Annotated in this window: 51 protein-coding genes and 1 pseudogene (1 of these 52 cut by a window edge); 26 read left to right on the top strand and 26 right to left on the bottom strand. The window is 72.2% G+C overall.

Translation table 11 applies throughout. The annotated features are described in order from the left end of the window. Genes AC0665_RS06265 through AC0665_RS06240 form a run of 6 tightly spaced genes read left to right on the top strand, consistent with a single transcriptional unit; the run spans position 1 to position 6,837 of the window. Positions 1-1,344, top strand: a complete 1,344-nt coding sequence (locus AC0665_RS06265) for an O-antigen ligase family protein (RefSeq protein WP_478704523.1) — start codon at positions 1-3, stop codon at positions 1,342-1,344. Then, the gene (gene murJ, locus AC0665_RS06260; protein WP_478704522.1) at positions 1,341-3,200 is read left to right on the top strand and encodes a murein biosynthesis integral membrane protein MurJ; all 1,860 of its coding nucleotides are present in this window, start codon (positions 1,341-1,343) and stop codon (positions 3,198-3,200) included. The genes AC0665_RS06265 and murJ overlap by 4 nt, the downstream gene beginning before the upstream one ends. After that, positions 3,184-3,945, top strand: a complete 762-nt coding sequence (locus tag AC0665_RS06255) for a polysaccharide deacetylase family protein (RefSeq protein WP_478704521.1) — start codon at positions 3,184-3,186, stop codon at positions 3,943-3,945. The genes murJ and AC0665_RS06255 overlap by 17 nt, the downstream gene beginning before the upstream one ends. Then, entirely contained in the window at positions 3,942-5,093 is a 1,152-nt protein-coding gene (locus AC0665_RS06250; RefSeq protein ID WP_478602154.1) for a glycosyltransferase, read from the top strand. Before AC0665_RS06255 ends, AC0665_RS06250 begins: the two co-directional genes overlap by 4 nt. Continuing rightward, a complete protein-coding gene (locus AC0665_RS06245; RefSeq protein ID WP_478602152.1) occupies positions 5,090-5,740 on the top strand; it encodes a YveK family protein in 651 nt (216 codons plus the stop codon). Before AC0665_RS06250 ends, AC0665_RS06245 begins: the two co-directional genes overlap by 4 nt. Continuing rightward, the gene (locus tag AC0665_RS06240) at positions 5,737-6,837 is read left to right on the top strand and encodes a GNAT family N-acetyltransferase (RefSeq protein ID WP_468409256.1); all 1,101 of its coding nucleotides are present in this window, start codon (positions 5,737-5,739) and stop codon (positions 6,835-6,837) included. Before AC0665_RS06245 ends, AC0665_RS06240 begins: the two co-directional genes overlap by 4 nt. Positions 6,838-6,875: 38 nt before the next feature. Here AC0665_RS06240 and AC0665_RS06235 read toward each other — a convergent pair whose 3' ends face one another. After that, on the bottom strand, positions 6,876-8,234 hold the full coding sequence (locus tag AC0665_RS06235; protein WP_478602148.1) for a glycoside hydrolase family 26 protein: 1,359 nt from the start codon (positions 8,232-8,234) through the stop codon (positions 6,876-6,878). Positions 8,235-8,361: 127 nt separating this feature from the next. Here AC0665_RS06235 and AC0665_RS06230 point away from each other — a divergent pair, with 127 nt between their 5' ends. Together AC0665_RS06230 and AC0665_RS06225 are read left to right on the top strand one after the other, a co-directional pair. Further along, positions 8,362-9,588 carry a carboxylate--amine ligase gene (locus tag AC0665_RS06230; RefSeq protein ID WP_478704520.1) on the top strand — a complete coding sequence of 409 codons (1,227 nt, stop codon included), beginning with the start codon at positions 8,362-8,364 and terminating at the stop codon, positions 9,586-9,588. A 21-nt stretch (positions 9,589-9,609) separates the two neighbouring features. Continuing rightward, positions 9,610-9,819, top strand: coding sequence for a hypothetical protein (locus AC0665_RS06225; protein ID WP_468409262.1), 210 nt, complete (start codon positions 9,610-9,612; stop codon positions 9,817-9,819). A gap of 49 nt (positions 9,820-9,868) precedes the next feature. Here AC0665_RS06225 and AC0665_RS06220 read toward each other — a convergent pair whose 3' ends face one another. The 3 genes from AC0665_RS06220 to AC0665_RS06210 all read right to left on the bottom strand — a co-directional run bounded on the left by AC0665_RS06220 (position 9,869) and on the right by AC0665_RS06210 (position 11,598). Continuing rightward, the gene (locus AC0665_RS06220; protein ID WP_478704519.1) at positions 9,869-10,678 is read right to left on the bottom strand and encodes a chaplin; all 810 of its coding nucleotides are present in this window, start codon (positions 10,676-10,678) and stop codon (positions 9,869-9,871) included. Positions 10,679-10,785: 107 nt separating this feature from the next. Continuing rightward, positions 10,786-11,013 carry a chaplin gene (locus AC0665_RS06215; RefSeq protein WP_363121883.1) on the bottom strand — a complete coding sequence of 76 codons (228 nt, stop codon included), beginning with the start codon at positions 11,011-11,013 and terminating at the stop codon, positions 10,786-10,788. A gap of 189 nt (positions 11,014-11,202) precedes the next feature. Next, entirely contained in the window at positions 11,203-11,598 is a 396-nt protein-coding gene (locus AC0665_RS06210; protein WP_363121863.1) for a rodlin, read from the bottom strand. A gap of 244 nt (positions 11,599-11,842) precedes the next feature. On the opposite strand from AC0665_RS06210, the gene AC0665_RS06205 reads away from it, so the two are divergent. Next, positions 11,843-12,238 (top strand): rodlin, encoded by a 396-nt coding sequence (locus AC0665_RS06205; protein ID WP_468409267.1) that lies wholly within the window; start codon positions 11,843-11,845, stop codon positions 12,236-12,238. Positions 12,239-12,301: 63 nt separating this feature from the next. On the opposite strand, the gene AC0665_RS06200 is transcribed toward AC0665_RS06205, so the two are convergent. From AC0665_RS06200 to iolC, 10 genes and pseudogenes are all read right to left on the bottom strand, one after another. Then, positions 12,302-14,227, bottom strand: a complete 1,926-nt coding sequence (locus tag AC0665_RS06200) for an AMP-dependent synthetase/ligase (protein ID WP_478704518.1) — start codon at positions 14,225-14,227, stop codon at positions 12,302-12,304. Between the two features lie 96 nt (positions 14,228-14,323). Next, positions 14,324-15,823, bottom strand: coding sequence for a vWA domain-containing protein (locus AC0665_RS06195; protein ID WP_478704517.1), 1,500 nt, complete (start codon positions 15,821-15,823; stop codon positions 14,324-14,326). 160 nt (positions 15,824-15,983) lie between these two features. After that, positions 15,984-16,850 carry an ABC transporter permease gene (locus tag AC0665_RS06190; protein WP_468409273.1) on the bottom strand — a complete coding sequence of 289 codons (867 nt, stop codon included), beginning with the start codon at positions 16,848-16,850 and terminating at the stop codon, positions 15,984-15,986. Then, positions 16,847-19,504, bottom strand: a complete 2,658-nt coding sequence (locus AC0665_RS06185) for a CocE/NonD family hydrolase (protein WP_478704516.1) — start codon at positions 19,502-19,504, stop codon at positions 16,847-16,849. The genes AC0665_RS06190 and AC0665_RS06185 overlap by 4 nt, the downstream gene beginning before the upstream one ends. A gap of 183 nt (positions 19,505-19,687) precedes the next feature. Beyond that, positions 19,688-21,091, bottom strand: coding sequence for an APC family permease (locus AC0665_RS06180; RefSeq protein ID WP_478704515.1), 1,404 nt, complete (start codon positions 21,089-21,091; stop codon positions 19,688-19,690). 192 nt (positions 21,092-21,283) lie between these two features. Next, entirely contained in the window at positions 21,284-22,786 is a 1,503-nt protein-coding gene (mmsA, locus tag AC0665_RS06175) for a CoA-acylating methylmalonate-semialdehyde dehydrogenase (RefSeq protein WP_468633521.1), read from the bottom strand. 14 nt (positions 22,787-22,800) lie between these two features. Further along, positions 22,801-24,687 (bottom strand): 3D-(3,5/4)-trihydroxycyclohexane-1,2-dione acylhydrolase (decyclizing), encoded by a 1,887-nt coding sequence (gene iolD / locus AC0665_RS06170; protein WP_478704514.1) that lies wholly within the window; start codon positions 24,685-24,687, stop codon positions 22,801-22,803. A gap of 149 nt (positions 24,688-24,836) precedes the next feature. Then, positions 24,837-25,139 (bottom strand): annotated as a pseudogene (locus tag AC0665_RS06165) (5-deoxy-glucuronate isomerase); the annotation flags it as partial. Between the two features lie 10 nt (positions 25,140-25,149). Further along, positions 25,150-26,031, bottom strand: coding sequence for a Cgl0159 family (beta/alpha)8-fold protein (locus tag AC0665_RS06160; protein WP_478704513.1), 882 nt, complete (start codon positions 26,029-26,031; stop codon positions 25,150-25,152). Next, complete coding sequence (gene iolC, locus AC0665_RS06155; RefSeq protein WP_478602129.1) at positions 26,028-26,978, bottom strand: 5-dehydro-2-deoxygluconokinase; 951 nt, start codon at positions 26,976-26,978, stop codon at positions 26,028-26,030. Before iolC ends, AC0665_RS06160 begins: the two co-directional genes overlap by 4 nt. A 360-nt stretch (positions 26,979-27,338) precedes the next feature. Between iolC and AC0665_RS06150 the strand changes: the two genes are divergently transcribed. Continuing rightward, entirely contained in the window at positions 27,339-27,539 is a 201-nt protein-coding gene (locus tag AC0665_RS06150; RefSeq protein ID WP_234847426.1) for a helix-turn-helix transcriptional regulator, read from the top strand. A gap of 58 nt (positions 27,540-27,597) precedes the next feature. Here AC0665_RS06150 and AC0665_RS06145 read toward each other — a convergent pair whose 3' ends face one another. Next, the gene (locus AC0665_RS06145) at positions 27,598-28,641 is read right to left on the bottom strand and encodes a zinc-dependent alcohol dehydrogenase family protein (protein ID WP_478602127.1); all 1,044 of its coding nucleotides are present in this window, start codon (positions 28,639-28,641) and stop codon (positions 27,598-27,600) included. A 248-nt stretch (positions 28,642-28,889) separates the two neighbouring features. On the opposite strand from AC0665_RS06145, the gene AC0665_RS06140 reads away from it, so the two are divergent. Together AC0665_RS06140 and AC0665_RS06135 are read left to right on the top strand one after the other, a co-directional pair. Continuing rightward, on the top strand, positions 28,890-29,129 hold the full coding sequence (locus AC0665_RS06140) for a heavy-metal-associated domain-containing protein (protein ID WP_363121851.1): 240 nt from the start codon (positions 28,890-28,892) through the stop codon (positions 29,127-29,129). 143 nt (positions 29,130-29,272) lie between these two features. Then, positions 29,273-31,519: a heavy metal translocating P-type ATPase gene (locus AC0665_RS06135; protein WP_478704512.1), complete on the top strand. Its 2,247-nt coding sequence runs from the start codon at positions 29,273-29,275 to the stop codon at positions 31,517-31,519. Positions 31,520-32,242: 723 nt separating this feature from the next. Here the strand turns inward: AC0665_RS06135 and AC0665_RS06130 are convergent. Both AC0665_RS06130 and recD2 read right to left on the bottom strand, forming a co-directional pair. After that, entirely contained in the window at positions 32,243-33,532 is a 1,290-nt protein-coding gene (locus AC0665_RS06130) for a citrate synthase (RefSeq protein WP_468409292.1), read from the bottom strand. 179 nt (positions 33,533-33,711) lie between these two features. Next, on the bottom strand, positions 33,712-35,988 hold the full coding sequence (gene recD2, locus AC0665_RS06125) for an SF1B family DNA helicase RecD2 (protein WP_478704511.1): 2,277 nt from the start codon (positions 35,986-35,988) through the stop codon (positions 33,712-33,714). 247 nt (positions 35,989-36,235) lie between these two features. On the opposite strand from recD2, the gene AC0665_RS06120 reads away from it, so the two are divergent. From AC0665_RS06120 to AC0665_RS06105, 4 genes are all read left to right on the top strand, one after another. Continuing rightward, the gene (locus AC0665_RS06120) at positions 36,236-36,406 is read left to right on the top strand and encodes a hypothetical protein (protein ID WP_363121847.1); all 171 of its coding nucleotides are present in this window, start codon (positions 36,236-36,238) and stop codon (positions 36,404-36,406) included. Between the two features lie 77 nt (positions 36,407-36,483). Then, the gene (locus tag AC0665_RS06115; RefSeq protein ID WP_468409296.1) at positions 36,484-36,816 is read left to right on the top strand and encodes an ArsR/SmtB family transcription factor; all 333 of its coding nucleotides are present in this window, start codon (positions 36,484-36,486) and stop codon (positions 36,814-36,816) included. A gap of 36 nt (positions 36,817-36,852) precedes the next feature. Beyond that, complete coding sequence (locus AC0665_RS06110; protein ID WP_478602119.1) at positions 36,853-37,539, top strand: NAD(P)H-dependent oxidoreductase; 687 nt, start codon at positions 36,853-36,855, stop codon at positions 37,537-37,539. Between the two features lie 15 nt (positions 37,540-37,554). Beyond that, complete coding sequence (locus AC0665_RS06105; protein ID WP_478704510.1) at positions 37,555-38,097, top strand: GNAT family N-acetyltransferase; 543 nt, start codon at positions 37,555-37,557, stop codon at positions 38,095-38,097. A gap of 243 nt (positions 38,098-38,340) precedes the next feature. Here AC0665_RS06105 and rbsD read toward each other — a convergent pair whose 3' ends face one another. From rbsD to AC0665_RS06080, 5 genes are all read right to left on the bottom strand, one after another. Then, on the bottom strand, positions 38,341-38,730 hold the full coding sequence (gene rbsD / locus AC0665_RS06100) for a D-ribose pyranase (protein ID WP_468409302.1): 390 nt from the start codon (positions 38,728-38,730) through the stop codon (positions 38,341-38,343). Further along, positions 38,727-39,629, bottom strand: coding sequence for a ribokinase (locus tag AC0665_RS06095; RefSeq protein ID WP_468633504.1), 903 nt, complete (start codon positions 39,627-39,629; stop codon positions 38,727-38,729). Before AC0665_RS06095 ends, rbsD begins: the two co-directional genes overlap by 4 nt. 74 nt (positions 39,630-39,703) lie before the next feature. After that, positions 39,704-41,653 carry an ABC transporter permease/substrate-binding protein gene (locus tag AC0665_RS06090; RefSeq protein WP_478704509.1) on the bottom strand — a complete coding sequence of 650 codons (1,950 nt, stop codon included), beginning with the start codon at positions 41,651-41,653 and terminating at the stop codon, positions 39,704-39,706. Beyond that, positions 41,643-43,175: a sugar ABC transporter ATP-binding protein gene (locus AC0665_RS06085; RefSeq protein ID WP_468409308.1), complete on the bottom strand. Its 1,533-nt coding sequence runs from the start codon at positions 43,173-43,175 to the stop codon at positions 41,643-41,645. The genes AC0665_RS06090 and AC0665_RS06085 overlap by 11 nt, the downstream gene beginning before the upstream one ends. Then, positions 43,172-44,191: a LacI family DNA-binding transcriptional regulator gene (locus AC0665_RS06080; RefSeq protein ID WP_478602112.1), complete on the bottom strand. Its 1,020-nt coding sequence runs from the start codon at positions 44,189-44,191 to the stop codon at positions 43,172-43,174. Before AC0665_RS06080 ends, AC0665_RS06085 begins: the two co-directional genes overlap by 4 nt. A 206-nt stretch (positions 44,192-44,397) precedes the next feature. On the opposite strand from AC0665_RS06080, the gene AC0665_RS06075 reads away from it, so the two are divergent. Continuing rightward, positions 44,398-44,763, top strand: a complete 366-nt coding sequence (locus AC0665_RS06075) for a cupin domain-containing protein (protein WP_363121838.1) — start codon at positions 44,398-44,400, stop codon at positions 44,761-44,763. A gap of 86 nt (positions 44,764-44,849) precedes the next feature. Beyond that, positions 44,850-45,500, top strand: a complete 651-nt coding sequence (locus AC0665_RS06070) for a dihydrofolate reductase family protein (RefSeq protein ID WP_478704508.1) — start codon at positions 44,850-44,852, stop codon at positions 45,498-45,500. Positions 45,501-45,528: 28 nt separating this feature from the next. Here the strand turns inward: AC0665_RS06070 and AC0665_RS06065 are convergent, their stop codons facing one another. After that, positions 45,529-46,329, bottom strand: a complete 801-nt coding sequence (locus AC0665_RS06065; RefSeq protein ID WP_478704507.1) for an MBL fold metallo-hydrolase — start codon at positions 46,327-46,329, stop codon at positions 45,529-45,531. An 86-nt stretch (positions 46,330-46,415) separates the two neighbouring features. On the opposite strand from AC0665_RS06065, the gene AC0665_RS06060 reads away from it, so the two are divergent. Continuing rightward, on the top strand, positions 46,416-47,009 hold the full coding sequence (locus tag AC0665_RS06060) for a CGNR zinc finger domain-containing protein (protein ID WP_478704506.1): 594 nt from the start codon (positions 46,416-46,418) through the stop codon (positions 47,007-47,009). A gap of 11 nt (positions 47,010-47,020) precedes the next feature. Here the strand turns inward: AC0665_RS06060 and AC0665_RS06055 are convergent, their stop codons facing one another. Continuing rightward, positions 47,021-47,329 carry a hypothetical protein gene (locus tag AC0665_RS06055; RefSeq protein WP_478704505.1) on the bottom strand — a complete coding sequence of 103 codons (309 nt, stop codon included), beginning with the start codon at positions 47,327-47,329 and terminating at the stop codon, positions 47,021-47,023. A 344-nt stretch (positions 47,330-47,673) separates the two neighbouring features. On the opposite strand from AC0665_RS06055, the gene AC0665_RS06050 reads away from it, so the two are divergent. From AC0665_RS06050 to AC0665_RS06040, 3 genes are all read left to right on the top strand, one after another. Continuing rightward, positions 47,674-48,498, top strand: coding sequence for a helix-turn-helix domain-containing protein (locus AC0665_RS06050; RefSeq protein WP_478602795.1), 825 nt, complete (start codon positions 47,674-47,676; stop codon positions 48,496-48,498). Beyond that, positions 48,485-48,685 carry a DUF397 domain-containing protein gene (locus AC0665_RS06045; RefSeq protein ID WP_468409320.1) on the top strand — a complete coding sequence of 67 codons (201 nt, stop codon included), beginning with the start codon at positions 48,485-48,487 and terminating at the stop codon, positions 48,683-48,685. Before AC0665_RS06050 ends, AC0665_RS06045 begins: the two co-directional genes overlap by 14 nt. 475 nt (positions 48,686-49,160) lie before the next feature. Further along, on the top strand, positions 49,161-49,796 hold the full coding sequence (locus tag AC0665_RS06040; RefSeq protein WP_478704504.1) for a hypothetical protein: 636 nt from the start codon (positions 49,161-49,163) through the stop codon (positions 49,794-49,796). A 225-nt stretch (positions 49,797-50,021) separates the two neighbouring features. Here the strand turns inward: AC0665_RS06040 and AC0665_RS06035 are convergent, their stop codons facing one another. Next, on the bottom strand, positions 50,022-50,825 hold the full coding sequence (locus tag AC0665_RS06035; RefSeq protein ID WP_478508000.1) for a sugar phosphate isomerase/epimerase family protein: 804 nt from the start codon (positions 50,823-50,825) through the stop codon (positions 50,022-50,024). Positions 50,826-51,133: 308 nt separating this feature from the next. Between AC0665_RS06035 and AC0665_RS06030 the strand changes: the two genes are divergently transcribed. Both AC0665_RS06030 and AC0665_RS06025 read left to right on the top strand, forming a co-directional pair. After that, on the top strand, positions 51,134-51,706 hold the full coding sequence (locus AC0665_RS06030) for a hypothetical protein (protein WP_478602099.1): 573 nt from the start codon (positions 51,134-51,136) through the stop codon (positions 51,704-51,706). 183 nt (positions 51,707-51,889) lie between these two features. Further along, positions 51,890-52,462, top strand: a complete 573-nt coding sequence (locus tag AC0665_RS06025) for a dihydrofolate reductase family protein (protein ID WP_478602097.1) — start codon at positions 51,890-51,892, stop codon at positions 52,460-52,462. Positions 52,463-52,753: 291 nt separating this feature from the next. Here the strand turns inward: AC0665_RS06025 and AC0665_RS06020 are convergent, their stop codons facing one another. Further along, the gene (locus tag AC0665_RS06020; protein ID WP_363121829.1) at positions 52,754-53,803 is read right to left on the bottom strand and encodes a LacI family DNA-binding transcriptional regulator; all 1,050 of its coding nucleotides are present in this window, start codon (positions 53,801-53,803) and stop codon (positions 52,754-52,756) included. 322 nt (positions 53,804-54,125) lie between these two features. Between AC0665_RS06020 and AC0665_RS06015 the strand changes: the two genes are divergently transcribed. Together AC0665_RS06015 and AC0665_RS06010 are read left to right on the top strand one after the other, a co-directional pair. Then, the gene (locus tag AC0665_RS06015; RefSeq protein WP_363121828.1) at positions 54,126-55,277 is read left to right on the top strand and encodes a Gfo/Idh/MocA family protein; all 1,152 of its coding nucleotides are present in this window, start codon (positions 54,126-54,128) and stop codon (positions 55,275-55,277) included. Further along, positions 55,274-56,092 carry the 5' portion of a dihydrodipicolinate synthase family protein gene (locus AC0665_RS06010; RefSeq protein ID WP_478704503.1) on the top strand. 333 nt of this gene lie beyond the right edge of the window, so only the first 819 of its 1,152 coding nucleotides appear in the window; the start codon lies at positions 55,274-55,276; its stop codon lies beyond the right edge, outside the window. Before AC0665_RS06015 ends, AC0665_RS06010 begins: the two co-directional genes overlap by 4 nt.

Raw genomic sequence — 56,092 nt, 5'->3', positions numbered from 1 at the left:
ATGAACCGGGTCGGGGCCCACGCGCCCGTCGTCGCGCTGCTGGCCGTCGTGTTCCTGCTCGCGCTGCCGCTGGGGCCGGGCGGCGAGGGCGGTGCGGGGCCGGCCGACGCGGTGTCCGCGCTGGTCGTGCTGTTCTGTGTGGTCCGTCTCGTCCGGGAGCGGCGGCGGCCGCTGTCCCGGACGGCGGCCGTGGTGCTGGGACTCCCGGTGCTCGGTGTCGCCGTCGCCGCCATGGGGGCGGTCTCGCCGGGCGAGGGCCTGATCGGCCTCGGACGCTATCTCCAGGTCTTCGTGCTGGTCCCGGCGGCCGTGCTGCTGCTGGTCCGGGACCGGGGCGACTTCCGGGTGCTGGCCTGGTCGTTCGTGGGGCTGGCGGTGTGGCAGGGGGCGGTCGGCGTCCATCAGTACGTGACCGGGACGGGCGCCTCGTACCAGGGGCGGCCGGTCCGGGCCGTCGGCACGTTCGGGGCGCAGGACGTGATGGGGATGGCCACGGTCGTCTCCCTGGGGCTGGTGTGCGCGGTGGGGCTCGCGCTGGGCAGCGCGCCGGTGCGGCAGCGGGTCCTGGCCCTCGCCGGAGCGCTGGTCCTGCTGGTGCCGCTCGCGCTGTCGTTCAGCCGCGGGGCGTGGATCGCCACGGCGGTGACCTGCTCCGTGCAGCTCCTGCTGGGCGGGGTGCGGCGGGCGGTCGCGACCGGGGCGGTGGTGGTGGCGGCGAGTGTGATCCTGGTCGGCGGCTTCGGGGTCGGCACGGCGATGCTGCAGGAGCGGATCAGCAGCATCACGCAGGTCGCCGACGCGCCCGACCAGTCGGTGACCGACCGGTACACCATGTGGGCGGCGGCGACCGGCATGTGGGGCGAGCACCCGCTGACCGGCGTGGGCCTGAAGGGCTTCCCCGAACACCGCGACGCGCACGCCTCGCTGGCCCTCTCCGCGGGCAGCGACACCGAGGGGGCGGGCGCGGCCTTCCGCAAGCAGCCACTGCTGTCCCCCCACAACATGTACCTGCTGATCCTGGCCGAGCAGGGGCTGTTCGGCCTGCTGGCGCTCGCGGGGAGCTGGCTCGCCCTGCTGTTGTGCGGGCTGCGCGGGCTGTGGCGGACCCGGCGGACAAGCGCACCGGGCCTCGACTGCGGCCTGGTCGCCTGTGGCCTGCTGGTCTGGCAGCTGACGGACTTCGCCTACGCCGACATCGGCGGCCCGTCGACCGTGCTGACGGCGATGTGCTTCGGGCTGGTCGCCTGGTGGGGCCTGGCGGGCACGGCCACCCCGGCGGTGACCGGCCGCGGCCGGTCCGGCTCGGCCGGGCGGGACATGGCGCGGGAGGCTCCGGCGCGATGACGGTGACACCCGCACAGACGAACACCGGCGGGGGGACGGCGGTCCCCCGGCCCACGACGTCGAAGGAGCCTCCGGTCGGCGAGAGGTCGAGCATCCCCTGGCCCGCGGCCGGCGACACCAGGGCTTCGGCCCCCGGCCCCGACGCCGCTCCCGCAGCGCCGGACGCCCTTGCCCGTCCCGCGCCCACCGAACCGACACCTTCCACCCCTGCACGGCCCGTCCCCGAAGACCCCGAGGGACCGTCCACCCCCCGAGCGCCCTCCACCCCCGGCGCCCATGACGCTCCCGTCACCCGTGGGTTCCTGGCCCGGGCCACGCTCCTCACCGCGGTGCTGTCCATCGCCGGGGCCCTGCTCGGGCTCGTGCGGGATCAGGCGCTGGCGCGGATGTTCGGGGCCGGGAGCGCCACGGACGCGTTCCTCGTGGCGTGGACCGTGCCGGAGTTCGCCGCCACGCTGCTCATCGAGGACGGGCTGGCCATCGCGCTGATCCCGGCCTTCAGCATGGCCCTGGCCCGGCGGGCGCAGGGCGTCCCCGGCGACCCGGTCCGCTCACTGGTCGCCGGCACACTGCCCCGGCTGGCGCTGGCCTTCGCCGCCGTCGCCGCCCTGCTGGCCGCGTTCGCCCCGCAGGTCGTGCGGGTCCTGGCCCCGGGCCTGCCCGACCCCGCGCTCGCCGTGGACTGCACCCGGCTCACCGCCACCTGCGTTGCGACGTTCGGCCTCGCGGGGTACTGCAGCGCGGCGCTGCGCGCACACCGCCGGTTCCTCGCCCCGGCGGCCATCTACGTCGCCTACAACGCCGGCATCGTCACCACCGTCCTCGTGATGGGCCCGCGGTGGGGCGTGCGCGCGGCGGCGGCCGGGGTGGCGATCGGCGGCTGTCTGATGGTCGTGGCGCAACTGCCGGTGCTGTGGCGCCTGCTGCGGGTCCGTCCGGCGGCCGGGGCCACCGGCGCGGAGGGCGGCGGGCGTCCCATGGGGGCCGCCCTGCTCGCCGCCGTGCTGCTGTTCGCGCTGTGCAGGCAGTCCCAGGTGCTCATCGAGCGGTACCTCGGCTCCACCCTGCCCTCCGGTGCCATCTCGCATCTGAACTACGCGCAGAAGATCGCCCAGATCCCCATGACCCTGTCGCTGATGCTGTGCACGGTCACCTTCCCGTTGGTCGCACGCGCCCTGGCCGACGGGGACACCGAGCGGGCCCGCAGCCGGGTGGAGCGGGACCTGGCCCTGGTGGCGTGCGTGGTGCTGGCCGGTGCGGCCGTCGTCGTGGCCTGCGCCCCGCAGATCGTCGAACTGCTCTTCCAGCGGGGCGCGTTCACCGGCGAGGACACGGCCGCCACGGTCCGGGTGATGCGGGTGTACACCCTGGGGCTGCTCGCGCACACCCTGGTCGGCGCCCTGATCCGCTCGTACTTCTCGGCCGGCCGCGTCACCTGGTACCCGCTCGGCGCGATGGCCGTGGGTCTCGCCGTGACCGCCGGGGCCGGTGCGGCCGCGGTGGGCCCCTGGGGCGTCATGGGCATCGCCGCCGCCAACGCCGCGGGCATCACCGTCACGGCCGCCCTGCTGCTCGCCGGGATGGGCCCGCGCAGCATTCCCGTCCGCGTCCGGCGCGTGCTGGCCGGGCTGGCCAGGCCTGTGGGGGCCGCGGCGGTCGCGACCCTCGCGGGGGCGTGGGCCACGAGCCGGATCGACACGCCCGGCTCCCCCGTCCCCGCTCTCGCCGCCGGTGTGTGCACCGTCGGCGCCGTCTTCCTCCTGCTCGGCCGGGCCCTGGGCGACCAGGGCTGCGTCACCGCGCTGACCTTGCTCCGTTCCGTCTCACGAAGGCTCCTTCATGGCCGCTCCCGTTGACCTCCCGGACACCGCCCCCCGCACCAGACCCGGTCCGGCCCTGTTCGTCGCGATGTACCACTCCGTCGGCGACCCCACCGACGACCCCTACCGCATCACGGTCACGCCCGAGCGGCTGGACCGGCAGCTGCGCTGGTTCCGGCGGCGCGGGCTGCGCGGCGTGTCCATGGCCGAGCTGCTCGCGGCCCGGGCCCGGGGCAAGGGCCGTGACCTGGTCGGGCTGACCTTCGACGACGGTTACGCCGACTTCGTCACCGAGGCCCTGCCGGTTCTGCGCCGGCACGGCTGCGGCGCCACCCTGTTCGTGCTGCCGGGGCGGCTCGGCGGCGACAACGCCTGGGATCCGCTGGGCCCGCGCAAGCGGCTGCTGACCGCCGACGGCGTCCGGCAGGCGGCCGCCGAGGGCGTCGAGATCGGCTCGCACGGCCTCACGCACGTCGATCTGACCAAGGCCGACGACGTCACCCTGAGGTCGGAGACCCAGGGCAGCAGGACCGTCCTCGCCGAGCTCATGGGCGTCGCGCCGGCCGGCTTCTGCTACCCGTACGGCACGGTCGACCGGCGGGCCGTGGACGCCGTGCGGGAGGCCGGTTACGGCTACGCCTGCGCCATCGACCCGGGGCCGCTCGGCGGTCCGCACGCCCTGCCCCGGGCGCACCTCGGGCAGAACGACACCTCCGTACGGCTGTTCCTGAAGTACCGGCTGCACCGGCTGCGCCGCCGACCCGTCGAGGAGCCGCGGTGAAGGCCCTGCACATCATCACCGGCCTCGGTGTGGGCGGGGCCGAGCAGCAACTGCGGCTGCTGCTGCGGCACCTGCCCGTCGACTGCGACGTGGTGACCCTGACGAACCCGGGCGCGGTGGCCGCCGGGCTGGCCGCCGACGGGGTGCGGGTCCTCGACCTCGGCATGGCCGGCAACCGCGACCTGGGAGCGCTGCCCCGCCTGGTGCGGGTCATCCGCTCGGGCGGCTACCAGCTCGTGCACACCCATCTCTACCGGGCCTGCCTCTACGGCCGGATCGCCGCGCGCCTGGCCGGGGTGAGGGCGGTCGTGGCCACCGAACACTCCCTCGGCGACTCGCAGATGGAGGGCCGGCCGCTGAACGCCGGGGTCCGGGCCCTGTATCTGGCGGGTGAGCGGCTCGGCCGGACCACGGTCGCCGTCTCCCCCACGGTCGCCGAGCGCCTGAAGCGCTGGGGCGTGCCCGGGCCGCGGATCGAGGTCGTACCCAACGGCATCGACGTGGCCCGCTTCCGCTTCGACGCGGCCCGCCGCGAGGAGACCCGCCGCCTGCTCGGCCTGCCGGACGACGCGTACGTCATCGGCGCCATCGGCCGCCTCGCCCCCGGCAAGCGCTTCGGCACGCTGATCCGGGCGCTGGCGCAGCTCCCCGACGACCACTGGCTGCTGCTGGTCGGCGGCGGCCCGGAGGAGGACGTGCTGCGCCGCACCGCACAGGCGGCCGGGGTCGCCGGCCGGGTGCTGTTCACCGGTGAACGCCCCTGCGTCCCGGACGGCACGCCCGGCCCCGACCTGCCGTCGCTGACCTGCGCGATGGACGTGCTCGCCTCCCCGTCCCCCGAGGAGGCCTTCGGCCTGGCGATCGTGGAGGCCCTGGCCTGCGGCCTGCCGGTGCTCTACGCCTCCTGCCCGGCCCTGGAGGACCTGCCCCCGTCCGCCGCGCCCGCCGCCCGGCGCGTCACCGGCGGCCCCGACGCCTACGCCCGCGCCCTGACGGACGTCCGCGGGCAGGGCCCCGTGCCGCGTACGGCCGCGGACGCCGCCCGCCACTACTGCATCACCCGGAGCGCCGCCCGGCTCATGGACGTGTACGCCGCCGCGGTCTCCCGCCCCCTGTCCCCCTCCCTCCAGGAAGCCCGCACCTCATGACCGACACCCCCGCAAGGCAGCACCGCCCGGTCACCGCCCTCACCAAGACTCTGCCTCCCTGGTCCCTGATCGCGGCCGGGGCCGTGGCGGGCGGTCTGCTCGGCGGCACGTACGGCCTGGTCAAGACGCCGTCCTACACGGCGACCAGTTATGTCGTCGCCGTGCCGACGGCGAGGTCCGACACCGCCACCGCCCTCGGTTTCGCCCAGGTCTACGGCCGGGTCGCCCCCCAGCTCGCGGTGCTGGGCGATGCGCAGGTGTGGGCGGGCGTGCCCGTGGAGACGCTGCGGGAGAGTGTCCGGACGGCGACCTCGCCGGACGCGCCGATGGTGTCGGTCACGGCCACCTCCTCCCGCCCCGACCTGGCCGCCGACATGGCCAACGCCGTGGCCCGGGCGCTGACCCGGCACGCGGGCGACACCGAGCGGTCCACGCACGTCGAACTCCAGCAGTTCGCCCGGGCGGTGGAGCCCACCGAACCGTCGTCCGCCTCCGCCCGGGTGACGGGGCTGGTCGGCGCGAGCGCGGGCGGGCTGCTGGGCGGGCTGGCGCTGCTGGTCCGGCCGCGGCGGCCGGTCGACCGCGCCGGGCGCCCGGCGGCCGTGCCCGGCCCGGCCCTCGCCGCCGACGCCCACGGACAGCTGTGACCTGCACCGCGGAAGTCGTCACCGACGAGCGGGTGTTCGCGGGCCTGGCCGCCGAATGGCAGCGGCTGCACCGGCGGTGCGCGTCGGCCACCCCGTTCCAGAGCCACGCCTGGCTGCACTCGTGGTGGCAGTCCTACGGCGGGCGCGGGCGGCTGCGGCTGGTGCTGGTGCGGCACGACGGCGAACTCGTCGCGGCGGCGCCGCTGATGCGGGTACGGCGTCCCCTCCCGGCGCTGGTGCCGCTCGGCGGGGCGATCTCCGACTACGGGGACGTGCTGCTGGACGACGAGCACGGCGAGGAGGCGCTGGCCGTGCTCACCGGCGCGCTCGCCGCCGCCGCCCGGGCCGCGCTGATCGACCTGCGCGAGGTGCGGCCGGGCGGCGTGGCCGAGCAGGTCTACGCACGGTGGTCCGGGCCCCGCCGCCGGGTGGGCGACTCGGTGTGCCTGGAACTGCCGGCCGCGCCGATGGCCGAGCTGATCGCCCGGCTGCCGTCGAAGACCCAGCAGCGGCTGCGCGCCAAGCTGCGCAAGCTGGACACGCTCGGCGTCCAGCGCCATGTCGTCTCCCCCGGCGAGGTCGAGACGGCGCTGCTGCGGCTGCTGGAGCTGCACCGGTTGCAGTGGCAGGGGCGGAAGGTGACGCCGGAGCACCTGCGGGCGCGGTTCCGTGAGCACCTGGTGCGCTCGGTCGGGCCGATGGTGCGCTCGGGCGACGCGGTGGTCACCGAGTTCCGGCTCGACGACGAGGTGGTCGCGGTGGACCTGACGCTGCTGTCACCCCTGCTGGCGGGTGGCTACCTCTACGGCGCGCATCCCCGGCTGCGGGAACGCAAGGCTGACGTGGCGGCGATGCTGCTCGACTCCACCGCCACGCACACCAAGGACGGCACGCCCGGCACGCTGAGCCTGCTGCGCGGCAACGAGCCGTACAAGCACCACTGGCGCCCGCGGACGGTGGTGAACCAGCGGCTGCTGCTGGCCCGGCGGCGTACGGCACCGCTGCTGACGGTCGCGCTGTGCGACGCGGCCGCCCGGCGGCGGGGCAAGGAGCTGCTGCGGCGCCTGCGGGAACGCGACCGCGGCGGCGGGCCCTGACCGGGCCCGCCGCCGTCGGCCGGACGCCTGGTCCCCGGCTACGTCGTACGCGACCACCAGTCGAGGCGCAGGCACAGCTTCCCGCCGATCCAGTACTCGACCCAGTCCCCGAGCGACAGCGGCGAGCAGTTCGCCGGAGTCTCCGGGGCGGAGGGTGTGCTGGGCTGCGGGGTGGGGGTGGGCACCGAGGGCGGGGTGGGGGCCGGGGTCGAGGGGGCCGGGGTCGTGGGGGCGGGGTCCGGGTCGTCGCGGCCGAAGAGGAACGACCGGTAGATCTGGGAGGCGCGCGGGTTGTCGTCGCACTGCCACACGCCGTGCGGGCAGTAGTCCGTCAGCGTCTGGTACAGCGGTTTGTGCTCGTCCATCCACGCGAGCATGCGCTTCATGTACTCGGCGTTGTCGCCGTTGCGGAAGAGCCCCCATTCCGGGAAGGAGATGGCCTTGCCGTGGGCCTTCGCGAACTCCACGTGCTGCTGGAGTCCGTAGGGTTCCTTCACCTGTTCGTCGAACGACATTCCGCGCGGCTGGTCGTAGGCGTCCATGCCGATGATGTCGACCGTGTCGTCCCCCGGGTAGCACTGCGTCCAGGGAACGGCGTCCCGGCCGCGGCTCGGGGTGAAGTCGAACCGGAACTTCTGGCCCGGCACCGCGCGCATGGTGGTGACGATCCTGTTCCAGTACTGCTTCCAGGCCTCCGGGTCCGGTCCGCAGCGGTGGGTGTAGGTGATGCCGTTCATCTCCCAGCCGAGCACCAGGACCGTGTCCGGCACGCCCAGCTCGACCAGCCGCTCGGCGAGCCTGCGGAAGTGGTGGTCGAACCGGCCCTCCGCGGCCTGCCGCAGCAGCCGGCGCACCTCCCCGTCGGACACGCCCTCCTCGTTGCGCTCCATCATGGGCACGTTGAGGACGAGCAGCCGGTCGGACCGCTCGCGGCGCCAGTTCGCCCATACGTCGAGGAAGCCCGGCAGGCCTTCGATGTTGCTCCAGCGGTCGCCCGGCAGGTAGGTGTGCCCGACGCGCAGCTCGGCGCCGCCGAGCCAGGTGCTGAGCTGGGCCATCCGGGCCACACCGCGCGGACCGTAGTCGAGGTAGGCCCCGAAGGCCGGGACGTGCCCGGCCGGTGCGGCCGCGGTGGCGGAGGCCGAGGGCGCTGCGGAGGCCGAGGGTGCGGCGGAGGCCGTGCCCGGGGTCGTGGTGGTGGCCGGCGCGGGCGAGGCGGCCGGGACAGCGGGCGCGGCCGGTGTCGCCGCGGGGGCCGGTGGGGGCGGGTCGGCGGACCGTGCCGTCCCCGCGCCCGCGGCGACCGTGTGACCGGACGTCAGCACCGCCGTGGCGGCGAGCGCCGCCGTGACGCATGCCAGCCGCCGGGACCGTGCGCGTCGCTGCTGTGTGGCCATGGCCGCCCCTTTCGTTCGTCTCCGCTTACTGACACCCAGTCATATGAAGCGCATTCACGCCACCGTCGGTGAGGCTTTCGAGTGGTCCGCTCCCCCGCACCGGTGACCCAGTTCGAAGGAAAGGCCCGTGTCCATGCTCGACATTCGCGTCCCCGCGGTTGTGCTGCGGATCGACCGCAACCCCTTTCACCACGGAACGCTCGGAGCCGTGCGCTCGCTCGGCAGGGCGGGCGTGGAGGTGCACGTGGTCGCCGACTGCGCGGGAAGCCCCGTACGGCGTTCCCGTTTCGTGCGCGCGCTGCACGCGCCGCCGCCGCCCGGCTCGTCCCCGGAGGGGGTCGGGCGGGTGCTGCGCCGGGTCGCCGCCCGGGTCGGGCGTCCGGCCGTCCTGATCCCGATGGACGACGCGGGCGCCGTCGCGGTGGGCCGGCTGCGTGAGGAACTGGCGCCCCTGTTCCTGCTGCCCGTCACGCCCGGCGCGCTGCCCGAACGTGTCGCCGACAAGGCGGAACTGGCCGGTGTGTGCGCCTCGCTGGACATGGCGCACCCGCAGACGCTCGTCCCGGACAGCGCGGTGCAGGCGGTCTCGGCCGTCTCGAAGCTGGGGCTGCCGGCGGTGGCGAAGTGGAGCAGGCCGTGGCTGGTGCCGGCGGACAGCGGGCTGCGCAGCACCGTGCTGGTGCGCTCCGCACAGCAGGCGCGTGAGCTGTATGCGCGCAGCGGGGAGGCGGGCAGCCGGCTGCTGCTCCAGGCGTTCCTGCCGCCGGGCCCGGACCGTGACTGGTTCTTCCACGGGTACGCCGACCGCTCCGGGCTCGTGCGGGGCGGCGGCACCGGCAGCAAGCAGCGCGCCCGGCCGCGCGGGGCGGGGCTGACGTCGGTCGGCCGCTGGACGGCCAATCCGCAGGTGCGGGTGCTCGCCGAGCGGATCACCGGGGCGCTGGGCTACCGCGGCATTTTCGACCTTGACTTCCGGCGCTGCGGGACGACGGGCCGCTACCACCTGCTCGACTTCAACCCGCGTCCCGGGGCCCAGTTCCGGCTGTTCACCGACACCGCGGGCCTGGACGTCGTGCGGGCCCTGCACCTGGACCTGACACACCGTCCGCTGCCGGAGGGGTCGCCGCGGCCGGGGCGGGCGTTCGTGGTGGAGAACTACGCGCCGCTGAGCGCGCTGCGTCCGGCGCCGGCGGGCCGTGAGCTGGCCTGGCACGCGCCGGACGACCGGGCGCCCGGGCGGGCGATGTGGCAGCTGTGGAGCCGGCATGCCGCGGGCCGTGTGATCGACCGTCTGCGGCCGGTCGCTCCGGGCCGGTCACCCGGCTGGACTGATAAAAATACGCGTGTTTTCTAAATAGATGTCTAATTTGTTCTCATGACTCACATGAAGCGCACCGCCACGGTGCTTTCCAGCCTGGCCCTGAGTGTCGCCGTCCTCGGCGGCACCGCGACGGCCGCCGACGCCGACCTCTTCTCCGAGGGCGGCGACAAGTCGAACTCCCGGGAGTGCAACGAGCACGACAGCCTGGGCCTGACCCTGCTGGGCATCCCGCTGCTCGGGTTCTTCTTCCCGGACCAGTGCTGATCGCACAGGCTTCACGGGTGCCGGGCGCTTGCGTCCGGCACCCGCTGTGTCAGCGGTGGGAGACGGCCCGGCCCCGCCGGTAGAGCACGACGCCGCCCACGATCATCGCGGCGCTGCTGGCCGCGGCGCCGAGCAGGGCCTCGGCACCGGTCTCGGGGAGACTGGGCGGCTGCTCCTGACCACCGGGGGGCGGCGGGGGCGTGTGGTGATCACCCGGGGGTGTCTGCGGAGGAGTCGACTGGTGGCCGCCCGGCGGAGGCGTGTGCGGGGGCTCGGTCGGCGGGGTGTGCGGGGGGTTCGTCGGGGGCGTGTGCGGGGGCTGGGTCGGGGGCGTGTGCGGAGGCTTGGTCGGAGGGGTGTCGCCGTAGCCGTAGCCGCCGTCGTCCTCCCCGTAGCCGCCGTCGTCGTGGCCGTATCCCCCACCGTCGTCGTGGGAGGCCTCCCCGTCGTCCTCGCGGGATTCGTCCTCGTCGTCACCGTGGTGCCGGCCCGCGTCGTTTCCATGGGGCCGGTCTCCGCCACCCCCGCGGAACGCGTCGTCGCCGTGTCCGGAGCCGCCGGAGGAGTCGTGCCGTCCGCCTCCGTGCCGCCCGTCACCGTGACCGTCGTGCGTGTCCGCCGCGTTGGCGCAGGAGTTGCCGAAGGCCGGGTTGAGTCCGGCGACCACGTCGACGGTGTTGCCGCAGGTGTTGACCGGTACCTCGATCGGGGCCTGGACGGTGTTGCCGGACACGGCGCCCGGTGAGTCCTTCGCGACTCCGTCGGCCGACGTGTCGGCGAGAGCGGCGCCGCCGCACAGGGACAGGATGCCCGTCGCAGCCGCGGCCGCGACCATTCCCCTGCTCAGGGTCTGTCGCAATCTCGTAGTCCTCCTGCTCGTGGAAGTGGGAAAAGCCAGCCCCGGAACGAACGCCGTTGTCCCGGGGCCGGCCAAGTCGCAGCGGACGCCGCGTGCGCGTTACCGCGTCAGTCGTTCTCGCACTCGTTGCCGAACGCCGGGTTCAGGGCGGCGATGATGTCCACGGTGTTGCCGCACACGTTGATCGGGATGTGCACGGGAATCTGGACCACGTTGCCCGAGAGGACACCCGGGGAACCGACAGCGGCACCCTTGGCACCGGCGTCGGCGATGGCCGGGCTGGCCATTCCCAGAGCCATGATCGCGCCGGCGAAGACGGCAGCGCTCTTTTTCATGAGCTTTCCCTTCTCTGCGGTCATGCCCACCATGACCTGCAGCCTGCAAACGAGGAATTGACAGTTGAAGAAACTGAACAACGTAGAGGGCGGGGGAATTCACTCGATTGCCCCACGAAAACTGGACAAGGTACGGCCGGGCGGCCCGCCGAGAATTCAGCGGGCCGCCCGGGCTGCGTACAGTACGGCTCAGTCGCCGTTCGCCGACAGGACCGACAGGTCCTCCAGGATGTGGTTGAGCGCACCGTCCCGCTTGGTGTTCGTGGAGTTGTCCGCGCACTGCTGCTGGACGTGGTCCGACAGGACCGGGATGTCCTGGACCACCACGCCGATGAGAAGCGCAACGCCGACGTCGAGGTCCTGAACGGCGAGACAGGGCTTGTTGAGCGTACCGTCGACCAGCGAGAGCTGGGGGCTCATGTCGCCCTTGGTCGCCGAGTTGCCGAACGACGACGAGGCGCCGTTGCCGTTGGCGACAGACGGTCCCGAGTCGTCCCCGACGGCAAGAGCCTGGGGAGCAGCCGCCACCGACATTCCGATGACAGAAGCGGCGGCTGCCGCGGCGACCATTGCCTTCTTGAGCACTTCGCGTTCCTTTCCTCGTAGCGACGCATGTCCTACGGCCTCATCAACCGGGCTCCGGATGAATGGTTGCGGGTGTTCACCCGGTTGGCCCGCAGCGCCCCAAAGCCCTGATAATCACCGGGAACGAAGAACACACAAACTGTCCTGGCATGGGCTGACAGAGTGATGAGGAGAAACCATGCACCGCCCGGGCAGTTGACCAGAGCGCTCCGGAGGACGGGGTTTCCTCAGAAAGGACTGGTCAGTGATCAAGAAGGTTATTGCCACCGCGGCGATCGCCGCTTCCGTCATGGGAGCCTCCGCCGCCGCGGCACCGCAGGCCCTGGCTGCCGGTGACGACAGCGGGCCCACGGCCGTGAACGGCAACGGGGCCATGCAGAGCTTCGGCAACTCCTCGACGTACGGCAACATGAGCCCGCAGATGGCGCTGATCCAGGGCTCCTTCAACAAGCCGTGCATCGCCGTGAACGACCTGCCCATCGGGGTCGGCGCGCTCATCGGTATCCCGATCCAGGACATCCCGATCCTGTCGGACCACCAGCAGCAGCAGTGTGCGGAGAACTCCACCAACGCCAAGCGCGACGGTGCGCTGGCGCACCTGCTGGAGGACGTGTCGGTCCTGTCGGCGAACAGCGGCTGACGCACCGGCTCCGAAAGAGGGCGGGTCGCCGGGCGGTTGCCCGGCGGCCCGCCCTCGTGGTGTTCAGCCCTTGGCCGCGTACAGCGCTTCGACGGCGTCCGCGTACGCGGCCGTCGCCGCCTGGCGCTTGACCTTCAGGGACGGGGTCAGCAGTCCGTTCTCCTCGGTGAACTCGCCCTCGACGAGGGTGAAGGCGCGGATCGACTCGGCGCGCGAGACGGCCTCGTTGGCGTGGTCCACGGCCTTCTGGACGTAGGCGCGCAGGCGTTCGTCGTGCACGAGCTCGGACAGCGGGGTGTCGGCGGGGAGTTCGCGGACCGCGAGCCAGTGGGCGAGGGCCTCGGGGTCGAGGGTGATCAGGGCGGCGACATAGGGGCGGTTGTCGCCGACGACGAGGCACTGGCCGACCGGCGGGCGGCTGCGCAGACGGTCCTCCAGGACGGCCGGAGAGACGTTCTTGCCGCCGGTGGTGACGAGGATGTCCTTCTTGCGGCCGGTGATGGTGAGGTAGCCGTCCTCGTCGAGTGAGCCCAGGTCGCCGGTGGAGAACCAGCCGTCGTCCAGGACCTCCCCGGTCGCCTGCGGGTTGTTCCAGTAGGCGCCGAAGACGATGCCGCCCTTGATGAGGACCTCGCCGTCGTCGGCGATGCGGACGGTGGTGCCGGGTACCGGCAGGCCGACCGTGCCGGGGCGGGGATCCAGGGGCGGGACGATGGTGGCGGCGGCGGTCGTCTCGGTGAGGCCGTAGCCCTCGTAGATCAGGATGCCGGCCGCGTAGAAGAAGAGGTTGAGGTCGCGGTCGAGGGGGCTGCCGCCGCTGATGGCGTAGCGCATGCGGCCGCCCAGTTCCTTGCGGATGCGGCGGTAGACCAGCAGGTCGTACAGCGCGTGCGCGGCGCGCAGGGCGGGGCCGGGGCCCTTGCCCCTGCCCAGGAACCGGTCCATGTGGGCCGCGCCGAAGCGGACGGCGATGCGGTGGGCGCGCTCGAAGGAGGCGCCGCGGCCCAGCTTCTCGGCGGTGGCGCGGCCGGTGTCGTGGATCTTCTCGAAGAGGTACGGCACCCCGACCAGGAAGGTCGGCCGGAACGCCCTGAGGGCCGGGCGCAGTTCATTGGGCTTGATGCTCGGGAAGTGGCCGATCTCGATCCGGGCCATCAGGCAGGCGATCTGGAGGGTGCGGCCGAGGATGTGGGCGAGCGGGAGGAACAGGAGCGTCGAGGCGGTCTCGCCGGTGACCTCCTTGAACAGGGGGTGCAGCAGCTCGACCGTGTTGCCGGCCTCGGCGTGCAGGTTGGCGTGGGTGAGGACGCAGCCCTTGGGGCGGCCGGTGGTGCCGGAGGTGTAGCACAGGGTCGCGGTCGTGTCGGGGGTCAGGGCGGTGCGGCGCTTGGTGACCTCCTCGTCGGTGAGGTCGCGGCCCAGGGCGGTGAGGTCGTCGAGGGCGCCGCCGTCGAGCTGCCAGACGCGCGGGGGTTCGGGGTGGCCGGCCGTGCCGGTCAGGACCGTGCCGGCGTTCTCCGCGGTCTCGGTGACGACGTACCGGGCGCCCGAGTCGCGGACGATCCACTCCACCTGGTCGGCGGAGGAGGTGGCGTAGACCGGGACGGTCTGGCCGCCGGCGGACCAGATCGCGAAGTCCAGGACCGTCCACTCGTAGCGGGTGCGGGACATCACCGCCACGCGGCCGCCCGGTTCGAGGCCGGCCGCGATCAGGCCCTTGGCCACGGCGGTGACCTCGCGGGCGAAGGCCGCCGCCGTGACGGGTCGCCAGACGCCGTGCCGTTCGCGGCGCAGGACCACGGCGTCGGGGGCCTCGGCCGCGTTGGTGTACGGGATGTCGGCGATGCTGCCGGTCGCCGGGCGGGGTGCGAGGGGAGCCACCCGGGCCTCGCGGACGACGCCCCGCTCGTCCCTGACGGTCTCGGCCTTCGTGCGGATCGCCAGGCCGGTGCGCTGTTTCGCCCGTTGCAGATCCTTGCGTACGCCCATGACGGCTCCCGGTCGCGGATGAGGCTGACGTGCTGCCGTACTTACTTACTCCGGAGTCAACTTACTCAGAAGTAAGCACAGGTCAAGGGGCCGGGGTCACGTCAGGCGCTTCGCGGTGTCGATCGCCTCGGCGAGCGTGCGCAGTTCCTCGCTCTCCGTTCGGTCCGCCAAGTCGTGGGCGCGTTCGGCGAGTTCGCGCAGCCCCGGGGCGTCGGGCAGGGACGGCTCGTGGTGGCCGAGGGCGTCGGCGAAGTAGGCGGCCGTGGCGGTGGTCCGCAGGCCGCGGCCGGCGCTCCAGACCGAGTCGTCGAGGGCGCCGGCCTCCAGGTCGCCGGTCTCCTCGTGCGGGTCACGGGTGCGGGGGTCGAGCCAGCGGACCGTGGCGGTGGCGAGATGACCCCGGGCGCCCGCCCTGGTGCGCACGGCGTAGAGGGCGGTGACGGTGTGGCCCGGACCGACCTCGCCGCCGTCGACGCGGTCGTCGCGGAAGTCCTCGTCGTCGACCCGGCGGTTGTCGTAGCCGACGAGACGGAACTCCTCGACCGTCTCGGGGTCGAAGGCGACCTGCGCCTTGGCGTCGCGGGCGGTGAGGTCGACATGGCGCGGGAGCTGCTCGGAGAAGACCTTGCGGGCCTCGCGGGAGTCGGACACATAGGCGGTGTGGCCGTCGCCCTTGTCGGCCAGCTGCTCCATCAGGGCGTCGCCGTAGTCGCTGCCGACGCCGACGCCGAAGAGGGTGATGCCGTGCTCGCGGCGTTCACCGGCGATCCTCTCCAGAATCGTCTCCGCGTCGGTGTCGCCGGTGTTGGCGAGGGCGTCGGAGATGAGGACGACCCGGTTGGTGGCGCCCTCGCGCAGGCCCTCGACGGCCGTTTCGTAGCCGGTCTCGACGCCCGCGCCGAGGTTGGTGGAGTCCTGTACGTCCAGATCGTCGACGGCGTCCCGGATCTCGTCGCGGTTGCCGCCCAGCCGGGTCATGGGCAGGACGGTCTCGGCCTCGTCGCTGAAGGTGACGAGCGCGATCGAGTCGTCGTCGCGCAGCCGGTCCGTCATCACCGTGAGGGATTCCCGGGCGAGGTCCAGACGGCCCGGTTCGGCCATCGAGCCGGAGACGTCGATGACGAAGGTGAGGGCGGCGGGCGGGCGTTCGCCGGTGCGCCCGGCGGTGCGGGTGGCGAGGCCGACACGGACCAGCGACCAGTCCTCCTCGCCGGTGCGGGCACCGTCGACGGTGACCGAGAAACCGTCGCCGCCGGGGCGTTCGTAGTCCTGGCGGAAGCTGTTGACGAACTCCTCGGGGCGGACCGTCGAGGGGTCGGGCAGCCGGCCGTCGGCGAGGGCGCGGCGGGCGTAGTCGTAGGAGGCGGTGTCGACGTCGAGGGCGAAGGTGGAGAGGTGGCCGGCATCCTCCCGGCGGCCGTCCCGTTCGTCGGCTTCCTGGCTGTCGGCGGGTGCGTGGCGGCCCCCGTCGTAGCCGTGGCGGTCGGCTGCCTTGCTGCTCTCGCCGGTGTCGGCGCCCCCGCCGCACGCGCCGAGCAGCAGGCCGCTCGCCGCCATGAGCGCGAGCAGCGCTGTCCGTGTCCGGAACCGCTCCATCGTCCGTACCCCCGCATCCGTCGGCGTCGGCTTCTTGCGACTGTGACGGCGCAGGGGGCCACAACGTGCGTTACGGGGCGTTGCGGATGCGTCTCGAAGAGGCCACGGGACCGGCCGTCGAGACCGGGGGGTGACCCTCCGTTGACTTCGCGGACACGGCCTACGAGACGACGTCCTTGCGGGCGAAACCGCGGAAGGCCAGGGCGAACAGCACCAGCGCGTAGGTCACGGAGATCGAGGTGCCCTGGATCATGTCCGTCCACTCCAGCTGCGGCCGGACGGCGTCGAGCCAGGCGTACTGCCAGTGCGCGGGCAGGAAGTGGCGCCAGTCGCCGAGGGCCGTCACCTCGTCGAGGACGCTGCCGATGATGGTGAGGAACACCGCGCCGCCGACCGCGCCGAGCGGGGCGTCCGTGCGGGTGGACAGCCAGAACGCCAGGGCGGCGGTGACCAGTTGGGACACCATGATGTAGGCGACGACGATCAGCAGCCGCTGGGCCGCCGTACCGGTGGACAGACTGCCGCCGGTGGGCAGTTCGAGCGGGCCCCAGCCGTAGGCGGCCGTGCCGACGGCGAGGGCGACGACCGGGAGCAGGACCATCGCGGCCAGGCTCAGGGTGAGTCCGACGACGAGCTTGGACCACAGCAGCCGGGCCCGGGGCACGGGGGCCGCGAGCAGGTAGCGCAGGGAGGACCAGCTCGCCTCCGAGGCGACGGTGTCGCCGCAGAACAGGGCGACGGGGATGACGAGCAGGAAGCCGGCCGCGGAGAAGAGGTTGACCGCGGCGAAGTTGGCCCCGGACGCGGTGGCCGTGTCCATGAGGTTGATGCGGTTGTTGTTGCCGCCCGGGTCGCCGCCGACCTGGAAGGCGATGAGCAGAATGACCGGCAGGGCGACCAGGACGCCGGCCATGACCTGCGTGCGGCGCCGCTTGAGCTGGCGGACCAGCTCGACGCGCAAGGGCAGGGTGCGGCCCGCGCGGTAGCCGTCGGCGACCTCGGCGGGCGGCTCGGCGAGCGTGCTCATGCTTCGGCTCCGATCAGGGTGAGGAAGGCGTCCTCCAGGCGGCGGTGCGGGCCGACCGACGTGACCGCCACGTCCAGCCGCACGAGGTCGGCGACCAGACGCTGCGGGGTGCCGCCGGCGTCGAGCCGCACGAGCAGGCCCTCGTCGGCGCGCACGGCCGAGGCGACGCCGGGCAGGGCGGTGACCTTCTCCAGGACGGGCTCGTCCACGGGCGCGGCCGTGCCCACGAGGAGGGTGTCGCCCGAGCCGACGATGTCCGCGACCGGGCCCGCCTGGACGAGCCGGCCGTGGTCCATCACGACCAGGTGGGTGCAGGTCTGCTCGACCTCCGCGAGGAGGTGGCTGGAGGCGATGACCGTGCGGCCGGCGGCGGCGTAGCGGATCATCACCTCGCGCATCTCGCGGATCTGGGGCGGGTCCAGGCCGTTGGTGGGCTCGTCGAGGATGAGCAGGTCCGGAAGGCCGAGCATGGCCTGGGCGATGGCCAGGCGCTGGCGCATGCCCTGGGAGTAGGTGCGCACCGCGCGGGCGAGGGCGTCGCCCAGGCCCGCGATCTCCAGGGCCTCCTCCAGGTGCGCGTCCTCGGGCGGGCGGCCGGTGGCGCGCCAGTACAGCTCCAGGTTCTCGCGGCCGGACAGGTGCGGCAGGAAGCCCGCGCCCTCGACGAAGGCGCCGACCCGGGACAGGACCGGTGCGCCGGGGCCGATGGCGTGGCCGAAGACGCGGATCTCGCCGCCGTCGGGCCTGATCAGGCCCATCAGCATGCGCAGGGTGGTCGTCTTCCCGGCGCCGTTGGGGCCGAGCAGGCCGAGGACCTGACCCTGTTCCACGCGGAAGGAGAGGTCCTTGACGGCGTACCGGTCCGACGCCTTGGCGTAGCGCTTGGCCAGGTCGGTGATCTGGAGGGGGACGTCGGTCAGCGCGGGGTCCGGCGGGGCCGGGGCGGCCGTGCGGCGGCGGCCGGTGAGGAGCAGTGCCAGGGCGACGGCGGCACCGGCGAGCGGCAGCCACCACACCCACGCGGGCAGCCCGGCCCCGTTGTCGCGCTGCCCGAGCGCGGAGGGGACGTTCAGGTCGCCCTTGAGGGAGACGGTGTACGTCGCCGGGGCCGTCGGGGAGGCGTAGCCGAGGTCCGTGGAGGCGAGGACGAGGCGCAGCCGGTGCCCGTCGTCGATCTCGTGGTCGATCGCCGGGAGCGTGATGCGGACGTCCTTGCCGGCCTTGGCGCCCTCGACCCTCAGGGGCGTCACGAGCTGGGAGGGCAGCACCTGCCGGGTGCCGCCGCCCGGGCCGACGTCGTAGAGCTTGGCGAAGAGCACGGCGTCGTCGCTGGTGGACTTCACATGGACGGTCGCCGTGGGCGAGCCGGTGATCTGGAGGTCCTCGCGCTGCGGCGCCGACTCGAACGCGGCGAACTGGCCCGGGAAGTCGAGGGAGACGCCGATGCCGAGGGTGGACAGCTGGCTGAGACCGCCGGCGCCGCCGAGGCCGGGCAGGGCGGAGACACCGGGCGGGCTGGCGCCGGGCGGGTTGTCGAAGCTCTGCTCGCGGCCGGCCAGGGCGAGGGAGCGCTGCTTGGCCTCCAGGCCCGGGTAGCGGTCCGAGGTCACTCCGGTCAGGCGGGGTTCGCCGTCGCCGGAACCCGTGCCGAGGGTGCGGGTGACGCGGAAGGCGGGGCCGGTGCCGGCGCCCTTGTCGTCCTCGAGGTAGCGGTCGAACCAGTTCTTCACGCGGGCCTGGACGCGGCCGGTCTCCATGTCGCCGCCGTCGTGGCCGCCGGCGATCCAGTCGACGTCGACGGGGGCGCCGTTGGCGCGGATCGCCTTCGCTGCCCGGTCGGCCTGGCCGAGCGGGAAGAGGGAGTCGGACTGGCCCTGCGTCAGCAGGGTCGGCACCTTGATGCTCTCGCCGACCGCGGACGGCGAACGCTCCTGAAGCAGCTTGCGCGCCTCGGCGTCCGGCTCGCCCGACTCGGCGACCCGCTCGTACATGCGGCACAGCGCCGGTTCGAACTTCTCGCAGCCGCCGCCGGAGTTGACGAAGATGCCGGCCCAGAGCTTCTTGAACACGCCGTTCGGGAAGAGGGCGTCGGCGAGGTTCCAGTAGGTGATCGCCGGGGCGATGGCGTCCACGCGCTTGTCGTGCCCGGCGGTGAGCAGGGCGATGGCGCCGCCGTAGGAGCCGCCGGCCATGCCGACGCGGGGGTCGCCCTTCCGGTCGAGCTCGACCTGGGGCTGCCTCGCCAGCCAGTCGATGAGCTTCGAGACGTCGGCGACCTCGCCCCGGGGGTCGTTCAGCCCGATCTTTCCGTTCGAGGTGCCGAAGCCGCGGGCCGACCAGGTCAGGACCGCGTAGCCGTCCCGGGCGAGGTCCTCGGCCTGCTGTCGTACGTCGTTCTTGCTGCCGCCGAAGCCGTGCCCGAGCAGGACGGCGGGGCGGCGGCCGTCTCCTCCCGAGGTGAAGAAGGAGGTGTCGATGCGGATGCCGTCGCCGGTGGGCAGGGTCCGGTCTTCGCGGTGGACCGGGGGTGCGTCGTCGTCCGCGACGGCGGTCCATGTGCCCGCTCCGGCGAGCACGACGACAGCGGCCCCGGCGGCCATGAGGCGCCGGGGTCGCCGGGTCAGCCCGCGGAGTCCGGGCAGTCGAAGATCCATGCGTCAACGGTACGGGGTGAAGCTGTCGAACAGTTGTCGACCGGAGGCCGAAGTGGGGGGCCTTCCAGGGGTGTACACGGAGTCTGCGGCGTACTGCGGGTGGTGTACGGCTTCGAGTTCGGCGAGGGCTGTGCGTTGCCGGGTGCGGGTGCGTGGTGGCTGGTCGCGCAGTGCTCCGCGCCCCTAAAGGGCCTGTTCGTCCTCCGGTACCGACACCAGCCAGCGTGTTTCCCTGCGCGGGCGGAGGTAGAGGGCCCAGTACAGGGTCGCTGCCGCTGTGATGCCGCCGGTCCACAGCAGGTACGCCGGGTCCTGCTGGATCAGGATGTAGAGCAGGACCACGATCAGGAGGAGCGGGGCCGCCGGCCACAGCGGCATGCGCCAGGCCTGGGTGTGCCGGTGGGCTCCGCGCCGGGACAGCAGCGCGGCGATCGCGACCAGCAGGTACATGCCCGTCACCGAGACGCCGGTGACGCCGTAGAGGGTGTCGAGGTTGACGAAGCACAGGGCCGCGCCGGGGATGCCGACCGCGAGGGTGGAGACCCAGGGCGAGCCGAAGCGGCCGAGGCGGGAGAAGAGGGCGTTGACGGGCTCGGGCCAGGCCTTGTCGCGGGACGAGGCGAACAGCACGCGGGAGTTCTGGATGACCATGACGATGCCCGCGTTGATGATCGCCAGGGCCACGCAGAGGCTGACGAACGTGCCGACGGCGGAGTTGGACCAGGCGGTGACCATGGCGGAGATGTCCCCGCCGGTCAGGGCGGCGAGGTCCGGTGCGCCCAGGGTGATGGCCGCGACCGGGACCAGGATGATCACGGTGGAGATGGCCAGCGTGGCGAGGACCGTACGGGCCACCGAGCGGCGGGGGTTCTCCAGTTCCTCGGAGAGGTAGACGGCGGTGGAGAAGCCCTGGGTGACGAACAGGGCGATGGCCAGGCCGGAGACCACCAGGAGGGCCGCTACGGCGTCCGGGGCGCCGCTGGGGCCCGCCACCTGCATCGAGACCAGGCTGTCTGCGCCGCGCTCGGCGTGGGCGAAGCCCAGGACCGCCACCACGGCCGCGGCGATGACCTCCAGGACCAGGAAGACGCCCGTGATCCAGGCGTTGGCCCGCAGGTCGAGCAGCCCGGCCAGGGTCGCGAGGAGCATGACCGAGGCGCCCGTCCAGGACGGGTCGAGGTGCACGAGCGGGGCGAGGTAGTCGGCCGTGCCCATGGCGATGACCGGCGGGACGATCATCACCACCAGCAGGGACAGGACGAACACCAGCCAGCCCGCGAGCCGCCCGGCCATCGTCGAGACCATGGCGTACTCGCCGCCGGCGCTGGGGATGAGGGTGCCCAGCTCCGAGTAGCAGAACGCCACGGCGACGCAGAGCAGCGAGCCGATGGCGATGGTGAGGGCGGTGGCGGTGCCGAGCGAGCCGAACAGGTCGGGGACCACCACGAAGAGGGTGGAGGCGGGGGTCACGCAGGAAAGGGTCAGCAGGGTGCCGCCGACCACTCCGATGGAGCGCTTGAGCTTCCCCGGACGACTCTCCGGCGCCTGCGCGACGGCGGTCTCGACGGGGCGGAGCGTATCGGTCATGCGGCGGTTCCCTCGGCTCGGCGGTGAACGTGCCGAGCATCGAACACCGACGAAAAGCAACACGTCAATGGGTGTTTGCCTACGAAATCCGCAGCGGATAAGCGCACCGACTGTCGTTTTGAGCACAAGTGGTGGGCGGGGAAAGGGACGGGGGCGCCTGCGGTAACCGCAGGCGCCCCCGGAGAAAAAACCTCAGTGGTTGCGCGGGAAGCCCAGGTCCACGCCCGCCGGGGCGTCGGCCGGGTCGGGCCAGCGGGTGGTGACGACCTTGCCGCGGGTGTAGAAGTGCGTGCCGTCGTTGCCGTAGATGTGGTGGTCGCCGAAGAGCGAGTCTTTCCAGCCGCCGAAGGAGTGGTAGCCGACGGGGACCGGGATCGGGACGTTCACGCCGACCATGCCGGCCTCGACCTCCAGCTGGAAGCGGCGGGCCGCGCCGCCGTCCCGGGTGAAGATCGCGGTGCCGTTGCCGAACGGCGAGGCGTTGATCAGGTCCAGGGCCTCCTCGTAGGTCTCCGCGCGCAGCACGCACAGGACCGGGCCGAAGATCTCGTCCCGGTACGCCTTGGCGGACGTGGGCACCTTGTCCAGCAGCGAGATGCCGATCCAGTGGCCGTCCTCGAAGCCGTCGACCGTGTACCCGGTGCCGTCCAGGACGACCTCGCAGCCCTCGGCCGCCGCGCCCTCGACGTAGGACGCCACCTTGTCGCGGTGGACCTTGGTGATGAGCGGGCCCATCTCGGAGGCCGGGTCGTCGCCGGGGCCGATCTTGATCTTCTCGGCGCGCTCGCGGATCTTCTCCACGAGTTCGTCGCCGATCGCGCCGACGGCGACGACCGCGGAGATGGCCATGCAGCGCTCGCCGGCGGAGCCGTAGGCGGCCGAGACGGCGGCGTCGGCGGCCGCGTCGAGGTCGGCGTCCGGGAGGACCAGCATGTGGTTCTTGGCGCCGCCGAGGGCCTGGACGCGCTTGCCGTTGGCGGAGGCGGTGGTGTGGATGTAGCGGGCGATCGGGGTGGAGCCGACGAACGAGACGGCCTTGACGTCCGGGTGCTCCAGGAGGCGGTCGACGGCCACCTTGTCGCCGTGGACGACGTTGAAGACGCCGTCGGGCAGACCCGCCTCGGCGAGCAGCTCGGCGATCTTGAGGGACGCCGACGGGTCCTTCTCGGACGGCTTCAGCACGAAGGTGTTGCCGCACGCGATGGCGAGGGGGAACATCCACATCGGCACCATCGCCGGGAAGTTGAACGGGGTGATGCCCGCGACGACACCGAGCGGCTGGCGGATCGAGGAGACGTCGACGCGGCTGGCGACCTGCGTGGACAGCTCGCCCTTCAGCTGCACGCTGATGCCGCAGGCCAGGTCGACGATCTCCAGGCCGCGCGCGACCTCGCCGAGGGCGTCGGAGTGGACCTTGCCGTGCTCGGCGGTGATCAGCTCGGCGATCGCGTCCCGGTTGGCGTCCAGCAGCGCGCGGAACGCGAACAGGATCGAGGTGCGCTGGGCCAGCGAGGACTGGCCCCAGGTCAGGTAGGCCTCCTTGGCGGCGGCGACCGCCGCGTCCACCTCCTCGACCGAGGCGAACGCGACCTTCGTCGTCACCTCGCCGGTCGCCGGGTTGGTCACCGGCCCGTACGTGCCCGAGGCGCCTTCGACGGTCTTGCCGCCGATCCAGTGGTTGACGATCTTCGTCATGGCCGGGAACTCCTTCACAGATGGCGGCGTCGGGTGGAGACGTGCCGTTCGTACAGCTCACGTGCCTTGACCGCGGACGGCCGTGTCGCGGTCTCGGCCACGGGTACATCCCACCAGGCCTGCGCCGGAGGCGCGCCCGACACTGTGTCTGCCGTTCGGGTCTCGACGTAGACACATGTGGGAGTGTCGGCCGCCCGGGCCTCGGCGAGGGCCTCCCGCAGGTCCCGCACGCTCTTGGCGCGCAGCACGCGCATGCCGAGGCTGGCCGCGTTGGCCGCGAGGTCCACGGGCAGCGGCGGCCCGGTGTACGAGCCGTCCTCGGACGGGTAGCGGTAGGCGGTGCCGAACCGCTCGCCGCCGACCGACTCGGACAGGCCGCCGATGGAGGCGTAGCCGTGGTTCTGGATGATCAGGACCTTGATCGCGACGCCCTCCTGCACGGCCGTCACGATCTCCGTCGGCATCATCAGATAGGTGCCGTCGCCGACCAGCGCCCACACCGGCCGGTCCGGGGCGGCCAGCTTCACGCCGATGGCGGCCGGGATCTCGTAGCCCATGCAGGAGTAGCCGTACTCGAGGTGGTACTGGTCCCGCGACCGGGTCCGCCACAGTTTGTGCAGGTCGCCGGGGAGGGAACCGGCGGCGTTGATGAGGATGTCCGACGCGTCGACGATCTCGTCGAGGACGCCGAGGATCTGCGGCTGGGTCGGGCGGATGTCGGGCTCGTCCACCTCGTAGCAGGCGTCGACGCGCTGCTCCCAGCGCTCCTTGTCCTCGGTGTACTCGGTGACGTACGACGGCGCCACCCGGTGGCTGTGCATCTCCAGCCTCTCGGTCAGCTCCTCGAGACCGCTGCGGGCGTCCGCGATCAGCGGCTGCCCGGCGAGCTTGTGGCCGTCGAAGGGCGCGATGTTGAGGTTGAGGAACCGCACGCCGGGGTTCGAGAAGAGCGTGCCGGAGGCGGTGGTGAAGTCGGTGTAGCGGGTGCCGACGCCGATCACCAGGTCGGCGGTGCGGGCCAGTTCGTCCGCGGTGGCCGTGCCGGTGTGGCCGATGCCGCCGACGTCCTGGGGGTGGTCGTGGCACAGGGAGCCCTTGCCGGCCTGGGTGGAGGCGACGGGGATGCCGGTGGTCTCGGCGAACTCGGCGAGTGCTCGCTCCGCCCGGCTGTGGTGGACACCGCCGCCCGCGACGACCAGCGGCCGCTTCGCCGCCCGGATAGCCCGCACGGCCCCGGCCACTTCCGTCGGATCGGCCCCGGGACGCCGTACGGTCCACACGCGCTCGGCGAAGAACTCCTCCGGCCAGTCGTACGCCTCGGCCTGCACGTCCTGCGGCAGGGCGAGGGTGACGGCGCCGGTCTCGACGGGGTCGGTGAGCACCCGCATCGCGTTCAGCGCGGAGGGGATCAGGGCCTCGGGCCGGGTGATCCGGTCGAAGTACCTCGACACCGGGCGCAGGCAGTCGTTGACCGACACATCGCCCGCGTACGGCACTTCGAGCTGCTGGAGGACCGGGTCGGCGGGGCGGCCGGCGAAGGTGTCGCCGGGCAGGAGCAGCACCGGCAGGTGGTTGACGGTCGCGAGGGCGGCGCCGGTGACGAGGTTGGTGGCGCCGGGGCCGATGGAGGTCGTGACGGCGTGCGTGGAGAGGCGGTTGGACTGGCGGGCGTAGCCGACCGCCGCGTGCACCATGGCCTGCTCGTTGCGGCCCTGGTGGTACGGCATCCGCGCGCTGTGCTCCAGGAGCGCCTGGCCGATGCCGGCGACGTTGCCGTGGCCGAAGATGCCCCAGGTGGCTCCGATGAGCCGCTGCCGGAGACCGTCGCGTTCGGTGTACTGGGCGGCGAGGAAGCGGACGAGGGCCTGGGCCACCGTCAGCCTGGTCGTCTGCGCGGTCATCGGTACCCCTCCGTGGGAAGCGGCGTCTGCGGAACGGACCACCGTGAGGACGCCGGGCGTGCCCTCACGCGAGGGGAGTACGGGCCGGCGGGCCGGCGCGTTCGGGCCGCCGGTCCCGGCGCACCCGCCGGGACGTGGGTGAACGGGCGGGTGCGGCTGCCGCGTTCGTCGACGGGGACCTCCGGCGCGGGGCCGTAGCGGGCGGGGAGTTGTCGCTCGCACTTCGCTCCTGCCAAAGCAAAGCGGCCTCCCGCGCCGGAGGCGATCTGGGCCCGGGCGTCACGGGGCGTGTACGCGAGGTCGGTGACCGACGCGCGCACGCTCCATGTGCCCGGGAGGGGGAACTTCTCGCGCAGGCTGCTGTGCGTCCGGCCGGGCCGCTCGGGGGCGATGTCCGGGACGTGGTTGGCGTCGGCGGTGGTGCCCGCGGGGACGTACAGCTCACCGGTCATGGCACGGCCCTCACAGCAGTCCGACGGCGGTGTCCACGGCGGCGGCCACGTCGCCGTCCGCCGGGTACAGCAGGGAACGTCCCACGACCAGCCCGCACACGGTGGGCAGTTGGAGGGCGCCGCGCCACTTCTCGTAGGCCCCGTCCTGATCGTCGCCCACCTCGCCGCCGAGCAGCACGGCGGGCAGCGTGGAGGCCGCCATGACCTCGGCCATGTCGTCGGGGTTGTCGGTGACCGGCACCTTCAGCCAGGTGTAGGCGGAGGTGCCGCCGAGTCCTGAGGCGATGGCGATCGACTTGGTGACGGCTTCGGCGGAGAGGTCGTTGCGCAGCCGGCCCGTCCCGTCGCGGCGGCTGAGGAACGGCTCGACGAAGACGGGGAGTCCGCGGGCGGCCATGGCGTCGACGGCCCGGGCGGTCGACTCCAGGGTGGTCAGGGAGCCCGGGTCGTCGTAGTCGATGCGCAGCAGCAGCTTGCCCGCGTCGAAGCCCAGACGCTCGATGTCCTCGGGGCGGTGGCCGGTGAAGCGGTCGTCGAGTTCGAAGCGCGCGCCCTGGAGGCCGCCGCGGTTCATGGAGCCCAGGACGACCTTGCCGTCGAGGGCGCCGAGCAGCAGCAGGTCGTCGAGGATGTCGGCGGTGGCGAGGACTCCGTCGACGCCCGGGCGGGACAGGGCCAGGCAGAGGCGTTCGAGGAGGTCGGCGCGGTTGGCCATGGCCATGGCGCGGCCGCCGACGCCGAGGGCGCCCCGGGCCGGGTGGTCGGCGGCCACGATCATCAGGCGGCCGGTGTCGTTCAGCAGTGGCCGGCGGGGTCGGCGGGCGGCGGCCTCGGCGATCGCCTCCGGGCGGTGGCTGCGCAGGCGGACGAGTTCCGCGACGTCGACGGTCACCGGACGGCCCCCGCGGCGACGGCCGTCTCGATCTCGTCCGGGGTGGGCATGGCGGAGGAGCACTCCAGACGGGAGGCGACGATGGCACCGGCGGCGTTGGCGTGCCGCATGGTCTTCTCCAGGTCCCAGCCGGCCAGCAGACCGTGGACGAGGCAGCCGCCGAAGGCGTCGCCGGCCCCGAGGCCGTTGAGGACGTCCACCGGCAGCGGCGGGACCTCGGCGCTCTCGCCGGCGCTGTTCACCGCGAGCACGCCCTTGGGGCCCTGCTTGACGACGGCCAGCTCGACACCGGCGTCCAGGAGGGCGCGGGCGGCGGCGTGGGGCTCGCGCACGCCGGTGGCGACCTCCACCTCGTCGAGGTTGCCGACGGCGACGGTGGTGTGGCGCAGGGCCTCGGTGTAGAAGGGGCGGGCCGCGTCCGGGTCCTTCCAGAACATCGGACGCCAGTCGAGGTCGAAGACCGTGGTGCCGGTCTTGGCGCGGTGGGCGAGGGCCGCGAGGGTCGCCGTGCGGCTGGGCTCCTCGCTCAGACCGGTGCCCGTGACCCAGAAGACGCGGGCGTCGCGGACGGCGTCCAGGTCGAGGTCGTGGGCGTCGATCTCCAGGTCGGGGGCCTTGGGCTGCCGGTAGAAGTACAGCGGGAAGTCGTCCGGCGGGAAGACCTCGCAGAACGTGACCGGGGTGGGCAGGCCGGGGACCGGGGTGACCCAGCGGTCGTCGACGCCGAAGTCCCTCAGGGCTTGGTGGAGGTAGACGCCGAAGGGGTCGTCGCCGGTACGGGTGATCACCGCGGTGCGCCGTCCCAGACGGGCCGCGGCGACCGCGACATTGCTCGCCGAACCGCCGAGGAACTTGCCGAAGGAGGTGACCTGCGGCAACGGGACGCCCGTCTGGAGCGGATACAGATCCACTCCGATCCGCCCCATGGTGATCAGGTCGTACGGCATCGGTGTCCCCTCGGCGCTCGGCTCTCCCCGGCTTTGTAGCCCCCTCAGGAAGGCCCTGTCAATGTTTTGTCCGGACATTCGGACGAGATGACGACAGCGCTTTCCCGTGTCCCTCCGAGTCAAGGCGCCCCGCCGACGGCCGGACGCGGCGCTTTGCCCCGGCTGTGTCACAAACGCCTCCCTCTCGTCACACATGTCGCACGTACGCGGGTCTTCCGTCACACCCGGCGCACAGGCCCTGCCCCGCCCCGGGGGGTGTCGTTGACCGGGCACAGGCTTGTTGATCGCCAGCGCAGCGCCCGGCTCCCCCGGACGGCCGTCCACGGCCGCCGCCGCGGTGCGCGCGGGGAGGTGCACGTCATGACCGACCGAAGGCTCTGGTCCTACAAGGAGATCGCGGCACACATCAGGGTGCAGCCGGACACCGTCCGGTCCTACCGCAAGCACGGGCTGCTGCCCCCGCCCGACCATGTCGAGGGCGGCAAGCCCTACTGGTACGCCGACACGGTCCGGGCCTGGGTCGCCTCCCGGCCCGGCAACCGCGGCCGAAGAGCGGACTGACCCCGCCCCCCTGTGCCGGTCCGGTGCCCCGCCCTGGCGCGGGGCACGGCCGGGCGCCTCAGCTCCACGGCTCGACGACCGTCACGCCCGCCGCCGGCGCCGTCCCCATCGCCGCCAGCGCGGTCGGGACCTCGTCCAGCGTGATCGTGGACGTCACCAGCAGGTCGGGGCGCAGGACACCGCTGCGGACCAGCTCCAGCATCGGCGGGTAGCCGTGCGCGGCCATGCCGTGGCTGCCGAGGAGTTCGAGCTCCAGGGCGATCGCCCGGGCCATCGGCACGGGGGTCGTGCCGGCCGGTGAGGGCAGCAGCCCGATCTGGACGTGCCGGCCGCGGCGGCGCAGGCCGTTCACGGAGGCGGCGCAGGTGCCGGGCGAGCCGAGGGCGTCGAGGGAGAGGTGGGCGCCACCGCCGGTCAGCTCGCGGACCGCCGCCGCGGTGTCCGCCCCGCCCGTCGCGTCGACGCAGTGCGCCGCGCCGAACCGTCGCGCGAGGTCGAGGGCCGCGGGCGACACGTCGACCGCCACGACCCGGGCGCCCGACGCGGCCGCGATCATTACGGCCGACAGCCCGGCCCCGCCGCAGCCGTGCACCGCCACCCACTCCCCCGCCGCGACCCGGCCCCGCTGCACCACCGCCCGGTACGCGGTGGCGAACCGGCAGCCGAGTGAGGCCGCCGTCGCGAAGGACAGCTCCCCGGGCAGTGCCACGAGGTTGACGTCGGCGTGGTCCAGCGCCACGTACTGGGCGAAGGAGCCCCAGTGGGTGAAGCCGGGCTGGGTCTGGCGCTCGCAGACCTGGTGGTCGCCCGCCGCGCAGGACGGGCAGCCGCCGCACGCGCAGATGAACGGCACGGTGACCCGGTCGCCCGGCCGCCACCCGGTCACCCGGGCCCCGACGGCCTCGACGACCCCGGCCAGTTCGTGCCCGGGCACGTGCGGCAGCGTGATGTCCGGGTCGTGACCCTGCCAGCCGTGCCAGTCGCTGCGGCACAGGCCGGTGGCCTCGACCCGTACGACCACCCCGTGCTCGGCGGGCTCCGGGTCGGGGACGTCCCGCACCTCGGCCGCCTCCCCGTACCGCTCGAACACCACGGCCCGCATGGGTCCACCCGCCTTTCGTCGTGTCGCACCCGGGCTCCGGTGAGCGCAGGGCGAGCGCGCACCCCCGGCAGGTCCGGGCCTGCCCGGCGTACGTCCCGGCGGAACGCTAGCGTGCGCCGGAGGGCGTGCCGACCCGGGCGCCGCGTCGGTGGCCGGCTTCGAGAACCGATACCCCCTAGGGGTACAGTGGGAGGTGCGGATCCCCAAGGGACCCCACAGCCCCACACGCCTCGACGAGGAGTAACGACATGACCGCCCAGACCGACACCACGGGCCCCGTCACCACCGTCTTCAAGGTGAGCGGCATGAGCTGCGGACACTGCGAGGGCGCGGTCTCCGGCGAGATCTCCCAGCTGTCCGGCGTGACGTCCGTGACGGCCGTCGCCAAGACCGGCGAGGTCACCGTCGTCTCGGCGGCCCCGCTGGACGACGAGGCCGTGCGCGCCGCCGTCGACGAGGCCGGCTTCGAACTGGCCGGCCGGGCCTGAGCCTCCCGAGCCCGCCCCCGGCCGGCCGGGTCTGAGACGCGCCGGTCCTGGCACTCGTACCCGTGTACGGGCCGTACGCCGGCGCCCCCGGCCCGTACGGCCCGTGCGCTGTGCGGGCCCCCCGCATCTCCTGGAGTGAGGACATGACCAGCACCACCGCCCATGCGTCGGCCGGCCGCGAGCCGGCCCTCACCGAGGTCGAGCTGCTCATCGGCGGGATGACCTGCGCGTCCTGCGCGGCCCGGGTCGAGAAGAAGCTGAACCGCATGGACGGCGTCACCGCCACGGTGAACTACGCGACGGAGAAGGCCCGGATCACCTGCCCCGAGGGCACCGAGGTCGCCGACCTGATCGCCACCGTGGTGAAGACCGGGTACACCGCCGAGGAACCGGCGCCCCCGCGCGAGGAGGACTCCCCCGCCGGGGCCGAGGACCAGGATCCCGAGCTGTCGGCCCTGGGCCGTCGCCTGACCGTCTCCGCGGCCCTCGCCGTGCCGGTGATCCTTCTGGCGATGGTCCCCGCGCTCCAGTTCGACAACTGGCAGTGGCTCTCGCTCACCCTCGCCGCGCCGGTCGTGGTCTGGGGCGGGCTGCCCTTCCACCGGGCGGCCTGGACGAACGCCCGGCACGGCGCCGCCACCATGGACACGCTGGTCTCCCTGGGCACCCTGGCGGCGTTCGGCTGGTCCCTGTGGGCGCTGTTCCTCGGTGACGCGGGCATGCCGGGCATGCGGCACCCCTTCGAGCTCACCGTCTCGCGCGGGGACGGCGCCTCCTCGATCTACCTGGAGGTCGCCTCCGGGGTCACCGCCTTCATCCTGCTGGGCCGCTACCTGGAGGCCCGTTCCAAGCGTCGTGCGGGCGCGGCGCTCAGGGCGCTGATGGACCTGGGCGCCAAGGACGTGGCCGTGCTGCGGGACGGACGCGAGGTGCGGATCCCGGCGCGGCGCCTGGCCGTCGGCGACCGGTTCGTCGTACGGCCCGGCGAGAAGATCGCCACCGACGGCACGGTCGTCGAGGGCACCTGTGCCGTGGACGCCTCGATGCTGACGGGCGAGTCGGTGCCGGTGGACGTGGCGCCCGGGGACGCGGTCACCGGCGCCACGGTCAACGCGGGCGGGCGGCTGGTCGTCGAGGCCACCCGGGTCGGCGCCGACACCCGGCTCGCGCGGATGGCGAAGCTGGTGGAGGAGGCGCAGAACGGCAAGGCCGAGGTGCAGCGGCTCGCCGACCGGATCTCCGGGGTCTTCGTGCCGGCGGTGCTGCTGATCGCCGTCGCCACGGCCGGGGCCTGGCTCGGACTGACGGGCGACGGCGTCGCCGCGTTCACCGCGGGCGTCGCGGTGCTGATCATCGCCTGCCCGTGCGCGCTGGGTCTGGCCACCCCGACCGCGCTGATGGTCGGCACGGGCCGCGGCGCCCAGCTCGGCATCCTGATCAAGGGCCCGGAGGTGCTGGAGTCCACCCGCCGGGTCGACACCGTCGTCCTGGACAAGACGGGCACCGTCACCACCGGCCGGATGGCCCTCCAGGAGGTCCGTCTCGCCGAGGGCGCCGACGAGAAGGAGGTGCTGCGGCTCGCGGGCGCCGTCGAGCACGCCTCCGAGCACCCCGTCGCCCGGGCGATCGCCCTGGGCGCCGAGGAGAGGGCCGGGCGGCTCCCGGACGTCGACGGGTTCGAGAACGTCCCCGGACGGGGCGTACGCGGCCGTGTGGAGGGCCGTGAGGTCGCCGTGGGGCGGCTCTTCGACGACGTGCCGCCGGAGCTGGCCCGCGCGCGGGACGAGGCCGAGCGGGCCGGGCACACGGCCGTCGTGGCCGGCTGGGACGGGACGGCGCGGGCCGTGCTGGCCGTCGCGGACACGGTCAAGGAGACCAGCGCCGAGGCCGTGCGCGACCTGCGCGCGCTGGGGCTCACACCGGTGCTCCTGACCGGGGACAACCGCGCGGTCGCCGAGGCGGTGGCCGCGGCCGTGGGGATCGAGAAGGTCGTGGCCGAGGTCCTGCCCGAGGACAAGGTCGACGCGGTACGCCGGCTCCAGGCCGAGGGGCGGGTCGTCGCCATGGTGGGCGACGGCGTCAACGACGCGGCGGCCCTCGCCACCGCCGATCTGGGGCTGGCCCTGGGCACCGGCACCGACGCGGCGATCGAGGCGGGCGACCTGACGCTGGTCCGCGGCGATCTGCGGGTCGCGGCGGACGCCATCCGGCTCTCCCGGCGGACGCTGGCCACGATCAAGGGCAACCTGCTGTGGGCCTTCGGCTACAACGTGGCCGCGCTGCCGCTGGCCGCCGCCGGCCTGCTCAATCCGATGATCGCCGGGGCCGCGATGGCCTTCTCGTCGGTCTTCGTCGTCACGAACAGTCTGCGGCTGCGGACATTTAGGTGAACTCGCCCGAATTCCGCCCAAGTTCACGGCGAACGTGATTTGAGCCCCTCTGGAGTCCCGGGCCCGGCTCACATAAGCTCTTCACAAGGCTCGCGCAGCATCCTTACGCTTGGGTCTCGAACCGCTATATCCGGGCTCTTGCGCAGCTAACGGACATACGCAAGAGACGCAGATCACAGTGATGTGAACGTAACCATCGAAGGGGTTCGAAGGTCTAAGTTGACGATGTCAGGCAGCGTCTTGGGGGGCGCCACCTGGCACCTGGAGATGTCTTGGGGGACTTCTCCAGTTGGGGGTGCCTCCCTGCTCGAACGAAGCTGAGAGCTTGGGGGAGCGTTGCCGGGGCACGTACGCCGGGAAGCTTTGAGCGGCCCTCCCGGGCGTGCGCTGTCCCGGCGAAGCGCGCACCACCGCAGTACCGCAGTACGACGAGTTCTGCTCGTTGTGCTCACAGCGATTCAGGCGCTGTCCTCACAGACGCCCGGCCGGATCCCGTGGGGGGAATCCGTACCGGGACTGGGAAGGCGCCCTGGACGTCGGCCCGTGGGGGGACCGACGCCGGGGCGCCTTCTTCATTGCGTAAGAAATTGCGTAAGAGATCGTGCGATCATCACCCGCGGGGATCAGGTGCCCGGACGACGCGCGCCCGGAACCCGCGCGCCGGAGCACGCGAAAGCCCCCGCACCCGGCAAGCGGATACGGGGGCGAAGCGGTCCGGGTGTCTCAGCGCTCCTCGACGGGAACGAAGTCGCGCTCGACCACGCCGGTGTAGATCTGGCGCGGGCGGCCGATGCGGGAGCCCGGCTCCTTGATCATCTCGTGCCACTGGGCGATCCAGCCCGGCAGCCGGCCGAGGGCGAACAGGACCGTGAACATCTCGGTCGGGAAGCCCATGGCCCGGTAGATCAGGCCGGTGTAGAAGTCGACGTTCGGGTAGAGGCTGCGCGAGACGAAGTAGTCGTCGGAGAGCGCGTGCTCCTCCAGCTTCAGCGCGATGTCCAGCAGCTCGTCGGACTTGCCGAGGGCGGACAGCACGTCGTGCGCGGCGGCCTTGATGATCTTGGCGCGCGGGTCGAAGTTCTTGTAGACCCGGTGGCCGAAGCCCATCAGGCGGACGCCGTCCTCCTTGTTCTTCACCTTGCGGATGAAGGAGTCGACGTCGCCGCCGGAGTCGCGGATGCCCTCCAGCATCTCCAGCACGGACTGGTTGGCGCCGCCGTGCAGCGGGCCCCACAGAGCGTTGATGCCGGCGGAGATCGAGGCGAACATGTTCGCCTGCGAGGAGCCGACCAGGCGGACCGTGGAGGTCGAGCAGTTCTGCTCGTGGTCCGCGTGCAGGATCAGCAGCTTGTCGAGCGCGGAGACCACGGTCGGGTCCAGCTCGTACTCCTGCGCGGGGACCGAGAAGGTCATGCGGAGGAAGTTCTCGACGTAGCCGAGGTCGTTGCGCGGGTAGACGAACGGGTGACCGATCGACTTCTTGTACGCGTACGCGGCGATCGTCGGAAGCTTGGCGAGCAGGCGGATCGTGGAGAGGTTGCGCTGGCGCTCGTCGAACGGGTTGTGGCTGTCCTGGTAGAACGTGGACAGCGCCGAGACGACCGAGGACAGCATGGCCATCGGGTGGGCGTCGCGCGGGAAGCCCTTGTAGAAGTTCTTGACGTCCTCGTGCAGCAGGGTGTGCTGCGTGATGTCGTTCTTGAACGTCGAGAGCTCGTCGACCGTCGGCAGCTCGCCGTTGATCAGCAGGTAGGCGACCTCCAGGAAGGTGGAGCGCTCGGCCAGCTGCTCGATCGGGTAGCCGCGGTACCGCAGGATGCCCGCTTCGCCGTCCAGGTACGTGACGGCGGATTTGTACGCGGCCGTGTTGCCGTAGCCGCTGTCCAGCGTCACCAGACCGGTCTGGGCGCGGAGCTTTCCGATGTCGAAGCCCTTGTCACCGACGGTGCTGTCGATCACCGGGTAGGTGTACTCGCCGTCGCCGTACCGCAGTACTACAGAGTTGTCGCTCACGTCTTCCCTCACCGACGTTGTGCCTCATCTTCGAGGTTGCCCTGACTGTCTCTACCATCCCCCACTTGGCTCAGGAGAGTGCACTCGGGGTCGACCATCGGGCCTATCGACGGCACTGAGTGCCGTCAACTTGCTCATCCTGCCCCCTGTGATCCCCTTCCGGAAGTGCCTTGTGACCTTCACGACTCATTTGATCGATCATTTTTCGTTGAACCGAGCCGGAAGTCGAGTGCCGTGCACCGCCGGCCCGCCGAAACCGTGCGCACCGCCTGGCCGATCGCCTTGCGTGACCCGACGAGGACGACCAGCTGCTTGGCCCGGGTGACCGCCGTGTAGAGCAGGTTGCGCTGGAGCATCATCCAGGCGCCCGTGGTGACCGGGATGACGACCGCCGGGTACTCGCTGCCCTGGGAGCGGTGGATCGTCACGGCGTACGCGTGGGCCAGCTCGTCGAGTTCGTCGAACTCGTACGGCACCTCCTCGTCCTCGTCCGTGAGCACCGTCAGCCGCTGGTCGACCGGGTCGAGCGAGGTGACGACGCCGACGGTGCCGTTGAAGACGCCGTTCTCGCCCTTCTCGTAATTGTTGCGAATCTGGGTGACCTTGTCGCCGACGCGGAACACCCGTCCGCCGAACCTCTTCTCCGGCAGGTCGGGACGGCCCGGGGTGACGGCCTGTTGCAGCAGGCCGTTGAGGGTGCCCGCGCCGGCCGGGCCGCGGTGCATCGGGGCGAGGACCTGGACGTCCCGGCGCGGGTCCAGCCCGAACTTGGCCGGAATGCGGCGGGCGGCCACGTCGACGGTGAGGCGTCCGACGGCCTCGGTGTCGTCCTCGACGAAGAGGAAGAAGTCCTTCATGCCGTCCGTGACCGGGTGCAGTCCGGCGTTGATCCGGTGCGCGTTCGTCACCACGCCGGACTGCTGGGCCTGCCGGAAGACGCGGGTGAGGCGGACGGCGGGGACCGGGCCGCCGTCGGCGAGGAGGTCCCGCAGGACCTCGCCCGCGCCGACGCTGGGCAGCTGGTCGACGTCCCCGACGAAGAGCAGGTGCGCTCCCGGCGGGACCGCCTTCACCAGCTTGTTGGCGAGGAGCAGGTCCAGCATGGACGCCTCGTCGACCACCACCAGGTCGGCGTCCAGCGGGCGCTCCCGGTCGTAGGCCGCGTCGCCGCCGGGCTTGAGCTCCAGCAGGCGGTGGACCGTGGAAGCCTCGGCGCCGGTGAGCTCGGACAGGCGCTTGGCTGCCCGGCCTGTGGGGGCGGCCAGCACGACCTTCGCCTTCCTGGCCCGGGCCAGTTCCACGATCGAGCGGACCGTGAAGGACTTGCCGCAGCCGGGCCCGCCGGTCAGGACGGCGACCTTCTCGGTCAGCGCCAGCTTGACCGCGGCCTCCTGCTCGGGTGCGAGCTCGGTGCCCGTGCGTCCCTTCAGCCAGCCCAGCGCCTTGTCCCAGGCCACGGTCCGGAAGCCCGGCATGCGGTCCTCGCCGGTGCGCAGGAGGCGCAGCAGCTGGGCGGAGAGGGAGAGTTCGGCGCGGTGGAAGGGGACGAGGTAGATCGCGGTGACGGGCTCCCCGTCGGGGCCCGGCACCTTCTCCCGTACGACGCCGGGGTCCTCGCCGTCCTCCGGTGGTTCGGCCAGTTCGGCCAGGCACTCGATGACCAGGCCCGTGTCGACCTGGAGGAGCTTGACCGCGTCCTTGATCAGCTGCTCCTCGGGGAGGAAGCAGTGCCCCTGGTCGGTGGACTGGGACAGTGCGTACTGCAGGCCCGCCTTGACGCGCTCGGGGCTGTCGTGCGGGATGCCGACGGACCGGGCGATCTTGTCGGCGGTCAGGAAGCCGATGCCCCAGACGTCGGAGGCGAGCCGGTACGGCTGGTTCTTCACGACCGAGATGGAGGCGTCGCCGTACTTCTTGTAGATGCGCACGGCGATGGAGGTGGAGACCTCGACCGTCTGGAGGAAGAGCATGACCTCCTTGATCGCCTTCTGCTCCTCCCAGGCGTCGGCGATCTTTTTGGTGCGCTTGGGACCGAGCCCGGGGACCTCGATGAGGCGTTTGGGCTCCTCCTCGATGATCTTCAGGGTGTCCATGCCGAAGTGCTGGGTGATCCGGTCGGCGAAGACCGGGCCGATGCCTTTGACGAGGCCCGAGCCGAGATAGCGGCGGATGCCCTGGACGGTGGCCGGCAGGACCGTCGTGTAGTTCTCCACGTGGAACTGCTTGCCGTACTGCGGGTGGGAGCCCCAGCGGCCCTCCATGCGCAGGGACTCGCCGACCTGGGCGCCGAGCAGCGCGCCGACGACCGTGAGGAGGTCGCCGCCGCCTCTGCCGGTGTCGACCCGGGCGACCGTGTAGCCGTTCTCCTCGTTGGCGTACGTGATGCGCTCCAGCACGCCCTCCAGCGTGGCCGTTCGCCGCTCGCCCGCCTGGGCGGCCCCCGCCTGATCGGTCATGATCCGACGGTACCGCCCGCCGGTGACAGCTCAGCGGGGCGATCCGGGGCCCGCCCCTCCCTCAAAAGCGACCGTTCAGTATGCGCACAGGGGCCCACTTTTCACCGCGGATTCACAAGAAAAGTCGAAGCTTTACAGTTCAAGCATCCCGGTCGCCCCTTTTTCGATCCTTTATCGTGGAAGAATTCAGGGGTTCATCACAACGGGGCCGTCCATTCCCCTCGGCCCCGAATGACGACGAGGAACGATGTCACCCCAGGCCCAGAGCGTCGCCCTGTGGATCATGTCCCTGGCCATCAACCTCGCGGCGGTGTGCGCGGGCATCGTGTGGGGCTGGGAGGCCTTCACCCAGCTGTTGCTGCCCGCGTTCGGATCGGTGGTGGGAGCGTCGATGGTGAGCTACAGCCTGCGGCGCTGAGGCCGCCGGCCGGAGCGCAGCGGATTCCCACATCGAGATATCGTGGTGCGTCCGACTGGTGAGCGAAAGGGCGGCGCATGACCGCGACGGCGGAACTCGATCCGGACGATCTGATCGAGATGTTCAAGGCCCTCGGCAACCCCGCCCGATTGCAGATCATGCAGTGGCTGAAGGATCCCGAGGCGCACTTCGGCGCCTACGAGCCGATCGCGGACCGCCGGTCGGTCGGCGTGTGCGTCACGCACATCCAGGCGAAGGCGGGGCTCGCCCAGTCGACGGTGTCCAGCTATATGAGCACGCTCGAACGGGCGGGGCTCGTGCGGCCCACCCGGATCGGCAAGTGGACCCACTACCGGCGCGACGAGGAGCGGCTGACGCGCCTGGCGCGGGCGATCGGCACCACCCTCTGACATTGACGCATCGCGATACGTCGATATGATCCTCTCATGTCGACCTTCGATGCCATGCCCCGCGCCCTGATCGTCCACGCGCACCCCGAGCCCCTGTCGTTCTGCTCCGCCCAGATGACGGCCGCGGCCGATTCCCTCGGCCGGGCCGGGTACCGGGTCGACGTCCTGGATCTCTACGCCGAAGGCTGGGCTCCGGTGCTGGCCCGGGACGAGTTCGCACCGGTGGACGGCGTGTTCAAGCCGCAGGCCGAGCAACTGCGCGCGGTCGGCGAGGGGACGCTCGACGCGGCCGTCCAAGACCATCTCGACCGGTTGCTCGCCGCCGATCTGCTCGTGCTGTCCTTCCCGCTGTGGTGGTTCTCGCTGCCCGCCGTCCTCAAGGGCTGGGTGGACCGGGTCTTCGTGATGGGCGGGGTCTTCGGCGGTGCCCACGGGCTCTTCGGCGAGGCGGCACTCGCCGGCAAGCGCGCGATGCTGCTGTTCACGACCGGCGGGCCCGGCGAGTCGTTCCGACCCGGTGGCGCGTTCGGCCCGATGGACGACTTCCTGTTCCACATCCACCGCGGAATGCTGGAGTTCGTCGGCTTCGAGGTCCTCGACCCGGTCATCACCTACGGACCGGCCCGCATGAGCGACGAAGAACGGGCCGCGGCGCTGGAGGCGGCCGGTCGGGCCGTCGCCCGGGCGACGCGAAAGCCGGTTGCCGGCGGGGCCACCGCCTGACTACCGTCCGCCTCCATGCCCCCGCCCCTGCGCACCCCCCGCCTGCTCCTGACCCCCTACACCCCGGACGACGAGGACGCCTTCGTCGCCCTGTTCCAGGACACGAGGGTGTCCCGGTGGATGGGCGACGGGCCCTGTTCCGAGGCGGACGACCGGGCCTTGTTCGGGCGGATCTTCAGCAAGGTCTACGCCCGGGACCTGTTCGACGTGTGGGCCGTCCGGCAGGCCGGGCGCCTGGTCGGGCACGCGGAGATCAAGCGGACCGACGCGGTGGACGGACACGAGATCGTCTACGCGCTGGCCCCCGCGGCGTGGGGAGCCGGACTGGGCACGGAACTCGCCGGGGCGCTCGTGGCGTACGGCTTCGAGACGCTCGGGCTCCGCGATGTGCACGCCACGGTCGCGGCGGAGAACGAGGCCTCGCTGCGTCTGCTCGGGCGCCTCGGGTTCGAGCACGTGCGCGACATCGAGGAGGACGACGGTGGTGTCACCCGCGTGCTCACCTGCCGAAGCCGCCTCCCCGCCGGGTCCGGCCCGTTGCGGGACCGGCCTCGGTGAGGGGGTCGCGCAGGGCCGAAGCCGCCCTGGTGGCGGGCCCACGAGAATCCGGCGAGAAATTCTCGCTCCGCCGTGCAACCCTTTCCGCCCTCAGCGGGTCGTACTAGGCGTCAGGGCTTCTGGAGGGGGATCCGGGGGGATCGCGGGGGTTCCTGATCGGGAGGGGAAAGGCCGAAGGGGCCCGGTCGACGGACCGGGCCCCTTCGAAACCGTTCGGGGCCGTCCGAAGGCCCTTCGGGGCTGTCAGAAGAAGACGCCGCACCTCAGCAGGACGTTCGCGTACGGCCGTGCCTCGCCCGTGCGGACGACCAGCCGGGCCCCCGCCGACAGCTCCTTGAGCCGCTCGTGCGGGACGAGGTCCAGCCCCGGGAAGTGGCCTTCCAGCAGCGCCGACGCCTCCGGGTTGGCCTCCCGCAGCTCGCGCGCCGCCGTCGCCCCCTCGACCACCAGCTCCGCCAGCAGCCCGTCCAGCACCTCGGCGAACGACGGCACACCCGCCCGGAAGGCCAGGTCCACCACCCGGGGACCGTCGGGGATCGGCATGCCCGCGTCGCACACCAGCACCCCGTCACCGTGGCCGAGTTCGGCCAGCGCACCGGCGAGGTGACGGTTGAGTATCCCGGTCTTCTTCATGAACCGGCGACCTCCGCCGCGGTCGGGAAGGACGCCTGGGCGCCCTCCTTCGTCACGGTCGCGGCACCCACCCGGGCCGCGTACGCCGCCGCCTCCGCGAGCGACTCGCCCGCACCCAGCCGGCAGGCCAGCGCGGCGGTGAAGGAGTCGCCCGCACCCGTGGTGTCCACCGCCTCCACCTTCACCGCGGGCACGCGCGAGACACCCTCCGGCGACGCCACCAGCGCGCCCTGCGCGCCCAGCGTCACCACCACCGACCGCGGGCCCTTGGCGAGAAGGATCCGCGCCCAGTCCTCGGGGGTGTCCCCGACGGCGGAGTCGCCCAGGATCACCTTCGCCTCGTGCTCGTTCACGATCAGCGGGTCGCAGGCCGCCAGCACCTCCGACGGCAGAGGGCGCGGCGGCGAGGGGTTCAGCACGAAACGGCTCCCCGGCGCCAGGCTCCGAACGACCTCCACCACCGTCTCCAGCGGGATCTCCAGCTGCGCCGACACCACCCGGGACCCCTGGAAGAGGCACCCGGCCGCCCTGACGTCCTCGGGCGTGAGACGGCCGTTGGCGCCGGGCGAGACGACGATGCTGTTGTCCCCGGAAGGGTCGACCGTGATCAGCGCGACCCCGGTCGGCGCGCCGCCCACCAGGACACCCACCGTGTCGACACCCGCCGCGCGCTGCGAGTCCAGCAGCAGCCGGCCGTGCGCGTCGTCGCCGACCCGGGCCAGCAGGGCCGTGCGGGCGCCGAGCCGGGCGGCGGCGACCGCCTGGTTCGCGCCCTTGCCGCCCGGGTGGACGGCCAGGTCGGAGCCGAGCACGGTCTCTCCGGCACCGGGCCGGCGCTCCACTCCGATCACCAGGTCGGCGTTGGCCGACCCCACGACCAGGAGGTCGTAGTCGTACATGAGTTGTCTCCCCACGTGAGTGACATGGGCGGGCGGTCCGCACGCCGTGTGCGACCGCCCGCCGTTCCCCGATGTCAGCCGCTGAAGCCGGCCACGTTCTCCTTGGTGACCACCTTCACCGGCACCTTCACCGTCTCCTCGACCTTCTCGCCCTTCAGGGCGCGCAGGGCGTTGTCCACGGCGATCCTGCCGAGCTGGGACGGCTGCTGCGCGACGGACGCGTACAGCGTGCCGCCCTCGACCGCCTTCAGTCCGTCCGGCGTGCCGTCGAAGCCCACGACCGAGACCGACTTTCCGGCCTTGGAGCCCAGGGCCTTGATCGCGCCGAGCGCCATCTCGTCGTTGGCGGCGATGACGCCCTGGACGTCCGGGTGGGCCTGGAGCAGGTTCGACATGACGTCGAGGCCCTTGGTGCGGTCGAAGTCGGCGGGCTGCTGGGCGACGACCTTGATGCCCGGGAAGGCCTTGAGGCCGTTGGCGAAGCCCTGCGCGCGCTCCCGGGCGGCGGAGGTACCGGCCTGGCCCTGGAGGATCACGATCTTGCCCTTGCCGCCCAGCTTGTCGGCGATGGTCTTGGCGGCGAGTTCACCGCCGGCGACGTTGTCGGAGGCGACCAGGGCGTCCACCGGCGCCTTGTTCACGCCCCGGTCGACCGCGATGACCGGGATCTTCGCCTGGTCGGCGGCCTTGACGGAGTTGCTCGCGGCGTCCGAGTCCACCGGGTTCACGATGATCGCGCCGAGGCCGGAACTGGTGAAGTTCTGGAGCTGGTTGGCCTGCTGGGAGGCGTCGTTCTGGGCGTCGGTGACGGTCAGGTCCACGCCCCGCTTCTTCGCCTCGGCCTGGGCGCCGGCCCGGATCTGCACGAAGAAGGGGTTGTTGAGGGTGGACAGCGACAGGCCCATCTTCGGCTTGTCGGTGGCGGAGGAACCGTTGTGCAGGAACGAGGTGGCGCCGACGATCGCGACGGTGACCACGGCCGCGAGCCCGTACGTCGTCGCCTGCCTGCCCCTGCCTCCCTGCGAAGCACCGGCCACCGGGGTCGCCCCCGCCTTGCGCCGCAGCGTGTCGAACAGCACCGCCAGTGCGATGACGACGCCGATGACGACCTGCTGCCAGAACGCCGAGACGTTCAGCAGGTTCAGCCCGTTGCGCAGCACGGCGAGGATCAGGGCGCCGATGAGCGTGCCGGAGGCCTTGCCGGTGCCGCCCGCGAGGGAGGCGCCGCCGATGACGACGGCGGCGATCGCGTCCAGCTCGTAGCCGTCGGCGGCCTGGGGCTGCGCGGAGGACAGCCGGGCGGCCAGGACGACACCGGCGACGGCGGCGAAGACGCCCGAGAAGGCGTAGATGGCGAGCTTCTGCTTCTTCACGCGCAGGCCGGACAGCCGCGCGGCCTCCTCGTTGCCGCCGATCGCGTACATGGAGCGGCCGATGTACGTCCGGCCGAGCACGAACGCGGCGATCAGGCCCATGACGACCATGACCAGGACCGGCACCGGCAGCCAGCCGCCGAGCGTGTCGCCGAGGTGGGAGACCGAGTCGGGGAAGGCGATCGGGGAGCCCTCGGAGATGACGAGGGACAGGCCGCGGGCCACGGACAGCATGGCCAGCGTGGCGATGAACGGCGGCAGCTTGCCGTAGGAGATCAGGATGCCGTTGACCAGGCCGCACACGATGCCCGTCGCTATGGCGAGCAGCACGGCGAGGAAGACCGGGACGCCCGCCGAGGTGGCGCTCCAGGCGAGGACCGTGGCGGACAACGCCGCGACCGAGCCGACCGACAGGTCGATGCCCGCCGAGACGATCACGAACGTCACGCCGAAGGCGAGGATGGCCGTCACGGCCGCCTGGACGCCGACGTTGAGGAGGTTGTCCGCCGTCAGGAAGTCGCCGGACAGCGCGGACATCGCGATGACGAGGACGATGAGCGCGGTGAGCGCGCCGTTGTCGAGCAGGAGGCGGCGCAGGCCCCCCGAGGCGCCACCCGCGCCCGTCGTGCTCTTGAGCGTGTCAGTGGCCACCGGAGGCCTCCGTTCCGTTCGTGGTCGTGGTCGTAGGGGTGCTGACGGCGAGGGCCATCACGGCGTCCTGGGTCGCCTCGTCGGCGGAGAGTTCACCGGCGATCCGGCCCTGCGCCATCACCAGCACCCGGTCGCTCATGCCGAGCACCTCGGGAAGGTCGCTGGAGATCATCAGGACGGCCGCGCCGGCGGCGGTGAGTTCGTTGATCAGCTGGTAGATCTCGACCTTGGCGCCGACGTCGATGCCGCGCGTCGGCTCGTCGAGGATCAGCACCTTGGTGTCGGCGAGCAGCCACTTGCCGATGACGACCTTCTGCTGGTTGCCGCCGGAGAGGGTGCGCACGTGCTGGCCGAGCCCGGCCATCCGCACGCCGAGCTGCTGCGCGATCCGCTCGGCGGACGCGCGCTGGCCCTTGAGGTCGACGAGCCCGGCGCGCGTGGCCGAGCGCAGGGTCACCAGGCCGAGGTTCTCCTCGACGGAGGCGTCCAGCACCAGGCCCTGGCCCTTGCGGTCCTCGGGGACGAGTCCGATCCCGGCGGTCATCGCCGCGTTGACGTCGTACTTGGCGATCGGGGTGCCGGAGACCTTGACGGTGCCCTTGTCGTACGCGTCGGCGCCGAAGACCGCCCGGACGACCTCGGTGCGCCCGGCGCCGACGAGTCCGGCGATGCCGACGACCTCACCGGCGTGCACCTCGAAGCCGACGTCGTGGAAGACGCCGTCCCGGGTGAGTCCCTCGACGGTGAGCAGCGCGGCGCCCCGGTCGGCCCGCTGACGCGGGTACTGCTGCTCGATGGAGCGTCCGACCATGAGCCGGACGAGCTCGTCCTCGGGGGTGGAGGCGGGGACCTGCCCGACGCTCCTGCCGTCCCGGATGACCGTCACCCGGTCGCCGAGCGCGGCGATCTCCTCCAGGTGGTGGGTGATGAAGACGATCCCCACGCCGTCCTCGCGCAGCGCGCGCACGATCGCGAAGAGCCTCTCCACCTCCTCGGAGGTGAGCACGGCGGTCGGCTCGTCCATGATCAGCACGCGGGCGTCCAGGCTGAGCGCCTTGGCGATCTCGACCATCTGCAACCGGGCGATGCCCAGTTCGCGGACCCGGGCACGGGGCGAGACGTCCACCCCGACCCGCTTCAGCAGGACCTCGGCGTCGGCCTCCATCCGCTTGCGGTCGATCATCCCCAGCCGGCGCGGCTGGCGGCCCAGGAAGATGTTCTCGGCGACCGTCAGATCCGGGACCAGGTTGAACTCCTGGTAGATGGTGGCGATCCCGAGCCGCTCGGAGTCCTGCGCACCCTGGATGCGGGTCTCCTCGCCGCCGACCAGGATCCGCCCGGCGTCGGGCGTGTAGGCACCGGAGAGCATCTTGATGAGGGTGCTCTTGCCCGCGCCGTTCTCACCGAGCAGCACGTGCACCTCGCCCCGGCGCAGGTCGAAGTCGACGCCGTCCAGCGCGACCACACCCGGGAAGGTCTTCCGTATGCCCTCGATGCGCAGCAACTCGTCCGCGTTGCTCACGTCGTGCTCCTTTGCACTGGGGTGGGGTTCTCGCCGCACGAGCGGCGTACGACGAGCCGGGCGGGGAGGGTGACGGACCGGCCGGGCCGCCCCTCGATCCGGTCGACCAGGGCCCGCACGGCGGCCCGGCCCAGCTCGCCCGTGGGCTGGGCGATCGCGGTGATCGGCGGATCGGTGTGCACGAACCACCGGATGTCGTCGAACGCGGCCAGCGCGAGGTCGTCCGGGACGCGCAGGCCACGGGCGCGTACGGCGTCCAGCGCGCCGAGCGCCATCAGGTTGTCGGCGGCGAAGACGACCTCGGGCGGCTCGGCCAGGTCGAGGAAGCCCTCGGTGACCCGGCGCCCGCTCTCGGCCTGGAAGTCGCCCTGCCCTATGTAGGCGTCGGGCAGTTCGAGTCCGTACGCCCCGAGCGCCTCCCGGAAGGCCTCCACGCGCTCGCGGCCGGTCGTGGTCGCCGCCGGGCCCGCGATGATGGCGAGCCGCCGGTGCCCGAGGCCGTGCAGATGCGCCACGAGGTCCCGTACGGCGCTCTGCCCGTCCGCCCGCACCACCGGCACGTCCACGCCCGGGATCCAGCGGTCCACGAACACCATCGGCGTCCCGGCCCGCGCGGCGTCCAGCATCAGCGGGGACCCGCCGTCCGTCGGGGAGACGAGCAGGCCGTCGATCCGGCGGTCCAGCAGGGTGCGTACGTGGTGTTCCTGGAGGTCCGGCCGCTCGTCGGCGTTGCCGATGATCACGCTGTAGCCGAGCGCGCGTGCCTCCTCCTCGACGGAGCGGGCCAGCTCGGTGAAGTAGGGGTTGAGCACGTCGCTGATGACCAGGCCGAGGGTGTGGGTCTGGTCGGTGCGCAGGGAGCGGGCGACGGCGTTCGGGCGGTAGCCCAGGGTCTCGACGGCGGCCAGCACGCGGGTGCGTGCGTCGGCGCTGACCGACGGATGGTCGTTCAGGACGCGCGAGACCGTGGCGACGGATACGCCGGCCTCGGCAGCGACGTCCTTGATGCTGGCCACCGCCGCTCCACCTCCTTGTGGATCAGTCGTGGGAGCGCGGATGAGCGCTCGTGGAATCGATTACAGCGACGGGAGCATGGAATCGATTACACGGCGCCGGGGCAAGCCCCCCGCGGCAGCTCTTGACCGGATCGTGATGTCGCGGGCGGTCCCCCGGCGGTTCAGGCTGGAAGGAGGAGGTCCGTTTCACGGCGAGTGGAGGAGCCATGACGGCGGCGACCCGGAACGACGTGCCCGTCGCCCTCGAAGGCGACGGAGTGGAGCTGCGCATCAAGCCCATCGGCGGCGGCCTGTCGGTCGGTTACATCACCCTGCCCCGGGGCACGGACATGGGCCCGGCCCTCAAGGGCCTGCCGGACGACGCGTGCCAGTGCCCGCACTGGGGCTATCTGCTCAAGGGCCGGATCAGGATGCGCACGGCCGCGGGCGAGGAGGAGTACGAGGCGGGACAGGCGTACTACTGGGGCCCCGGCCATGTGCCGATGGCGCTGGAGGACAGCGAGCTGGTGGAGTTCTCGCCGAGCGAGGACTTCCAGCGGGTGATCGACCACGTGACGGCGCAGGCCGGCTGAGCCGGGTCTCCTGATGCGCCGGGCCCGGACCGATGAGTTTCGCCGGCCCGGGCGGTCTTCCTCGCATCGACCTCAGGAGGAACACCGTGACCCAGCTGCTGCGCGTGCAGAACTTCAACGTCTCGAGTGACGGATTCGGTGCCGGTGAGGGCCAGAGCCTGGAGCGGCCGTTCGGCCATGCCGACCCCGGCACGATGTTCGCCTGGGCCGGGGCCACGGCGAGCTGGCCGAACCGCACCGCCCCCGGGGGCAGCCGCGGTCTCGACGACTACCTGACGCGGGACTTCCACCACAACATCGGCGCCGAGATCATGGGCCGCAACAAGTTCAGCCCGCACCGCGGCCCTTGGCAGGACCACGCGTGGCAGGGCTGGTGGGGCGACGAACCCCCGTTCCACACCCCGGTGTTCGTCATGACCCACTACGAACGCCCCTCGTTCACCCCGTCCGACACGACGTTCCACTTCGTCGGCGGGGATCCGGCCGAGGTCCTCGCCCAGGCGCGCAAGGCGGCCGGGGGCAAGGACGTACGGCTCGGCGGCGGGGCGACGACCATCCGGCAGTTCCTGGACGCCGACCTGGTGGACACGCTGCACGTGGCGGTCTCGCCCGGTGTGGTGCTCGGGTCCGGCGCACGGCTGTGGGAGTCCCCCGAGGAACTGTTCGACCGGTTCCACTGCGACATCGTGCCGAGCCCCGGCGGCGCGGTGATCCATCACCTGTTCTGGCGCAAGTGACACCCACCGGTCCGGGCGCGCGTGTCGGTCAGTCGCGCCCGCCCCAGTCCAGACGGTCGGCGAGCCCGGCGGCGGTGAAGGCGGCCGCCAGTTCGTCGCGGCCCTCGGTGAAGTGGGCCCAGCTGTCGTAGTGGACGGGGACCACGCGCCGGGCTCCGAGGATCCGCGCGGCCTCGGCGGCCATCGTGCTGTCCAGGACGAGGACCTGATTGTCGAAGAGGACGGGGAAGCGGGGGGCGCCGGCGAAGAGCACGGCGGTGTCGACGGGGCCGAAGCGGCCGGCGATCTCGCGGACCGCGTCGAGTGAGGCGTTGTCGCCGCTGACGTAGACGGTGGGCAGGCCCTCGCCGGTCAGGACGAAGCCGACGACCTGGCCGGTGAACGCCTCGACCTGCTCACGGGGACCGGGGCCGTGCAGGGCGGGGACGCCGGTCACGGTGACCGTGCCGCCGCCGGGGCGCTCCAGCTCGACGGATTCCCAGTCGGCCAGGCCCCTGGCCCTCTCCCCCAGGCTCTCGCCCAGACGCTTGCCGCCACCGGGCGTGGTCAGGGTCAGGGGTATGCCGGCGAGCAGGGCCCGGCCCGAGGTGTCGAGGTTGTCGGCGTGCTCGTCGTGGGAGAGCAGCACGACGTCTACGTCGCCGAGGTCGGCGGGCGTGGCGGCGGCGGGCGCGGTCTTGGTCAGGAGCGGGCCCCCGGGCCGGGGGTAGTCGCCGGGGGCGTCGAAGGTCGGGTCGGTCAGGAAGCGCAGACCGCCGTACTCGAACAGGGCGGTCGGGCCACCCAGGACACGGACGGGGAAGTCGGCCGTCACGGGCGTGGAAGACATGGAGCACCTCACGGATAGACGCGATTGAACCGTGAGACGACCGTAGCCGCTTCTCACGGATAGAGGCAAGCCGTACCATGAGAAGCATGGAGGAGACCGTGACCGAACAACCCGCCCCGCCGCCCGCACAGGGCGAGGAGGAACACCCCTCCCTGGCCCTGGCCAACAGCGCGACGGCACTGCCCGGCGGGCGCACCCTCGACCTGCTGGGCACCCCCGCGCAGGCCAACCACTGGCTGACCCGGCGGGGCCTCGCCCCGGTCGACGCCGGCATGCGGGAGATGTGCGCGGCCCAGCTGCGGTCGCTGCGCGAGCAGATCAGATCGCTGTTCGCCGCCCGGGCCGACGGCGTACCCGCCCTGCCCACCGCGGTGGACGCCCTCAACGACGCGATGACCAGGGTCCCCACGGCCCCCCTGCTGCGGTGGGACGACAAGACCGGCCCCTACCGCACCGCCCCCCACCCCACCTCCGCGATCGTCGACCTCGCCGTGGCCACCCTTGCCGCCGACGCGGCCGATCTGCTCACGTCCCCCGACGCCGAGCGCCTCACCGCCTGCGGCTCCCCGCCCTGCAACCGTTTCCTGCTCCGCCACGGCCGCCGCCAGTGGTGCTCCACCCGCTGCGGCGACCGCGCCCGCGCGGCCAGGGCGTACGCGCGCCGCACCGAGGGGCGCTGACTACACCCCGGTCAGGGCCGGGGCGGAGGGGTGCGCCGCTCCCCTCTGCTCTCCGCGACCCTTTTGACGTCCCGCAGCGATTCGCTGAGCCGCCGGGCCAGGTAGTGCAGCTCCGCGCTCGTCACGCGGCGCTCCGCGAGGAGTTCGGCGGCGTGTGCGAGCAGGCGGTCCGCCATGTCGATCTGCACGTCCTCGATCTCGTCGGCGAGCCGTGAGACGTAGCCGGTTCCGTCACCGACGAGATAACAGGGCCTGCCGTCGGCACCGGTCCAGGGCAACAGCCTCCCGATGGCCGCGTGGTCGCGCGCCCCGCCGGTCATGCGTGTGCCTCCGCCGACAGGTAGGGGCGCACCAGCCGGTTGTCCTCCCCGCGCAGCGGGCGCTCGTCGAGGCGACGGCATGCCGCCGGGCAGGCGTGCGGGCGTGCGTGCGGGCGGCGCGGGGGTGGTGCCGTCGATCGCCGTCGCCTTCCCCGGGGAGGGAAGAGGAAGCGGAGGAACGGTTCCAGGAGCCGGGCGATGAGGTCTACCACGTGCGTCTGCCTGCCTTCTCACCTGCGGTGACTGCGTTCTGTGGTGAATCAGTCACAGAGTGGGGCCGGGCCTCGCTACGCTGCCAGGGGGTGGAGCTTGACATCGCGGTTGTCAAGAAGGGGAGTTGGCTGATGGACGAAGGTCGCATGCCTCGAACACTGCGGGAGAAGTACGGGGAAGAGCTGAGGCTCCGGCGGAACGCGGCGCGCCTGACTCAGGAGGAACTCGGAGATCAGGTCGTGTGCTCGCCCACGCTGATCAGCCACTTCGAGGCCGGCAGGCGCCTTCCCAAGCCGGATGACGCGCAGCGCATCGACCGAGCGCTGGGGACGGACGGGTTCTTCGCGCGGTGGCTGGGCGATCTGGAGAACAAGTACGACCCCCGCTTCGCTGCCACCGCCGAACTGGAGCGACAGGCGACGCTGATCCAGCAGTTCGCGCTCACACTGGTCCCCGGCCTGCTTCAGACGCCCGACTACGCCCGGGCCGTGTTCGCGGCCTACCGCCCCACCACCACGCACCAGGAACTTGACAGGCAAGTTGTCATTCGAACAGAGCGTGCCCACATCCTTGACGGCCCGTCGGCTCCGGTCGTCTGGACGCTTCTCGACGAGGCCGTGCTGCGACGCGCTGTGGGCGGTCCGCAGGTCATGGCGGAACAGCTGCACAAGATCGCAGACTTGTCCGAGTCGCGACGGATCCGCCTGCACGTGCTTCCGTACCGCGTCGGTGCGCATCCGCTCATGGAGAGCCTGCTCACCCTGATGAGCTTTGAGGATTCCGCCCCGGTGGCATACGTCGACGCGTTCGAGACAGGACGTCTGATGGACGATCCGGCGCTGGTGAGGTCCTGCCAGACCGCTTACGCTCTGGCCCTGAGCGACGCGTTGTCGCAGCACGAGTCACTGGCCCTCGTCAGATCGGCAGCAGAGGATCACACACATGATCAGCAGTGAGTGCACCGGCTGGTTCAAGTCCAGCTACAGCGGCGGTAGTCAAGCTGAGTGCCTCGAAGTCGCCCCCGGCCACCCCGACATACCCGTGCGGGACAGCAAGACCGCCCACGGCCCCGCCCTGGTCTTCTCGCGAAGCGGCTGGGCGGCGTTCGTCGCCGCCGTCAAGGACGGGCACATCAGGGGCTAAGACGGTGGCCGGCTCGGTGGGACCTTCGCCGGACCGAAGGCAGCCCCCTCGTTCTCATGTCCACCGCCCACCTGCCGGCTCGACTGGGCCCCTGGAGCCTCGTGTCCCCCGGAGCGGTCCGCGCCTGGGACACGGGCCGCTGCGGACGGCTCAGGGATCTTCATGAGGAGCGTCGCCGGGGCCTTCGCAGGCCGGGTGGCGAACAGCACGGCCACCGCGATCCGTGATCCGCATGAAAGGGCCCGGGTCCGGGGAGGCTGCTGGCGGTGGTGTGCCGGGCAATTGGGCGGTGATCAGCGCTCGGGACGGTGAAACCTGGGAGGGGTGGCGCATGGCTCGCTGGTGGGGGAGAAGCCGGAGATCAGAAGGCGCCAGAGCCGTCCCCACGGAGCAGGACCCCTCCACCGGGCCCGAGCACGGACGACTCCCCGGGCGGGTCGACACCCCTGACGGACCGCGGACGGTACTGCTCTGCGTGCACGACATCGGTGTCAGGCTGATCGGGGACGACGGCGACGAAGTGCAGGCGGCCCTCGCCCCTCGCATGTATCCGTGGCCGGAGATCACGCATGTGTGGTTCGCCAATGATCTCGATGGGCACTCCGCGGAGGGCGGCGCGGTCGTCACACAGTGGGTCTACATTCAGCGGCTGGAGTTCGCCGACGGCACGGTGGTGTCATCCCGCCTGGCTGACCCGCCGGTCACCACCCCAGGTGCCCTCTTCCGGACGGGCCAGATCGCCGATCGTCCCCCTTCCTCCATCTGGCCACTGCTGGCTCACATCCACAACCATGTGACCGAAGTGCAGCTGACCAAGGCCAAAGCCACTCTGGCGGCGGGAGGCCAGGTGGAGTTCGGTCCGCTGACCGCTCACGGGGACGGTCTGCACCACCAGGACACCCGCATACCGTGGGAAGACATCACAGCGCTGCGCTACAGCTTCGTTCACGCCAGCGTCGAGGAAGACGAACTGGGCGCGCTTCTGCGTATGGAGTTCCGCGACCCCGAAGCCGGCGCATACGGTTTCCCTTTCCGCTGGCTGCGGATACCGGCTCTCGACGTACCGGACATCAAGGTACTGGAGCAGCTCGCTGCGGAACGCCGCGCCTGAATTCTCGCCCGGTGTCTCGTTCCGGCCGGTGTTCGGCGCCGGGCATCGGGTCGCGCCGGTGATGGCGGCTTCGCCGGGGAAGCGGCGGGGCACCCAGTCGGTCATGGGGAGCTGGCCAGGCGACCATCTCGACCGGCGCGCTCCTCGGGGTCATCGCCCTGGAGCGCACCTCGCCGTCCACGGTCCTGCCGACCGGGGCCGTCCGCTCCGCCCGGGACTGACGTGTCACGCCGAGTCGTTCAGCAGCCTGCTCAGGTGCTCACGCCCCGGCTCCAGGAGGTCCGGCAGCGGCGCCGCCTCCTCGTACCAGCGCTTCTCGTACTCCCAGCAGAGCCAGCCGTCCCAGCCGTGGCGGGAGAGGACCTCGACGCATTCGGCCAGCGGGAGGACGCCCTGACCGAGGGCCAGGGGGGTCGTGTCGTCCGGAGAGGCGATGTCCTTGACCTGGACGTAGCCGAGGTGGGGGGAGAGCGCCGCGTAGGTCTCGGAGGGCTGTTCGCCGCCGAGCCAGGTGTGCATCACGTCCCAGAGGGCGCCGACCTGGCGGTGGCCGACGAGGCCGAGAATTCGCATCGCGTCGGCGGCGGTGCGGTGCGAGTCGTGGGTTTCAAGGAGGATGCGCACGCCCAGGTCGTTGGCGTGTTCGGCGGCCGTGCCCAGACGCCGGGCGGCCGTCGCGTCGGCCTCCTCGGGAGTCTGGACGTCGAGGTCGCCGCCGGGGAAGACCCGGACGTACGGGGCTCCCAGGTCACGGGCCAGGTCGAGGAGGGCACGGATCTCGGCCAGGACGGGCTCGTCGTCGCCCGGCGCGGCGACCCGTGCGTAGCCCGCCAGACCGAGGAGCTCTACGCCCGCGCCCTTGAACTCGGCCGCGACGTCCGCCCGTTCGGCGGGGCCGAGGCCGGTGTGGACCGGTTCCTCGGGGTGGGTGCGCAGTTCCACGCCGTGGTAGCCGTGCGTGGTCGCGAGGCGCAGGACGTCGGTCAGGGGCAGGCCAGGGACACCGAGGGTGGAGAACGCCAGCTTCATACGGACGGAATCTACCCGGCAGCCCGTCTGTGACTCCCTCCGTCCCCCGGGTGTTGCGTGAAGATCCGGTCACCTGCCCTGGCCGGTGGGATCGCGGCTCCTCGTGCTCCCGCGGTTTCCTGTGCTCCCGTCGGCCGAGTCCCCTCCCCCTGAGTGAGGACATGGATGCGCCCGGCGGTGGACGCCCGTGGGGGCAGCGGTGAATGAGATTTGAAATCCGTTGCCTGAACAGGGAGTTCAGATGGAACCCCGTCCCTGCCCAAGCGCAGAAAGCCAGTCCGAGGAGCGGACGTGACGCGGGTCCTTCGATGCCGGTCTGGGAGGCAGGGCTGGTCCAGCTCGGGTTCGCGGGCATGGGGCTGGGTCTGGCCATCGCCCTGCCCACGTACGTGCGGCGGCGCCGGCCGGAGGCGTTCGGGGGCCGGCTCGGGGACCGTGGGGAGGGCTCGCCGAGGGCGCTGCCACGGATGTCCGTGGTCGGCGCCGCAGTCGGTCTCATCTGGCTGTACTGGGCGCTGGGCGGCACCGCGGGGGTGGCCCACCGCGGTGAGCGGGACCTCGCCTGGCATGTGCTGTCCGGGGTCTTCGGGCTCTGGGCCTGGGTGGCGTCCGCTGCCACCTGGGCTGTCGTGCGAGGCCGGCCCGCGCGAGTCCCGCGAGGGGGCCCGATGGTGCTCGGCTGGCTCGGCTCGGGTTCGTTGCTCGCCGGGAGCGGCTGGAAGCTTCCGTTCACCCTGTACCTGGCAGTCGCGCGGCTGGCCGATGCGGCCCTGCCGGAAAACCTCGCGCTCGCGGCGGTGCTGCACTGTGCAGCGGTGGGCGCGGGCGCCGCGATGCTGCGGGCACTCGTCCGTACGCGGCCGGTGTCATCGCGCGCGTAGCCCGGCCCTCTCCCGCGTGCCCGGTGATCCAGAGGACGGAATGGCCCCGGCAGGCGACGGCCGATGAGTTTTTCCGTGTCGCGCAGTCGGAAGAGGTGTTCGTGCGCGCAACCGCCCGTGGTGTGGAAGCGTGCACCGACGGAATCCGCCGAAAACCCGACACGAGATACCGAGGAACCCACGATGCGCACTCTGATCAGCACCGCTTTCATCTCGCTCGACGGCGTCGTGGAGGCCCCGGGCGGCGAGCCCGGTTACCGGAACTCCGGGTGGACCTTCAAGAACGTCGAGTTCCTCCCCGAGGCCTTCGAGATCAAGGGCCGGGAGCAGAAGGAGGCCACCGCGATGATGCTGGGCCGCACCAGCTACGAGGCGTTCAGCGCGGTGTGGCCCGACATGGAGGACTTCGCCGACTACAAGGTGATGCCGAAGTACGTCGTCTCCACCACCCTCACCGAGGACGACCTGGTGTCGAACTGGGGCGAGACGACGATCCTGCGCTCGCTCGACGACGTCGCCGCGCTGAAGGAGACCGAGGGCGGCCCGATCATCATCCACGGCAGCGCCTCCCTGAACCAGGCCCTCTCGGACGTCGGCCTGATCGACCGCTACCACCTGCTCGTCTTTCCGCTCCTGCTCGGGGCGGGCAAGCGGCTCTTCAGCGCCACGGACAAGGACACCCAGAAGCTGCGGCTCGTCGAGCACGAGGCCTACGCCAACGGGCTGCAGAAGAACGTCTTCGACGTCGTTCGCTGACCGGGCCCCGCACCGGTCCCGCCGTCGCGCCCCGGACACGGCACCCACCAGAGGGACCTGCCCGACGAACGCGGGATCACAGGAGGACGAGGCGCCCGCGCCGAAGCGGGGGCACCGGGGCACACGGCCGGCAGAGCCTCCGCACCACCCCCGCCGTCACGCCCCGAACGCGGCACCCACCAGAAGGACCTGCCCGACGAACGCGGGATCACAGGAGGACGAGGCACCCGCGCCGAAGCGGGGGCGCGCGGCCGGCAGGGCCCCGCACCGGTCCCGCCCCGGCTCCGGCCGTCAGGAAGTCCGCGGCACCCCGGAGGACCCCCGCACCATCAACTCCCCCCGCGCCGAGGCGATCCCCCCGGGCGGCGCCTCCTCACGGCCCATCGCGATGCGGCCCGCCCGGGCCCCCGCCTCCGCCAGCGGCAGCCGCACCGTCGTCAGGGACGGCACCGCGTCGATGCTGAACGGCAGATCGTCGAAGCCCGCGACCGAGACGTCCTCCGGGATCCGCAGGTTCGAGTCGCGCAGCGCGGCGCACGCCCCCAGTGCGACGGAGTCGTTCGCCGCGACGACCGCCGTCAGGGACGGGTCACGCCGCAGCAGCTCCAGCGTCGCCTCGTAGCCGGACCGCCGGTCGTAGCGCCCGTGCACCGTCCACCGGGGGTCCTCCTCGATGCCGTGCGCGGCGAGCGCGGCCCTGTGCCCTTCGAGGCGGTGCCTCGTGGTGGTCCGCTCCTCGGGGCCGGCGATGTAGCCGAGCCGCCGGTGCCCGAGCCCGATGAGGTGCTCGGTCAGCTCCTGCCCGCCGCCGCGGTTGTCGAAGGTCAGCGCGATCGCCCCGGTGTCCGGCGCCGGGGGGCGGCCGCACAGGACGACGCGCGTCCCGGCGTCCACCAGCTTCCGCACCTTCGCGTCCATGGCCGCCTGGTGCGCCGCGTCCTCGATCGCCCCGCCGGTCAGCACCACCGCCGCGGCGCGCTGCCGCTGCAGCAGCGTGAGGTACGTCAGCTCCCGCTCCGGGGAGCCGCCCGTGTTGCAGACCACCGCGAGTCTCTCCCCGCCCGCACGGCCGCCCGGTCCGCCGATCTCGGCCTGGATCGCGCTCGCCATGATCCCGAAGAAGGGGTCGGCGATGTCGTTCACCAGGATTCCGACCAGGTCGGAGGTGGCGGCGGCCAGGGCGCTCGCGGGTCCGTTGAGCACGTAGTCCAGCTCGTCCACGGCCTTCAGCACCCGCTCGCGGGTGGAGGCAGCCACGGGGTAGTTCCCGTTCAGCACGCGCGACACCGTCGCGGGCGAGACCTGCGCGCGGGCCGCCACGTCCGCCAGGGTCACCGTCATCTCGTCGTCCTCCGGTCGCGCATCTCGTCTCCGCCCTCGTACACACCCAGACCACTGGCCATGGTTCCGGGCGGATCAGCAGGTGGGCCGCCGGACCCATGGCCATGGTTCCGAGCAGACCTTAAGCCCCCGCCCCCGGGTTGTTCGCCCCCTCGAACAACTCGTCCTGGTCACGGTCTTGTCCGGACCGCGGTTCAGAGGCTAGCTTCTCCCTGTATAGAAAGCGCTTGCTGTCACGTTCACCAGTCCGCGGCCGGTTCCCCGGGTCGCCTGTGCAGGGTGGGGCGTACGCGGCGCGACAACCGCGTACGAAGGGAACGACGTGACACGCAAAACGGTGCGTATCGCAATGAACGGTGTGACCGGGCGCATGGGCTACCGCCAGCACCTGGTCCGCTCCATCCTCGCCCTGCGCGAGCAGGGCGGCCTCGACCTCGGCGACGGCACCGTGCTGTGGCCCGAGCCGATCCTGGTCGGCCGCCGTGAGCACGCGCTGAAGGCGATGGCCGAGCAGCACGGGCTGGAGCACTGGTCGACGGACGTGGACGCGGTCCTCGCCGACGAAACGGTGGACATCTACTTCGACGCGCAGGTCACCTCCGCCCGCGAGGAGGCGCTGAAGAAGGCCATCGCGGCCGGCAAGCACCTCTACACCGAGAAGCCCACCGCCACCGGTCTCGACGGCGCCCTGGAGCTCGCCCGGCTGGCGAACGAGGCCGGCATCAAGCACGGCGTCGTCCAGGACAAGCTCTTCCTGCCGGGCCTGCTGAAGCTCAAGCGCCTGATCGACGGCGGCTTCTTCGGCCGGATCCTCTCCGTGCGCGGCGAGTTCGGCTACTGGGTCTTCGAGGGCGACTGGCAGACCGCCCAGCGCCCCTCCTGGAACTACCGGGCCGAGGACGGCGGCGGCATCGTCGTCGACATGTTCCCGCACTGGGAGTACGTGCTGCACGAGCTGTTCGGCCGCGTGAAGTCCGTCCAGGCCCTCACCGCCACCCACATTCCGCAGCGCTGGGACGAGAACGACAAGCCCTACGACGCCACCGCCGACGACGCCGCCTACGGCATCTTCGAGCTGGAAGGCGGCGCGATCGCCCAGATCAACTCCTCCTGGGCCGTGCGCGTCAACCGCGACGAGCTGGTGGAGTTCCAGGTGGACGGCACGGAGGGCTCCGCGGTCGCGGGCCTGCGCAACTGCCGCGTCCAGCACCGCAGCGCCACCCCCAAGCCGGTCTGGAACCCGGACATCCCCGCCACCGAGGTCTTCCGCGACCAGTGGCAGGAGGTCCCGGACAACACCGAGTTCGACAACGGCTTCAAGGCCCAGTGGGAGCTGTTCCTCAAGCACGTCTACGCCGACGCCCCCTACCACTGGGACCTGCTGGCCGGTGCCCGCGGTGTGCAGCTCGCCGAGCTGGGCCTCGCCTCCTCGGCCCAGGGCCGCCGTCTCGACGTGCCGGAGATCTCGCTGTGACCATCCGACTCCCCGGTGCCGACGGGGCGTTGCGGACCTATGAGCCCCGCACCGAGCCCCTGGGCGTGACCCCCGGCACCCCCTTCACCTCCCGCACGGTCTTCTCGGCGGCGCACGTCGTCGCCGACCCCTTCGCGGACGTCTCCCCCGACTCGCCCGCCGCGGTCGACTGGGACGCCACCCTCGCCTTCCGCCGCCACCTGTGGTCCCACGGGCTGGGCGTCGCCGAGGCCATGGACACCGCCCAGCGCGGCATGGGGCTGGACTGGGCGTGCGCGGCGGAACTGATCCGGCGCTCGGCGGCCGAGGCGAAGGCGGTCGGCGGCCGTATCGCCTGCGGTGTGGGCACCGACCAGATCGCCTCCGGGTCGCTCGCGGAGGTCCGCGCGGCCTACGAGGAGCAGCTCGCGGTCGTCGAGGAGTCCGGCGCGCAGGCCATCCTGATGGCGTCGAGGGCGCTGGCCGCGGCGGCCTCCGGGCCCGAGGACTACCTGGAGGTCTACGGCCATCTGCTGCGCCAGGCGGCCGAGCCGGTGGTCCTGCACTGGCTGGGCCCGATGTTCGACCCGGCGCTGGAGGGCTACTGGGGCTCGTCCGACCTGGACGCGGCGACGGACACCTTCCTGGAGGTCATCGCCGCCCATCCCGACAAGGTCGACGGTATCAAGGTCTCCCTGCTGGACGCCCGGCGCGAGATCGACATCCGCCGCCGGCTCCCGCAGGGCGTGCGCTGCTACACGGGCGACGACTTCAACTACCCCGAGCTGATCGCGGGCGACGAGCAGGGCTTCAGCCACGCGCTGCTCGGCATCTTC

Source organism: Streptomyces sp. NPDC043685, from assembly GCF_056436585.1.
The sequence above is the reverse complement of the archived record's forward strand: the minus strand, read 5'-3'. Positions and strand labels throughout refer to the sequence as shown.

Coding starts and splice junctions, on each gene's coding strand:
- AC0665_RS06265 (WP_478704523.1), top strand. CDS start 1: ATGAACCGGGTCGGGGCCCACGCGCCCGTCGTCGCGCTGCTGGCCGTC.
- murJ (WP_478704522.1), top strand. CDS start 1,341: ATGACGGTGACACCCGCACAGACGAACACCGGCGGGGGGACGGCGGTC.
- AC0665_RS06255 (WP_478704521.1), top strand. CDS start 3,184: ATGGCCGCTCCCGTTGACCTCCCGGACACCGCCCCCCGCACCAGACCC.
- AC0665_RS06245 (WP_478602152.1), top strand. CDS start 5,090: ATGACCGACACCCCCGCAAGGCAGCACCGCCCGGTCACCGCCCTCACC.
- AC0665_RS06235 (WP_478602148.1), bottom strand. CDS start 8,234: ATGGCCACACAGCAGCGACGCGCACGGTCCCGGCGGCTGGCATGCGTC.
- AC0665_RS06225 (WP_468409262.1), top strand. CDS start 9,610: ATGACTCACATGAAGCGCACCGCCACGGTGCTTTCCAGCCTGGCCCTG.
- AC0665_RS06215 (WP_363121883.1), bottom strand. CDS start 11,013: ATGAAAAAGAGCGCTGCCGTCTTCGCCGGCGCGATCATGGCTCTGGGA.
- AC0665_RS06200 (WP_478704518.1), bottom strand. CDS start 14,227: ATGGGCGTACGCAAGGATCTGCAACGGGCGAAACAGCGCACCGGCCTG.
- AC0665_RS06195 (WP_478704517.1), bottom strand. CDS start 15,823: ATGGAGCGGTTCCGGACACGGACAGCGCTGCTCGCGCTCATGGCGGCG.
- AC0665_RS06190 (WP_468409273.1), bottom strand. CDS start 16,850: ATGAGCACGCTCGCCGAGCCGCCCGCCGAGGTCGCCGACGGCTACCGC.
- AC0665_RS06185 (WP_478704516.1), bottom strand. CDS start 19,504: ATGGATCTTCGACTGCCCGGACTCCGCGGGCTGACCCGGCGACCCCGG.
- AC0665_RS06180 (WP_478704515.1), bottom strand. CDS start 21,091: ATGACCGATACGCTCCGCCCCGTCGAGACCGCCGTCGCGCAGGCGCCG.
- mmsA (WP_468633521.1), bottom strand. CDS start 22,786: ATGACGAAGATCGTCAACCACTGGATCGGCGGCAAGACCGTCGAAGGC.
- iolD (WP_478704514.1), bottom strand. CDS start 24,687: ATGACCGCGCAGACGACCAGGCTGACGGTGGCCCAGGCCCTCGTCCGC.
- iolC (WP_478602129.1), bottom strand. CDS start 26,978: ATGCCGTACGACCTGATCACCATGGGGCGGATCGGAGTGGATCTGTAT.
- AC0665_RS06150 (WP_234847426.1), top strand. CDS start 27,339: ATGACCGACCGAAGGCTCTGGTCCTACAAGGAGATCGCGGCACACATC.
- AC0665_RS06145 (WP_478602127.1), bottom strand. CDS start 28,641: ATGCGGGCCGTGGTGTTCGAGCGGTACGGGGAGGCGGCCGAGGTGCGG.
- AC0665_RS06140 (WP_363121851.1), top strand. CDS start 28,890: ATGACCGCCCAGACCGACACCACGGGCCCCGTCACCACCGTCTTCAAG.
- AC0665_RS06135 (WP_478704512.1), top strand. CDS start 29,273: ATGACCAGCACCACCGCCCATGCGTCGGCCGGCCGCGAGCCGGCCCTC.
- recD2 (WP_478704511.1), bottom strand. CDS start 35,988: ATGACCGATCAGGCGGGGGCCGCCCAGGCGGGCGAGCGGCGAACGGCC.
- AC0665_RS06120 (WP_363121847.1), top strand. CDS start 36,236: ATGTCACCCCAGGCCCAGAGCGTCGCCCTGTGGATCATGTCCCTGGCC.
- AC0665_RS06115 (WP_468409296.1), top strand. CDS start 36,484: ATGACCGCGACGGCGGAACTCGATCCGGACGATCTGATCGAGATGTTC.
- AC0665_RS06110 (WP_478602119.1), top strand. CDS start 36,853: ATGTCGACCTTCGATGCCATGCCCCGCGCCCTGATCGTCCACGCGCAC.
- AC0665_RS06105 (WP_478704510.1), top strand. CDS start 37,555: ATGCCCCCGCCCCTGCGCACCCCCCGCCTGCTCCTGACCCCCTACACC.
- rbsD (WP_468409302.1), bottom strand. CDS start 38,730: ATGAAGAAGACCGGGATACTCAACCGTCACCTCGCCGGTGCGCTGGCC.
- AC0665_RS06095 (WP_468633504.1), bottom strand. CDS start 39,629: ATGTACGACTACGACCTCCTGGTCGTGGGGTCGGCCAACGCCGACCTG.
- AC0665_RS06075 (WP_363121838.1), top strand. CDS start 44,398: ATGACGGCGGCGACCCGGAACGACGTGCCCGTCGCCCTCGAAGGCGAC.
- AC0665_RS06065 (WP_478704507.1), bottom strand. CDS start 46,329: ATGTCTTCCACGCCCGTGACGGCCGACTTCCCCGTCCGTGTCCTGGGT.
- AC0665_RS06060 (WP_478704506.1), top strand. CDS start 46,416: ATGGAGGAGACCGTGACCGAACAACCCGCCCCGCCGCCCGCACAGGGC.
- AC0665_RS06055 (WP_478704505.1), bottom strand. CDS start 47,329: ATGACCGGCGGGGCGCGCGACCACGCGGCCATCGGGAGGCTGTTGCCC.
- AC0665_RS06050 (WP_478602795.1), top strand. CDS start 47,674: ATGGACGAAGGTCGCATGCCTCGAACACTGCGGGAGAAGTACGGGGAA.
- AC0665_RS06045 (WP_468409320.1), top strand. CDS start 48,485: ATGATCAGCAGTGAGTGCACCGGCTGGTTCAAGTCCAGCTACAGCGGC.
- AC0665_RS06035 (WP_478508000.1), bottom strand. CDS start 50,825: ATGAAGCTGGCGTTCTCCACCCTCGGTGTCCCTGGCCTGCCCCTGACC.
- AC0665_RS06030 (WP_478602099.1), top strand. CDS start 51,134: ATGCCGGTCTGGGAGGCAGGGCTGGTCCAGCTCGGGTTCGCGGGCATG.
- AC0665_RS06025 (WP_478602097.1), top strand. CDS start 51,890: ATGCGCACTCTGATCAGCACCGCTTTCATCTCGCTCGACGGCGTCGTG.
- AC0665_RS06020 (WP_363121829.1), bottom strand. CDS start 53,803: ATGACGGTGACCCTGGCGGACGTGGCGGCCCGCGCGCAGGTCTCGCCC.